The organism is Colwellia sp. KS18-150, from assembly GCF_057551365.1.
Map to the genome: position 1 here is coordinate 1 of NZ_BAAJMC010000029.1, position 44,397 is coordinate 44,397.

The following is a 44,397-nucleotide window of genomic DNA, read 5'->3' on the forward strand; positions in this document are numbered from 1 at the left end:
TCATTTGCCATGTTTGGCAAAAATATACAATTATGGGACATAATAGAAAATAACTATAAACACCGCAAAATGCCCACAACCATGCTTTCCAACTTGGGATTACTTCGCCATTTTGTATTTCACGTTGAAACTCTGTTTGAATAACAAAGTCAGTCTGTGCGAACACAACCCCTAATAGGCTGAATAGTACAAAAATTGAAAACAACTGCCTTTTGGAAATAAAAGACATCATTTTATGCTTTTTTTCTGTAGTCAAATTAAACTCATTTTTCTGAAAAAAATAAAAAATTAAAATTCTCACCAAATCAATTACAGGAACAATGGAAATTACAAAATAGGAAATTATTCTATAAGTTGAGTTGAAAGGATTACAAAATAACATCCACTCTTAAAGTGCTTTGTGACGACTAAAGTTCTACATATCTATAGTTGTTTAATATTCAGTATTAAGCAAAACAACTATCGAAAAAATTCCCATTCAACACTAATATAACTCTTTCCCGACCTATTCAATATATATAAATTTGCCAAATGCCTAATATAGTTCCTGAAATAAAATTTGTATAACGGAATATCTTGTTAAAATCATACCAGGAGCATTATGAAAATTTATGGTTTTCTATCAGCCTTTAGAATGAAGATTAGAAAACTTATAGGGCTTACTAATCCAGTCAAGAGAAAAAACATACATCTTTATCAGGAACCATCAGAAGTAAAGGCATTCTCTGAAATAAAAGAGCTCTTAATAAAAGCAAGCGAAGAAACCAAAGTTAGAAAAAAAGAACAGCTAATTTTACAAGCCAACACATTATGTATGAAACTTATTATATCTTTTGAAGAAAAAGGAAGTTATATAAAAGCCAGAGATTTTCAAGAGCAATTCTCTAACTATAAAAAGTCTGTTTTAATCAAGAGCCACTCACAAAAAATCAAATCACTCCTTCCCAAAAATTAATTTAACAATATTCAATTCTCAAACTATCGAATTGAAGCAGGGGTATTGTTAAATTGAATCTTAATAGGAATTCATAATGAATTCTTATGAAGTCTGACTCCCCATCAAATGTAGCTTTACTACGCTCGCGTTACTGCTGTATAGAAACCTTGTACTCTTTCAAAATTCAAACCAAATCACATTTGTCAAATGGTACAATTAAGTCAACAGTTGTCATGCCTAATTTGGGTTCATTCAATGATAATTTTCCCTTATCGCCATAGAGAATATGCAGTCTTTTTTTCGTATTTTCTAAGCCAATACCGTGTGAGACTGCAGCCGAAGCGTTTCTATGATAAGTGTTTGATATTGTTATGAATAGGCTTTCTTTTACTAGACTAGCTTTTAAAGTAATTATTGACGTCTGATCTGAAGGCTCAATTCCATATTTGACTGCGTTTTCTAACAAAGGCTGTAATACCATTGCGGGTATCTTTGCACACTTTACTTCAGGAGAAATATTGACATCGACAACCATTTTATCCTCAAACCTAAGTTTAGCAATTTCTAAGAATGACATCATAACTACCATTTCTTCTTCAAGCTTCACCCAGGGTTGCTGAGATGTGATCAGTGAGTAACGAAGTACATCGCCTAATCGAGTAATTATAGAATCGGCTCTATCAACACTCACATACATTGTGCTCGATATTAAGTTAAGAGTATTAGACAAAAAATGAGGATTTAGCTGGTTTCTTAATACATCCATTTGAGCTACAGCGAGCGCTTCATTTAACTTTGCAGCCTTTATTGCAGCTTGCTGAACATCAAAATAATAACGTTTAGCATAAGAGGCGAAAACGATGGCTAGATAAAAAGGCATCGTTTTAGGAAGTTCGTAAATATACCTATCCCACCACTCCCACAAGTCGTGAAAAGATCCATCAACAATAAAATGCCCTGCTTGTCTAGTCGTTATCATCAATACAATAAACAATGTTGTGTAAGGCACATACAATAGAACTAACTTTACTGTAGTTCCCAAAATATGTTTTCTATCTAGAGGCCAACGTTGGCAGCAAACAATAATTATAGGGCAAAGAAATGCATAACTATATGTACTAGTAAAAGTCCAAAACCAGGGGATCCAGGTGTCTAAGGCTTCACCACGAAACTTTGCATCAGCAATTTCTGTTTGAGCAAGTACTCCCCCAATAAATGTTACAATGATGAAAGCAGTAAAAAAGTTAGTTAACGAAAGTTTACGATAATAATCACAAAAATATTTCATTTTTATTCGGCAATAGAATAGCAATAATCAAATAATACTACCTTATACAAAGTGCATATGAAACGTATCTATTTAATCTCCTTCTCGCCATGAATATCATCATTTTTTAATATGTCGAAACTTACCTCAAAGAACAGAACTTACCAAAATACTGGCAAATACTCATCAACAAATATTACTTGTACAGTAAAAAACAAATCAGTTCGCAGCTAAGCTTTTTCTTGATATAGGTTGACCATTGATGATGACAAATTCAATGTCATTATAAGCCTCTATGGTTTTTAATGGATTTTTATTAAGTAAAAGTAGATTTGCCTTTTTACCAATTTCAATACTACCAATAGAGTCATCTAAGTTAAATGCTTTAGCGTTATTGATGGTTGCTGCTTGTAATATCTTACTCAATGAAACTCCTGCCTTACTCCAAGCTTTCATATCAATATACCCACTTAAACCAGGTGCATTAGCGTAAGATTGACCAATGATAGTATCGGTGGCAAATAACAAGTTAGCATCATAATCGGCTAACACCTTTAAAATATCAACGTTGTGTTTATAGTATTTCGTAAAGTGTTCATACATAGCTTTATCATTAAGATTACGTAAATGACGAGGAAAATATTGACGGATACGTTTTTTAAACCATTGCCCTTCTTCTGACTTATACCAAGCTAGAAGCTCTTCCGGGTAGGCTTTTTCTAGTAGAGGGTTTTCAAGGTAGTTAGGATCAAATAATCCACGCTGAGAGTCAAGCACATGTAAGGTTGGTTGATAACCCATTTTTCGTTCAGCAATTTCTTTTAATGTTGCTCGAATAGGAGCAGGTACTTCTTTTTCATGACGATACTCATCCCAATGAAACATACCATGACCAATAATGTCAACATCCGCAAGTAAGGCAACTCGTTGAGCCCCCCAAGAATTTGCATGTAATATAGTTGGTATATTAAGTTTACGACCTTCTCTTGCTACATCACGAATAATCTGAGGGGTAGGAATATCAAAATCCACCATTTCACTTCCACCATAACCATTCTCATAATAAGTTTTGATGCAAATACCACCATCATCTTTTATATGCTTTACAGTTTTCTCAACGGTATGCTGGTTTAAATCAAAATCATCATTAAGGTACTGCTGTTGATAATGGTCATATAGAAAGTTTGGATTATCTTGAAGGCGGGTTTTAGGATCTTCTTCCATCATGCCGTGGCCGTTAGCGATATCTAAATGTTTGCTACAAGTAAAAACATCCGGATGTAAAGCCTGTTGAGTAAACTCTTCAATAGTTTGAGGTGAAAAGGTATTCAAATCAATCAGGCTAGTAAAACCAAAGTACAAATAACTACGTGGTTGCTGTTTAAGATAAATCGATTTCAACTCAGGATATTGCTTTTTATGACGGCCAGTCATGCTTGGTACTTTTGCCAAGTGAACATGGGAATCAATCAAACCAGGAATAAGGTAACGCCCACTTCCATCTAAACGTTTAACTTGTGTGTTTGATACTAATTTACTTGTAGATATCTCTGTAATCAACCCACTCACCACACGAACATTAGCATGTTCAAGTGGTTTTTTTCGTTCAGGAGAAATGAGTGTTATATCCTCTATTATTAATTCATTCGCATTTACACACCAACTAATAAAGGTGAATAAAAAGAGAATAAATATAAGTTGTAGGTTATGAATTTTACACATGATAATTACCTTATGGTTGAAAAATATAATGAATGAATAATTACTTATCCAAAACTTCTTGATTTAAAGTTATTGCTAGTTCCATGCTTTTACTTGACTAAAATGATTAAATATTTCTAGTGATGCAAACGAATCTAAATACTCTTTATACTCAGGAGCTTTTTGAATAATTTTAACTTGTTTCGCTGCTTCTTCAGCGAATTTAAGAGATTCCCAACGCACGAAATCCATAAAAACATTTCTATTTCGGCTACTTTGATAAAACTCATAACTGATAAAACCTTCAAATCCCATAACAAGCTTACGAAATTCCTCAATAGCTGTATTTACATAAACTCGACTCATTTCCGGCTTTATTGTGTACACAACCAACTCTACAACTTCACTCGATTTTTCTAGGTTCATAATACATCCTTAGATAATGTAGCTCCCCCTTGTTAAGGGGCTTTTAATGATTTGCCAAAATGTGGTACGAGGTGGAACCTGGAAAACAGTCCCACTTCAAAATTGATACTAAGATATTTGAGCTTAGCCTACTCTTTTTGTTTTAAACCAAACAAAAACCTTAAAACCCTAACTCTTTTAATTAACAATTCATAAAGAAGTCCACAAATGACAAATGTGCCAATTACAATCACGCAAAACTCCATTACACCTGACATTCCCCAATCGATAACGTAATAACCAAAAGCAATGATCACTGTTTGATGTAAGATAAAGAAGGGGTAAATAAGCTCATTGCAATATCTCAGTTTTTCATTGGTAAAGTTTAGATACTTTTTAGAATACCCTATGAGTAGTGCTATCCAAGACCACTTAACAATAACACTTAGAATCCCCCAAGGTAATTTCGTATCAGTAAGTTCAAAACTTTCAGGGACCAAAAAAAATAAAGCCAATAGACAACAATAACTTGCTACCGCAATACCTAGTGAAATATGTCTGTTATTTTCGAAGGCACGCCAAACTTCTGGCATTCGAGCAAATAGCAACCCCATAATGACCGCCAAGAGAAAAATATTATGAGCATACCAGTCATTAAAAAAAGCATGATTTACATCGTGATCACTGTTTGAGAAAAAGATCGATAAATAGATAATCAAAGGTACCCATATGATTCTAGACTTTTGACTAAGCCAAGCTTCAAACTTAGTAAGGCATTTTCCCCCAAGTTTACCATTAACAAAATAATAAACAGGTATCAGTACTATCGTGTAGTGAAATAAATAGAGCACATACCACATGTGATTATATGTAGGAAATGGTGCAATCATTCTTTCATCCCAAGAAAAGGAGAAATAATGACTAGTCCAGAATTGCCAATAACTCCCATAGAAAACCTCTTTTTGAATGGCTTCAAAATATGATTGCGGTGCGACAATAACTGCAATAGCAAATAAGAGAGGAATGTATAGCTTTATTATTCGTTGCCAAGTAAACGACTTAATAGACATCTTTGTAATCATAAAACTAATCGCAACGCCTGATACAATGAATAGAATGTCGAGGCGCCATTTAGACGTAAGGATCATAATCGATTTCAAAAAAACACTATTATGACCACTTTCAATATGAAACCCCCAACTAACAAACATCATGGCTGTATGATAAAAAATCAAAAATGCAAAAGCTAACACTCTTACCCAATCAAGAAAATATTGCCTTTCTTGGGTTAATGTAAACTCCTCCGATAATTGTAAAGACATAGTTTGTCCCTTATTTGAGTAGAAACTAAACTTTAATTAGACATGCTAAGAATAGAAATCCCTATGAGGTGAAAAGGGTAAAGATCGTGTTCATATGGAATCTAATAGAAATACTGAATTTTTTATATAACAATTGTTCAAATATCAGTCCTTTTCGTCTTTACATTTGCCTCTTTCAACCCTAATGATTTTGCTTGCTAAATCTTCTTAAGCAATATGATTTTTTGTTTTCCTCAAAAGTAAACATAGTTTGATGACAGATAAAAAGGTCAATACAAACAAATACAAAAAGCTTGTAATGGTTTGGTGTGAGAGAAGTTAGCATAGGTTTAATCATATTAGAGCGTTAGCTGGCAAGAAGCTACATACACAGCTGTTATTTGAAAGCATAACCTAAAGAGAAAGGAACTATCTATGAGTACAATTAATGTTACTGGTAATGCTCAAACTCATGCTCATTCGAATGGAAAAGAATTAGCTGTTAGTAGTGAAAGAGATATCTTGACCGCAGCAGTCGATAATACACCTAAAGATAAAATAGCCGACTGGCCAGAAGATAAATTGTCGATATCTGAAGAAGGAAAAGAGCAGCTTGAGTTAGAAAGGGAAGAAAAATTAGATGTCACTGATGACTCTAAAATAAAGACAATTGAAGAGCAAGCGCTGGAAACTAAGCAAAAAATGATCGAAGACGTCAAAGAGCAAATTAAAAAGCTCACTGAAGAATTACAAACATTAGAAGCTCAAAATGACAAAAACTCGGAAGAAAAAATCAAGTTGCTCCAAAGCCAGATAAACAGCTTGAACGGACATCTTTTGACCATGATGACAAGCTAGTTAGTCATTTTCTATACAAAATAAAAGACAATCTATTTTCTTCACATAGTTACTAAGTGCTTAATGAATAAAGTGGCGCTAATACTCACACAATTAATTTTAGGTAATACTCTATGCTATATAGTTCCATCAAAAAACTCTTTCTTGTCACTGTATTGGCGACAAACTTCTCTTCCTTAGCCTATGATTCAAGTCCTGCCAACAGCCAAAAAACTTATGATATATTAGAAAAAATGTCAAATGTCTATGGTGGTAAGCAAGCTATAAAAGAAGTTGATAAGATATTAATTGATTCCGACTACAGTATTAATTATCGTACCCAAGGTTATGGATATGAAGGAACTGATTATCATAGCAACCGTCCTGGTAATTCTTATACATTAATTTCATATGCGGACAAACTTGTATGGACTAAAACACGAAAAACTTATATGGGTAGCTTAACAGGCTACACTTCACTATTTACTAATGGAAAAACCACAAACTATAACGACATCACGCGAGAATATTCGGTAAGTGCGAAAAACAATTTTAATAAAAAAATTGAAAGTTATATTCTCAGAAACCCATTACTCATTATAAAAGACATTTTATCGAGAACAAATGAGCTTAGTTATTCTGGTAGCGAACGAAATTATGAAAAGTTAGCTATTAATATGCCTTCTGGTGGGCTACTTACATTATTTGCAAATAAAAGTAACTACCAAATTGACAAAGCAGAACTTCTTCTTGGGGGCCGTAAAATAGAATATATCTATAGCGACTTCGGAACTACGGGCCAATTTAAACTGCCATTTTCTATTAAAATAAACCAAGCAGATAATTATTACTCTGCCTATACGTTACGCCATGTTTCAAGTTATAACTTTGAACCAAACATTAAGCAAACAGCAGTAACGCCAAAGGGCTATTCGCCAGAAGAAAAACATGACACTTATGATGGTAAGCTTAGAGCTCAATCGATAGGCAAAGGTATTCATTGGTTCAATCAACGCGGAGCCAATAGCCTTTTCATTGAGTTTTCAGACTATGTAATGGCAATAGATGCTAATAATGGTTCAAAAGGTAGCTTCGAACAAAGACTCAGTAAATTTAGAGAAATTGTTCCAAGTAAACCTATTAAATTTGTATCTATCAGCCATCAACACCACGATCACTTCGATAGAGTACCATTTTACGTAAAAAATGGCGCCAAAGTAATTACAGCTGAAGAGTTTATTCCGCTACTAACAAAACGAATTGAGCAAGTAAATACAGCTAACGCCCCTACTCCAGAATTTGAAATTGTAACACAAAAGCGTACTTTTCAAGACGACACCCAGCATGTGGAAGTATATGAACTCAAAAATTTGCTGCATGCGGAAACCATGTTGATGACATACTTCCCTAACGAACAATTAATTTATTTACCAGATCACTACGAAGAAATGTATTTGATAGAAAACCGTCAAGCCATTAAAACCTTAATGACAGAAATAAAGCGCTTAGGCCTTCGAGTTAAAGGCTTTATTCAAGGCCACGGCAACGATGTGTATAGCGCGGAACAAATTGAAGCAGCCCTACAATTTCCTATTGAAGTAAAAGAGCTCCGACGAACACCTCACCATTCGGTAACCCGTGCAGAAAAATAACAATCTCCCACTTTAAGTTTTGCTAAAGCCTTTACCTTTTGTAAAGGTTTTAGTTTAAAAGCCAAATAATGTTTGCTGTAGATACTGCTCATCAATGATAGGACTTAGATTCAATATGAAACTCTTTAACATTTCAACCACCGTACTTGCACTGTTGTACACCATTATCTCTTGGTCTATTAATGCAAAAGAAATTACTGTAAATAGTGAGAACTTTACCTTAGAAGGAAAAGTTGCAAAATTTACAACCTATAAAGGTAAAGATGCCATCCATTTAAGAAACAGTACAGCAAGCGTAAATAGCCTCCCCTTTACGAATGGCATCATTGAATATGACGTTGCTTTTCAAAAAAATAGAAATTTTGTTGGATTGAGATTCCGACAACAAAGTAAAGGTAACTCAGAAGAGTTCTATCTTAGGCCTCATCAATCAGGTAACCCTGACTCTTACCAATATACCCCAGTCTATAATGGTTTAAGCGCATGGCAGCTATATCATAGCGGTTTTTCGGGTAATGTGAGCTATAAATTCAATGAGTGGAATCATATTAAGATAATTGTTTCAGGAAAGTATGGCGAAGTGTATATCAATGATATGCAAACACCTACACTTAGTATTACTGAGTTTTTGCGCACGGCAGAAAGCGGTGATATAAGTTTTTACTCTGGTAAAGCCGATACTTATATTGCAAATATAAAAATTACTTCTAGCAAGAATAAAAACGTATTTAGTACCAATAAAGATGATCCAAGCAAAAGCAATAAGCCAGATAATTATGTATCTGAGTGGCAAATATCTCAACACTTTCCAGAATCGCACCTAGACAACAAAACTAAACTAAATCGAAAGCATTTAGCTAGTATAAAATGGTCTACTTTAACTGCAGATAGTTATGGAGTGGTTAACATGGCAAAAGTACAAGGTATAGACAAGAAAAATAATACCGCTTTCGCAAAATTCGATACTTATTCGAACACTTCAAAAACTAAAGCTCTACATATAGGGTATAGTGATAAAGTAAGTGTTTATGTAAATAATGTGCTTGTTTATTCAGGAAGTAATAAATTCCGTTCCCGAGATTATAGGTACCTAGGTACTATAGGATTATTTGATACAATCTATATCCCTTTGAATAAAGGTAAGAATGAAATTACTTTCGCAGTGTCTGAATCTTTTGGAGGATGGGGTGTAAAAGCAAAACTCTCAGATTGCATCCTTGCTGAGTCATGTAATGGTATGTAATTACCTAGCCATTTTACACCTGAAAAATTAGGTTTCATAAAAGTGTAACAGTCAATTTTCGAGAAATTGAACGGACCAAATACGTCTGTAATGCATTTCTTTTTATTTACTTGGGGTTAACCTTGAAATCAATTAGTCGTCGTACATTTATAAAGGCCTCTTCATTATTAGGCGGTGGCCTCTTATTAGAACTGACAGTACCAAACTCAAATGCTTGTACAGTAAAAACATTGAACCAACATTCATTATTACCTTTGATTAAGGTAACTCCTCAGGGAGAGGTTATTATTCCATTAATCATGAGTGAAATGGGTCAAGGTGTATACACTAGCTTACCGCAAATTATAGCTGAAGAATTGGATGCTAGCTGGTCTTCTATTAAAGTGGTAAATGCAGATGCTGATGAAAAAAAATATGGCTATCAAGGTACATTAGCAAGTTTATCTATTTTATTGGCATGGCAAAGCCATCGAGAAGCTGGAGCAAAAGCAAGACACATGCTAATAGCAGCTGCGGCGAATATTTGGCAAGTAGATGAATCTCTTTGTAAGACGTCTCAGGGGGTTGTGTACTTACAAGGTTCAAGTAAAAAACTACCTTATGGGCAATTAGCTTCTTTAGCAGCAAAAATGCAGATACCTGAAAAAGTGTCCTATAAATCCCCAGAGCAATACAAAATCATCGGAAAGTCGCCTCAATCTTTGGATGTTGTAGATAAAATCACCGGCAAAACTCAATTTGGAATTGATGTAAAAGTACCTGGGTTGCTTACAGCTGTAATATTAAAGAAACCAGTTTTTGAAGCCAAGCTAGAAAGCTATAGTCGCTCCGCCGCTATGGCGATTAAAGGCGTCACGGCAATAGTTGAAATCAGCAGTGGTTTAGCGGTCGTCGCAAGCAACTATTGGACAGCGACAAAAGCGCTACGCTTGTTAGACCCGAAGTGGAGTTTAGGCAAATACAAGTCTTTTTCAAGCCAGCACCTCTCCGAGCAATTACGGAACAATTTGAACTCGGCTGATATTTCACTTAAAACAACTGGCAATGCAACAAAGCAGCTTTCTAGCAGGCAAGATTTGACCACTATTTTTGAATTTCCCTTACTTGTTCATGCCCCTATGGAGCCGGTTAATTTCACTGCACATGTACAACCTGGGAAATGCGAACTTTGGGGGCCTGCACAGCATAGAGGAAAGGTAAAAGAAACTGCTGCAAAGTTGTTAGCAATAAGTCCTGACAACGTAAAAGTTAATACAACTTTTATTGGTGGTGGTTTTGGGCGTAAGGTGTATCAAGACTTTGTCATCGATGCTATTGAAGTATCAAAGCAATTGAAACAGCCAATTAAAGTCGTATGGTCTAGAGAAAACGATACTCAGCATGGTGTTTTCAGGCCTATGTCTGTGCATAAGTTGACGGCAAATTTTGGTAAAAATGAACAGATTAAAGCATGGCAACATACCGTTGCTGCACATGGTTTTAAAGAGCAAGCTTGGCTAACAACTGCAGGAGCAGATCATTTACCGTATAGTATTGAGCATTTCCAAGCCAATGCTCATATCATTGAAACACCGATCCCTGTTGGTACACTCAGAGGTATTGCACATAGTAGTACTAACTTTGCTAACGAGGTCTTTTTGAGTCAATTGGCGATGAAAGCTAAATTAGATCCTTTGGCATTACGTTTGTCTATGTTGGCGGGAAAACCTCGAGCGGTGGAGGCACTTAAGCGTGTTGCTTCTATTGCTCAATGGGGAGTACCAAAAACCAACGTTTATCAGGGTATAGCACTGTTTGATAAGACAAAAGAAGGCAGTACCTTTTACATTGCTCAGGTGGTAGAACTATTTAAACGTGACGATGGAAAAATTAAGATAACGCATGTTTACTGTGCCGCCGATTTCGGTCAACCAATTAACCCCGACGGTATCAAAGCTCAGGTGGAAGGAGGTATCGCTTTTGCTTTGTCTATGGCTTTGCATGGCCAAATAGACATTGAAAACGGCCAAGTTAAACAAAGTAACTTTCACGATTACCCAGTATTAAGAATGCCCTCTATGCCACCAATAATAACTGAAATAATTAAAAACAATGAATCTCCTATTGGATGTGGTGAAAATATAAACCCGGCAACTTTACCTGCTCTAGCTAATGCTGTTGCAAAAGCAACAGGAAAAAACGTCAACAAACTACCATTAGATGCCAACATGTTCGTTAGTTAAACTCACCGTTATACAGTAGCCGTAGCCAATATGGCAGTGCTGATTACTTAGCGTTTATGAAAGAGCACAACCTTGTACCATCAATGAGTCGAGCTGGAAACTGTCATGATAATGCGGTTGCTGAAAGTTTTTTTGCTACAACTAAAAAGCGAATCATAAAACGTAAGATATACTCGACACATAATGATGCGAAAGCAGAGATATTTAATTTTATAGAGATGTTTTACAATCCTAAAAAACGTCACTCACATACAGGCGGTATTTCACCTGCTAAGTTTGAGGAAGCATATTTTCTGAATTACAAATTGTCTAGTGAAATCAGGGAAGTTCAAACTTCTGTTTTTTCGTTTTGTCATTTAACACCTCAACAATTGGTTTATATTCCATTATTTAAGTGTCCTGTTTTATTATTGCAGATCAATGACCTCTTCGACTCATACTAGGAACTAGATTACTTGCCGTTAAAAACTCACGGTAATCACAGCTCGCATTTTAAAAAGTCATATTTAGAATTACAAAAATAATCATCCCTAAACCAACGACAGTTAAAGTGCTATTCATTTTTAAACTCAACATAATAGTTACAACACCTGCAATTAAAAAAGGGCTAGAAATTAATCCATTACTGGTGCCCTGATGCCCTAGAAAAACAATTGGCACCCACATAGCTGTTAATACTGACGGAGCTGTATAGCTTAGTAACCTCTTTGCTTTAGTACCAAGTTCGAAAGGTATTGTTTTTGAGAAAAACAAATATCTACATGAAAAAGTAATACATGTCATTCCAATTAAAGCTAACCAAAAATCATCCATTAAACTCTTCCTTATCTTTAGTTAAAAACCCACAAAACATACCAATAAAAGTTGATGTGATTAAAGCATAATCTTGAGCAAGAACGGTAAGTATAATAGCACTCAGTCCACTACTTACTACAGCTATGAATGTAGATCTGTTTTTTATTGATGGCACAACTATCGCAATAAATGTTGCGGCAATTGCAAACTCAAGCCCTAGGTGCTCAACGTTAGGAATATATTGACCTGCAACAATCCCTGCAAAGGTTGATATGTTCCAAATCAAATAAAACACGATGCCAGATGTTAGAGCATAAAGTGGGTTAAATATTTTATGCTTTTCAATATAAGCACAAGTAACAGCAAACATTTCATCAGTGAGAAGAAATGCAATACTGCAACGAAGAATTAAAGGACCTTTTCTAACATGGTCTCTAAACACTGCTGAATAAAGCATATGTCGAGAGCTTATAACAAACGTAGATAAAAATATTGAGGATAATACTCCTGATGCACCTATAAGAGTCAAAGCAGTTAGTTGAGCTGCACCTGCAAAAACTAATAAAGAGATTAGTTGAGCCTGTAATGGCGTTAGTCCTACATTTATTGCAAGAGAGCCACATAGAACTCCCCATGGGATAGTGGCTAGTGAAAGAGGTAATATATCAACTATAGCCTGGTTAATAACTCTAAAATCACTAGTTGCCACACCTTTAACAATTAAGCTCTTACTCCGCATAACTAAACTCCTCGATTGTTTGAAAGAGTTTAGATAGCATTCATTATTTATTCTTGTACAAAATTGCTTGTTTTTGAAATTTGCTTGGAGTGGTGCCTAATGCTCTTTTGAAGTGTCTATTGAAATGACTTTGGTCATGAAAACCACAATCGGCAGCTACTACGGCCGCTTTAATTCCTAACTTAAGTAAAGACTTAGCTTTTTTTAACCTAGCTTGTATTTGATAGCTATGGGGAGCTAATTCGAACATAATTTTGAATTGTCGAATAAAGTGATACTGGCTTGTACCTGCAATTAAAGCTAGTTGATTTAGTGATATATCTTCTTCAGGGTAAGCATCCAGAAACTCTTTCACTAAGACAAGTTTACTTTTACTTCCTGAAATATCTTTAGGTAGGTTACGTTGAGTTGAGTGCTTTAGGGTTAACCTAAGCACGAGGCTATACATAATTGTTTCAGTTAATAATTTTGAAGCATTACTATCCACTTGCCGAAATAATAACCTTAACTGTTGTACTAACATTGGATCCTTTATAACTGAGGAACTAAAGTAAGGAGCGAAACTCTTCCCATCATAAAGGTCATTGCTAATATTTTCGAAATGCTCTGGCTTGGGATACATAGCACGATATTTCCAACCATTGGATGAAGCAGATTCACCAGTATGTACGTCATCAGCATTAACTAAAATAATAGAGTCTGTTTCTGCGATATGAACATCACCACTGCGATAAAAGCGTTGAGCACCTTGTTCAATAACGCCAATAGTGTACGCTTCATGAACATGCTTAGAGAAAGCTTGAGTCTTGTATGCAGCATTAACTATTTCGATGCCGTCAAACGCATTAGCAATATTGAAGTCAGCTTTTTCTTCTATGTTAGTATGCATATATAGTTATTAAATTACCGTTGTAAAAATAGTATAATTTTGCTCACAGAGTTTTTATAAGCTTACTTAATGCTAATATAACTCTAAACTGACATTAAGCTTTACACATAATTACGTCAACTCTAAGTCGAATCGACTGCCGTTGATTTAAAGTCCTTATGACTGCTTTGGTGGCTTAGTTCTCTGTCATGATCAAGGTAGATTGAACACTCTAAACAGCTTAAATATCTATTGATGCTAACGTCCGCTTCCGCTCTACGCCCTGAGACCTTTAACAAGCTTTTTCTTTAAAAAGTAACGGGAAATTCCTGTCGCTCAATGCTTTTAAATTGTCCCGAATAAAGTCTAAAAGTCGGTTACAAATACATGAAAAATTTAACTCATAGACCGCTTGCAGTTATAAGTAGGTAACATAATTATTACCTACTTATATTTTAGTACTACATTTGTAAGGCTGAATTAAAGCCCTTTAACGCTGGAGAAGCTAAGCCTTCGTTGATTTCCCAAATATTGGTGAAATCCCAACCTAGGCCTAAGTAAAAATCACGGCTTCTATTGTCTTTGCTATCAGTATCGCACACGCTATTAATAATCGTTGCACTGTCGACACCTACTAAGCATGCATTAGTATCGCTTATTGTCCCTTGTGCTCTAGCATAACTGTTTTCAATATTCATCGCATAATTAGTATCGAAGTAGTTTGCTACGCCAATTAATGCACCAATAGGATAATTTTTTTGCGCGTAGCTTATAGCAACTTCACTATAGCTGTTAGTTATATTTGTGTCGTTATTTTTTACTCTTGAGAAGCCGATTAAGCCACCAACGCCATAGTTTGAATTCTCCGCTATGATAGTACCCGTTGCGGCAACTTGGGCGAGGTTAACATCAGAATAGGTTTTACCGAGTAAGCCACCGGTATTACTTACGGAAACTTCTGGCAATTGTGCATCAATTATAGCAATACTGTCAGTAATACTAACACCCTGGTCATTGCCATAGCTACCAAATAGCCCTCCTAGTGCGTATATGCCTTTTCCTTCATAGGCAACAGGGCAGGCATCAACTACCTTAACCTTGGCTGAAGAGTAACTTACATCGGCAGTACTTCTGCCTCCTAGTCCACCCGCATATTGCCACCAACACACATCGTAATACCATCTTTTTCCTAATGATATGGTCACATCGGCATGGACATTATTAATAGCTCCGCCAATTGTAATACCAGCAAGCCCACCAAAGGCAGCCTCGGCAGTTACATTACCAGTAACCTTAATATCATTGAAGATAGTGTTGGTTGCGCTGCCTACGACTATACCACTGCCATATGTTGAATTTCTTGATTGATTGACAATATTTGCATCTTCAATAATCAAGCGCTCTATTGTTGCATCATAGGTATGACCAAAAAGCCCAAATCCCGCGATCGTGCGGTCAGCCTCTAAGCTGTCATCGGTATAGTTTACCGTCAATTTTTTTATTTTGTGGTAATTACCATCAAGAGTACCATGAAATCGAGAAGCAATATCGCCGTATTCTCCTGCGATGGGTGTAAAGCCTTTGCCTTCATTCCAGTTAACGGTATCACTACAGTCAATATCATTTGTTAAAACATAATGAGCATTGACATCATTTTGAATATCTTGCAATTCATTACAGGTTGCAATTTCAAATGGACTTTCAGCAGAGCCGTCTCCTCCTGAAAAAGCCATAGCGGGCAGGTGTGCTGTTAGCACTGTTAAAGCAATAATATTCTTTACATTTTTCATACTTCATCCTTTATTATATTTTAGGTTATAAAAATTGCTATAAACGGGTAGCTCTTTACTTTTCAATATGATGTGTAAGGCCTAATCGGAACCAATACACTCAATGCCAGCATTTTAGTTATCTTATAGATTGTTTATTCGATATGAGTAACCGACTGATGTGGTTTGCGCCTCATCTCTTTCATTTCAATTGGGTAAGTTGCCAATGCTTTTATCCTTGCTAAGCTATATACTTCTTTGCCATGGCCGGAAATAAACCCTTTCACTTTTAAACCAAGACGTGCAACTTCTGACAATAAAATTTTTATCGAATGCTGATTTTCAACTAGATATCCAACTTCATAATGGTCGGGTAGGTAAATTAATTGCTCATCAGGAAAATAGGTCATCAACATAGTTTCTGCGTGTAGCATGTTCTTCAGTTCATATATTTCTAAACGTTGTGTTTTATCGGCATAAATACGCTTTTCGTTGACAATGTCAAAAGCAGGTTTAACAGTGTTATCAGGGTAAACTTCATTTACTCTTTTTGTAAGCAATGGAATGAAAGGCTTAGCGGTAATAATTTTACTGCCTTGGTTAGCATAGAAAGGTACTTGATCAAAATGGTCATGATGATGATGACTGATAGAAACATATTTGATCGGCTTATGAGGTACTAATTCTCGGAATTTGGCTATGCGACTTGCTAAGTTATAGCCAATCGCATCAACAGCCATAACATGGTCTGCAAATTCAATAAAAAGCGTATTGCTTCCGCTTCTAGTTACCCAATATAGACCTTTGCCAATAGTTTGCATACGAAGCTTTCTATCATAGGGGGTATCTTTTCCCTCTAATGTATAGCCTTCAGGAACAACAACTATTTTTTCAATGTCAGGTGAAAAGTCATAGTTGACAATGTGATAATAGAAATACGATGAATAGTAATTTTCAGGCATGTTTCTTTTTATAAAAAATGGCAATTTAAACTGCCCCACGCTTTGGTATTTACTGTAAGTGTATTCATTTAATTTACCTTTTGATAAGTACTCAATTTTAGCGATTTGAAAATTGCTCTGATCGATATAAGCCGTAATAACTCGACCAGTAGCTAATGTCATCGCAATTATGGCGTAGTGTTTTCCATTTACTTTTTCTTCGCCTAAATATCTAAGACTGTCTTTTTGATTTAGAGAACTTTTTATTATCAAAAGAGGGTTTTTAAATATTTGTTTTTCAATGTGCTTATCAAAATCACCTTGCGATTTGGATTTAAATTCATGGGTAATGTTATTGTAACTAGATTCAGTCCCATCTTTATAAAGGTATGTCTGCGAATAAAAACTCTTCATATAAGTTCTTTCGAGTTGGGTCCAATTCATTTTATTTTTGAATGAAATGATGGATAGTGTATTCCCAGGGCGATTGCTATGATAATCAGTGCCCTGATAACCATAGCCTTGGGTACGGTAGTTGGTGCTATAGTCTGTATCTGTTGATATTTTATCAAGTTCGCTAATAGCTTTTAAACCGCCGTAATAACTTACTACTTTGTCGAAAATTTTATTTGCCTTATCGACATTTTGATGAGTAAAGTTATTAGCTACGGCGGTTGAAATATTTAAAAAGAAAACAAATATCAATAATGCATGGAGCAGTGCTTTTTGCATGTTTTTTTTACCCGAAGTTGATTTTGATTATTTTATCAATAAGAAATTAAAGAGCTCTAACAGGTACATAAACTTCTATGAAGTGTTTCCCCTGAGGATGCATTTTGGGGTCATTCAGATATTTTTCAAAACAATACCTGTCGTCAGGTTGAAACCCACTATTAGGAAGCCACTCACTGTAAACTAAATCCCAAGCCAATTGATATTCTGAAGCATCAATTTCAAACTGTGCTATAGCATATTTACCGCCAGGAATTGTAGAAATGCCAACCTCTCCATTACCTTTCGTCCCCGCTGGAACTGACATAGATAAATCTGATTTAAAGTTTGCAAAGTCCGTTATTTCATGGCTGTCTCTAAATACAGTAAAGTAGTCAGTTCCAGGGCATTTGATTAAGTTCCTTGATCCTCCCCACTGTATTAACTTATTAAATATTCTTGCCCAAGTTTCTTGTTGCCCATTAGAGGGGCCAATATTCCGTATATATGCTATAGGCACTGGCTCTAATTCTTTAATTTGTATAATAACATCACTTTTTTTAATCATTGAGATTTTCCAATTACAGTTTGTTGTTGAGGAGTTAATATACATTGGAGAAATTTTGACATCTTTCCACTTTTTGCTTTCTACGTTGCAATTCTTGCTAAATTTTGAATGCCCCCCCTTTCGCCAATCAGTAGCACTCATATTGAAGTAACTCTTAAACGCCCGAGAAAATGAAGACTGTTGAGAAAACCCGCAATTTAACGATACTTCAGCAATGGATTCATCTTTGAAATACATTAAACGCCAGGCTGCCTTTTCTAACCTACTTCGATTAACATATTTATTAAGCGACTCACCCGTAATTCCTTTAAAAATACGATGAAAATGAAATGGTGAGAAATGAGAAATTTCTGCTAATTTTTCTAATGTTAGGGATTCAGAATAATGCTGCTCGATAAAATCAATTACATTATTGATTCTTTTTATATACTCTATATTGAAACCTTTTTGATTTAATTCCATAGGCCAATTTCCTATACTTTAAAAAGGTTAAGGTGGGTTATATTTGTGTAAAATACATACATAAATAATACAGGATGATTTAATCAAAGGGTGGATTAACTGTTTGAGAAACGCAAATGCGAAGTCATATTTAAGAATATATACTTCGCTTTTAGTTTTAATTCTAATATTAACAATTAGATCTATGAGTTAAAAATTGTCGCTATCTCCCAAAGCTAACGAAAACTTTATGTCAGAACTAGTTTTAAACTCTAATCCATAAGATGACTTATATTTAAAGCCATGGCTTGTATTATTGTTAAAAGGAGTATCGTAACTATTTCTAACAGCCCCTACCGATAACTCAACAAAAGGTGAAACTTTAGCTTCTAGGCCTACAAACTTTAAACGAGATGATACCCACAAGCCAGTAGAATCAAAATTTCCTGAAAACCTACTTTGCGCCAAAGCATCTGAATTCTGATTATAAGGCAATGTTGCGTTACTAAAATGGGCATTAGAATACCTTAAAGCTATTTCATTATTCATTTCCCAACTTTCGCTAATTTCAATTTCTTTACCAAGCCCAATAAAAAACTCTGGAACTATATCAACATCTTCATCGTTAACTTTTAAGCTTTTCAGTTCTTGGAATTGTGTTAACCCAAAACCTACAAATGTATAAGTATTTTCATCTTCTTTAGCCGAGGCCGTTCCACCAATTAATGAACTAATTGTAAATAATGTTGCTAATAGTGTTTTCATGACTACCCTTTTGTAATTCAACAGAACTATTTTTCGAATACTGCTTTAAATTTAATTTTGTACCAACGAACGTTATCTTTACTATAAGTTATTCATATCATTCACTCTGTATGAATATGTATCGGATTATATTTAACCTTTAACTAACCAAAACAGATAGATTACGCAATTATTACCAATACAGTATGCTTTCTTTACATGTCAATCAGAGTTAATGTGACGAAGTGGACTTTTCTACTGGCTAAAAGGAAAAACATACTTATAGTTTATTCAATCGTTTTGAGTTGACGTAATGAAACATCGCACGGCTGAAATGTTCGGCCGAGCCTTCCGCATAAATTTCAAAAGCTTCCCTTCTTTCAGGAACATCGACTAACTCTTGAGCTAATTTTGTAAATTCATCCCTTCAAGTCCTCTAAGTAACATTAATGCGTTAATGTTATTTATTTTCAACCATTACAAAACGTCAAGGTCAACAAAAATCTAGGGGCTGTTGATCTTTGTTTGAATTTTGTGCGTAAGTGACAATCTCGTATAATTCGCCAAAACCAAACTAAACGAGATTGTCATGCCCCGATTAATGCTCACTGATGAGCTGTGGTCGAAACTAAAAGCTATATTGCTTGAAGATAGAGTTTATAACAAGCTTGAACACCGACAAACGCTAGAAGGAATACTTTATCGCTTACGTGTAGGTTGTCCGTGGCGTGATTTACCTGAATGTTTTGGTTTGTGGAATACTATTTATCGTCGTTTTCTTCTTTGGTCAAGAAAAGGCATATTAATGAGGTTGTTTAAAACGTTAGCTAAAAAATAGCGATACAGAATGGGAATTTATTGATGGTAGTTATGTTAAAGCTCATCAACATAGTACAGGCGCGGCTTCAGAGCATGAGCAAGCAATCGCCTTAAGTCGAGGCGGCAACACCAGTAAGATTCATTTAGCCGTTGATAGTTATGGATTACCGATTGAATTTATTATTACAGGTGGTGATGTTCATGACAGTAAAGTGGCAAATGATTTAATTGAATTGTTACCGCAAAGCGATTTTGTCGTAGCAGACAAAGGCTATGATAGTGAAGCGATTAGAAACAAGATTCGTGAACAAAACTCAAGCCCTATAATACCTAGGAAGCAGAACTCGAAAGCAGGAAATGGTGATATTGATTGGTGTTTGTATAAATACAGACACTTAGTTGAAAATGCCTTTGCAAGGCTGAAGCACTTTCGTGCCATAGCGACACGATACGACAAATTAAAATTACAGTTTGAAAGTATGCTGGCTCTAGCATGTTCAATGATTTGGCTGCCAATGTGAAAGATCAACAGCCCCTAATTAATAATAGGAATTTCTATAGGTAAAGATATGCTGAATTTCGCCCCCCCAAGTTCAGAGTCAGTCACATCAATCTGTCCTTGATGCAATTTAACAATTTGGGAAGTTATTGCCAAACCTAACCCAAACCCTTCCTCTCCTCTTACAGGGACAGATTCCGATTGAACAAACGGTTTAAAAATAGCTTTCTGTACGTGTTTAGGGACTCCGTGACCATCATCCTCTACTATAATTAACACTTCATTTTCTATTTTTTCACATTTAACTACTATCTGAGCTTTTGCGTATCGAAAAGCATTATTAACTAAATTATTTATAACTTTAGTTAACGCTTTTTCGTCAAAAAAACAATATGCCTCCGTGTCGATACTACGAATAGAAACTAGTAAATCGGTATTATCGACTTTAAGTCCAGCTCTCCAACGTTTTAAAAACTCTGGAACAGATTGACATTCAAGATGAAGCGGTAGCTTACTAATTTCTGCACGAGCATATTCCAATAATTCTGAAATTAGATTATTTAGCTCGTCAACATCTTCATTTATACTTTTAATTGACGTAGACAACTCAATATCGTTCTTTAAACTTTCAATGTATTCCAGTTCAAATTTTATCCGAGTTAAAGGAGTACGTAGTTCGTGTGAAACTGTATTTACCATGTTTTTTTGAAAAGACAATAGTGATTCAATTTGCCTAGCCATTTTATCGATAGAATGATTTAAGTTCCCTAAAGTGCCGAATTTACTCAAAGCTACTTTGCTGCTAAAATCTCCCTCACCAATGTTTTTGGTTGCATTTGTCAACTCTTTTATTTTAGCTTGCAACCACAATGCCCATAATATCAAAGCTAGAATAAAAGCTATGTATAACGAAAGATCAATTATTTCTCTAATACTTTCATACTCACCTTTTACAGGATCAGGAATAATCCTTACTGCCTTGTCATAACCAACCAGGCCTTTGTACAAATCATTCCCTGTCATATAAACTCCACCATTGCGTAAGCTTTGCTTTTGGCTATTTAACAGTACCAATTCTTCAATTTGGACTAATTTGTAATGGACATTTGAATGTTCATTCAGCTTTGATAGAAATTTGTCCCACTTGTTTTCAGGTTTATTAAGTAATGTTTCATCTAAAAAAACGAAAGCACTCGCTAAATCATTAACGTACTCAGAAACTCTTGCATTAGGCGCGATAATATCAACAACAGCATCACCAATGCTCTCATTAAAAACAGTGAAGATTAAAATACAAAAATACAACGGAAAAAAAACTCTTAACATACTTCATTTGCCTTTAGGAAATTAGTCCCAACTATCGGAACTTAATACGTACCCTTTACCTCTAACAGTAACTATTTTATAAGGGGTGCTAGTGTCATCAAGCAGTTTTTTTCTCAAAGAAGCAATTTTCATGTCAATGGTTCTGTCTAATCCGTCATATTCTATTCCCCTCAAGCTTTGCAATAATTGATCTCTTGAAATGATTTGATTGGCATGAGTGACTAAAATCCACAAAACATCAAATTCTGAACTAGTAACCTTAATTTCTCTGTCTTGAAGTTTCACCCTTCTCTTAATTTTATGAATAGACAATTGGCCAATCTGTAATTCATTTGGGCTAAATTCTATTGTTTTAGTAGTTTCAGCGATTATTTGTTGCTTGCGTAAAAGTAATTGAACTCGTGCTAATAACACACGCGGATGAATTGGTTTTACAACATAGTCATCTACACCTAACTCTATACCAATCACTTGGTTCATATCGTCGTCGCTAGCCGTAAGCATTAATATATCTCCTCTAAAATGAGGCATTACTTTACGACAAACTCCAAAACCATCTAGCCCAGGTAAATTAAGATCTAAGATAACTATCTTAGGCTGTAGATCAATAATGATATTAACTGCCTCAGCGCCATTCTTTTCGACCTCGACATAGTAACCCTGTTGCTTTAAATATCTTTGGACTTGATAGCTGATCTTATGATCGTCTTCAACAACCAGTATATCCAAAATTGAATTATTCAATGGCAACCCCTAACTGATTAATTTATTAATGACCATATTTATTCTCAAAGTATTCAATTAAAGGTTTCATTAATTTCTCACCTTTATCGCTATTAGTTAGTATAACAACTCCAAAACCTTCCTTGTTTAACTTAATTAGAGATCGAAATCCTTCATTATTCCCTGAATGCCCAAAATAACCATTATCAAAGAGCTCTACACCGATACCGTATTTTTCATTAAGTGTTGGCGTTAGCATGCTAGAGGCCTGCTCTGACGATAGTATTTGTGTATCACCTTTTAAAGCCAATTGAAATTCAATCCCTATCTTCGCTAAATCTTTAGCATTAGTCCAAAAACCTGCTGCAGCTAATTCTGGATATAAGTGATACTGCCCTTGAATGGGGGTACTTCCCTGTACATGACCGCTACTAACATCAAAAATGTTTTCTATATTAACTTGCTCAAAAGAAGAGTTTGTCAAACCAAAAGCTGTATTTATGTGCCATTCCATAAAACTTTGAAACCCATCACCAGCAACTTCTTCGACCAGCTGTTGAATGGCCGAATAGCCACCTCCTGAATATCGCCATTTTTTATTTGGTTCAGAAGTTACCTCAACTCTATCGGTATTTGTAATTTGACTGCCATCTAATATTTGTAATAAAGAAGGTGTTGGCACTTCTTTACTATAGCCAGGAAAGCCTGAAACATTAATTCCTGCGGTATGTCTAAGGAGTCCTTCAATGGTCACTTTGTTGTTTTCAGTCAATCCGTTTTCACGTAAATGCCATTCAAACAGCGAAGTACTGATATCTGTATTTAAACTTAATTGTTGCTCTTCTGCCCATTTCAAGATAGCTAAAGCAGTAACAAACTTACTAATTGAGGCTGCTTGAAATACTGTTTCCTCCGTAACTATTTCAAAAGTTCCCTTGTCTTTAGCACCTAAAGCTAGCACTTCTGAAATCTCATAATTATCAATAACTACAACGCTTACACCAGGAATATCTAATTTAGAAATCATGGCTTCTATATCGCTTACTGTATTGTCGCTTGGCGTTGTATTGACATTTGGCCCACTATTTCCGCCACATCCAAATATAACCAACGAAATAAAAATGAAAATAGTTTTGAATAAAAATGATTTCATGAGCTATTAATATGTAATGAATTTAAATGAATTATACTTTTCCAGTTACAACTTTATGAGTATCGACTAGTATCGAATTGTAATACATTGTATTAACACTCTGAATGCAATGCATGTTGATATATAGATGATGACAAGGAAAGAAAGCTATTCTGTTTAGAATAGCTATTAAACAAAAAGCACAACATTGTCAAAAGAAAATGCAGTGCTTAGCTTATATAACGACCTGAAGGTGCGATTTAGGCATTATAGTGAAGTCAAATATGATATTGCCCTTTCAATAGCTGAGTCTTCCATATTTTCTCTATCTTCAAGTGTAAAGAATGGTATTAACATCCCCTCCGAGACTGGATAACCCAGTCCTTCGTACGATTGGCTGTTTTCAGCAACAGAACCGTTACTATCTGCAAATTTAATAACTTCATTGCTTAAGCTAAAGTGCCAACCATTAGGTAATTTTTTCCATAACTCACTAGAGAAGTTACCCCTTGTATTTTCGCCAATTCTAACCGTATTATCTTTTAGAGATAAGTAACCCGTTAGCGTTTCAGCAGCACTGCCCGTCAAACTACTTGTTAAAACGACAATATCACCACGAAATATTTTGCTCTGTTCAGCAGGTGTTAATGTAATGATTTTAGGCTCTGTAAAAGCCAAATGGTCAATATCATCGTCAAATAATCGCACTTGAATTGTTGCGGCTTCTTTCGGTGTATCGATAAAGTGACTTGCAATTATCGCTGCAACATCGTCGTAGCCACCACCATTAACACGTAAGTCTATGATTGTACTCTGTAACCCTAATGAATTAGCCTGTGTAGTAAAACGTTCCATTGAAGCAGTGACCGCATCAATATATGTTGTACCTTCTGCGGCATCGTCTGGTATAACATCAGACATACTTTGCACCAGCAAATATCCAATAGGTAAATTCTTTATTTGACCAAAAACCATGATAGCGCCTTCGTCATTGCCCTCAATTATCTCTAGCGTATTCTCATCAAGATATGACGCAATGATACCTAAATATTCCTCCAACTCCTCTTCTTGGTATTGCTCACATTCCTCTTCGCCTAACCCTAATTGTTCACACTCTTCATTTAACTGATTTGTAATCTTGTCTGGCGAGATTGAAGAATATTCTTCTTCCTCTCCATCAGGGTAGATTCTAAGTATTGAAACATGCCCATCCCCACCAACTTTTTGCTCTTTGACATTTGTTTCAGCAAAAGAAGCTAATAATTCGTTTGACAGCTCAAAAAATTCATCTTCACTTGTTTCATCTGTTATTTGCCCCGATAACTCTATATAAACATCATTCCATTGCTCTTGACTGATACCTCTTAAACCAAAAAAGGCATAAAATTCATTGAAATTATTCCATATAAGATCAAAGTTCTTTCGTGGTTCAAACAAATAATCATCAGCCCCAACAGTCGTCATAAGATTGGTATCAGAACAAAGTTCAGGTATATCTCCTTCTACACGACTAAACATTTGACCATCAATATCCAATATATGTCGAGTTTCAGTAAATATCATTGAATACTCACTTTCAAACTCGTCACGCTCGTAAGAGTTTGCGATTAAACAAGTAGGTGATGTTAAGGAAGAGTTTAAAGATTGTGTAAATTGAAACTCTGTAATATTACTATCGTCAAAATAATACATTGTGCCCACGTTTTCTGATTGCCAAGCGCCAAAATATGAATCGACATTAACGACAACCAGATCAGAGCTCGTATTATTTTTGGCATCTGCTACTAGTAATTCAAACACATACTCACCATTTATATTTGGTGTAGAAAATGTGCTGATTAAAGCGTCTGAATTTGATAGCTCTACTGAACTAGGTCCAGATACTTGAGACCATTTATAACGACTAATGTCATTTTCTTTATCTGTTGCTGTGCCATTTAAGCCAACAACATCCTCAAAAGTAATAAATATATCTTCACCTGCATTTACTGCAGGCGCCGTATTGTATTTTTCACTTGCTGTATTACTAGAATTACAACCAACTAGAGACACTGCAAATAAAGAAATCACAAACTTTTTCTTCATACCATTTCCTTATTATTTCTTCATATTAAATTAACTTTCAGCAATACCTAGTTAAGAAAATAATGTTCTTTGAATTCAAACATGAAGTTGCACAATTTTCAGTAGGTTGCTATAAGAAATCGTAAAATAGACATAACCGCCAAAGTAGTTCTTTTATGTATAGCAATTGTATTTTTTTGTAATCGTGAGCAACTTATAGACTCAGTATCGTAGAGTGTTTAAGTATCCAAATTTGGGAAATCCAGAATGCTTCACTCATTTATTACCCACCAACACAGACTGTTTAATTTTAGCCTTTGAACAAAAAATCTTATTTTTCATCCCCTAAGAGATTGATTTTAAAGAACTGTCTGCTAAGTGTCTTGGCATTGTCCTAGTCGTAAAATCACAAATATGTACAATTCAAATCGGCAAGTCATAAGCTTAGGAGAATAACTATGTCAGCAGCAAAAACTAATAAAAATAGCAGAGTATTGTTTTTAGATAACCTAAGAAGTTTCCTTATTTTTCTTGTGGTTGTATATCATACAGGGCTAATTTATGAGAGTAGTGGTGTAGGGGCAAGTTTCTGGATAGTGGATGATCCAAATGTCAATAACGCATCAGGTTTGGTTAACCTCGTAATTGACATCATTGTCATGCCTTGTATGTTTTTCATTGCCGGATATTTTATGCCGAAATCATACAAAGGGTCATTACGAAATTTTACTAAGAACAAGGTAAATCGCTTACTATTACCTTGGTTTATTGCCATTATTTCGTTAGTACCCATTTACAAGTTTATATTCATAAAAAGCAGAGGGTTAGAGCAAGAATCTTTACTAAGCTATTTTCATCTATACAACGGAGTAATTAGCCAAAGTTGGCTTTGGTTTTTGCCTGTACTGTTTGTTTTTAGTTTTACGTATGCTATTTACAAAAAATCAAACATCAACATACCCCAAATAGGCACGAATAAGCTCATAATGATTATGATAGTGATCGGAATAATCAACAATGTATCGTTTGTTATATTTGGATGGACAGGTTGGACGAAGACATGGTTTTTAGACTTCCAAAACGAAAGGGTTATTGTCTATGCAATGATGTTTACGCTAGGAATTCACTTTTTTAACAAAAGCATTTTTAATGTAAAACCAGAAAAATCTAAGCTCTATACCATAATTAGCAGTATGATTTGGTTGCCTATTACATTATATATTGGCCTTATTATATACAGTCTAGTTAAACCAGGCGACTACTTAGTTAGTGGCTTAGTTGATCAGGTACTCGTTAGAAGCTTTTACCATATCTCTCTATTTTCACTATTATATTTGTTAGTCCAATCATTTAGGCTCTATTTCAATCGTTCTAACGCTATATTGGCAATCCTGAATGCAAACTCTTATTCAGTATACATTATTCATACAGTTGTGATCGGTGCTATTGCACTACCATTGATGTCAGTTTCGCTACCTTCAATAGCAAAATACTTATTAGTCACTTTCACTGCGTATTTTATATCTAATTCCATTATTTGGGGCCATAAGAAAATCTTTATTCGGGTCTAAATTTCTCTTTATATTCCTCAATAAAATGATCTAACATTAATTTAGTAGAAACAATATGTATCTTTATATGAATATTCTTGTGAAGAAAATGAGATTGAAGAAGAATTGGTCTCAAGAACAATTATCCCTTTTTGCCGGTTTAAATGTGAAAACGATACAACGAGTAGAACGTGGCGATAAAGTGAGCCTTGAGACATTAAAGTCTCTCGCTTCAACTTTTGAGGTCGATGTAGAAGTGCTTTCAATCAAGCAAAGCAAACCTGAAGAACAAACAGAAAGTGACCAAAATAAAGACATTGAAGAACGGAAAGCTTTCACATACGTTAAGAACATTAGAGATTTCTATATTCATCTATCAGTGTTCTTCTGTATAAATATTGCATTGATACTAATGAACTATTCTATATCCCCAAATATCATATGGTTTATTTGGCCCCTTATAATCTGGGGTGGCGCAGTATTAGTTCATGGTATGTATACTTTTGAAGTATTTTCAATGTTTTCCGCTGAGTGGGAGTTGAAACAAGTAGAGAAAAGACTTGGAAGAAAAATTTAAGGGTTTACAGAAAAACAGGTAGAAGCATCAGATTTAAGGGAGTCATCTTTAAGTTCAAGCGGAAACGTTGACTGCTCATAAGTGTTCCTCCGTTGCTCAAGAATAGACTAAATTTGTCTATTTAACTGGGGGAATTCCACTTAGTGTAGTTGGGAGACCATGAAACTAGAGCAACACTACATTACAGACATTAGTTTGTATAAAATCATTAATATGCTGGGGTTATTTTAGCCTGAAATCACTATATGCTTGAAGGACTCATATAAGTTCATGCTGTCATAGATATTCGGTTGTGTGAATAGAATTCAAATCTAAAAGATGTTTTTGAAAGATTGCTTTCTATAATTGCATTTAAAACTTCTAACTCTTTCCATTTACGCATGACTTTCCTAGTACATATGACTCCATTTTAAACGATAAACTGCATTTGGCTAAAGTAAGTGAGGAACGAACAAAGAAACTAACTGTAATTTGTAGGACTTGAAAACCCTTATTAGGTTTTCTATTCACCGACATGAATCTTTAGCAAAATCTCACTACCATCTGGATTTTGAACTATCAACGGCAATATTTCACCTACCTCTTTATTCATTAGTTTTTTTGCCTTATCCGCAGGGCAACTAGGGATTTTGCAACCATCAAGCTTAATAAGTAATTGACCAACTTTAACTCCAGCCTTTTCTGCTGGTGAGCCAGAATGAACTTCATCAATTTTAAACTCAATTATTTCAGGACTAAAGAATCCATCAACAGACACTCCTGCAGCAATCCCAATTTTTCCTTCTGCGAAAGCACCAAATGCTAAAAACAAACTTACTAATATAATTCAAAAACTTTACTCCCTTAAAAATTGGTGTTACCCATCAAAAGTAGACACCTTAACTATGCGTATTGTTGCTCAAATTGCATCGGGCTCAAATAGGCTAATGTCGAATGTGCCTTACGCGGTTATAAAATATTTCAATGTACTCAAAGATACTGGGTTTTGCCTCTTCAATCGAGTGGTATTGTTCACCGAAGGCCAACTCTACCTTGAGACGACTAAAGAACGATTCCATTACCGCATTGTCCCAGCAGTTGCTCCTCCTGCTCATGCTCGACACCGCTCCTATCGACTCGAGTAACCCTTGATATTGAACCGCTCTGTACTGCACACCTCTGTCTGAGTGGACGATTAACCCTGGCGCTATGTTTCGCCTATCAATAGCCATCTTCAGAGCATTGGTAATGAGTTTTTCCGTCATCGTGCTATCTAATGACCAACCAACGATGGCACGTGAATACAAGTCCATGATTGTGGTCAAGTATAACCAACGACCGCGTAGCCGAATATAAGTAATATCCGAGACCCACTTCTCGTTAGGGTGAGAGGCTGTGAATTGTCGGTTCAATACGCTGTCAGACACGCCAAGGTTGGCGTAGCTGAATCGAGAACATCGAAAGGCTTTGCCATTTCTTGCCCTTAACTTCAGCGATTTCATGATCTGTGCGACCGTATTGAGACAACACTTGATTCTTTGTGCGTTCAACTCTCGTACTAGCCGTGGTGCACCATAGCGCTGCTTAAACTGACTGAACAACTCAATGGTCTTATTCTGCAATTGCTTGTGACGTAGGGCTTTGTTACTAGGCTTGCGCCCCACAAAACGGTAATATCCCGAGCGTGAGACCAATAAGGCCTTGCACATAATTGTGATACGGTACTGTGAGCGAAACTGCTGAATAAGGGCGTACTTTACTCTTGGTTTTTCGCAAAGTACGCAGCTGCCTTTTTTAAAAAAGCATTATCTTCTTGCACATCCGCTAACTGTCTTTTCAACCGTTTCATTTCGTCGGAATCATCTTTTTTAAACTGAACACCATTAACTGAGCTGAACTGCTTATCCGTTAAACGACTAAACTGTCGACGTCAGTTGCAGATTTGTTGGGCAGAAATACCAAGCTCATCAGCGACTGAGCCATTGGTATTACCTGGCATATCGGCTCGACGAACCGCCTCTTTACGAAACTCTTCGGTATAGGATTGTTTTTTCTTTTTACTAGTCATGTATCACCTCTGTTCTAACTATAAGAGATGTCCACTTTTTTTGGGTAAGTTCTAAATCTAACGCTTCAACAAATTGCGAATTAGTTTGGCAGTTTTCTTACGCTCTTTACAATAACAAATGACAAATTGATTCGTTACTTCAATTGATATCGTCTCGCTCCTTGCACGATGCAGTTGCGACCATTTTTCTTTGCAAGGTACATTGCTTGATCTGCAATCTCTATGACTTCTTTCAGTTTTGAATTTGAAATTTGTGATGTAGTAGCAAAACCAACACTAACAGTACATTGGACTATCGAGTTTTTTTCTGAAATTTTTAAATTTTCAACCTGCTTCCTAATCATTTCTGCATGTTTTTTCGCATCGACACTATTCATGTTAGGTAATATTACTGTGAATTCCTCCCCCCCAGTCCTACCAAAAATATCTTCTTCTCGTTTGTGTTGAAGACATACTTTGCCAAACTCTTCTAATACTATGTCACCTACAGCGTGTCCGTAATTATCATTTATTGATTTAAAATTATCGATATCAAGAACCATAACTGTATACACTGCACCGGTTCTAGATGCTAGTGAAGAATATGACTTTCCATATTCCCAAAAAAAGCGTCTTGTCAAAAAGCCTGTCATATCATCATACATCGCTATTTTACGAATTTTCCGTTCTAAACGATGAATTTTGAAAAATTGTTTGAGAAATAATGTTGAGATCGAAGGTGTGACTATTAAAGAAATGATTGTAGAAATAACATATGAATTCGTTGAAACTTTTGTTTCGGTAACAAGTAAAACAGTTGAAGTTACCAATGCTGAAATTAGGATTGTAAAAAGCGTCAGTAAAACAACACTCCAAAAAATTCCTATACGGATAAATAAATTGGCCATAACTAAGAAACTACCCCGAGAAAAATAAAGCAAACCATATTCTGTTTAGCCATTGGTATACTAAAAAAAAAAACTAATCGACAATTAAAAGATGTAACGACTAGATAAGGTGAAGCGAAGATCTATTGCTAAGTTTTCTAATTTCAAACGTATTGGTTATAATTAATGAACTACTCATTGTTTCGATATCCAAGAATAAATTACATTTATTTTTGGTTCTCTTCTCAAATTCTAATGACTTTCTTATGAGTCCCAAAGTTTCTAGTTAATAGCGCCCATATTTTTTTGTTAATTCAGAATATTGATACTCAGAAACGGCTAACTTAGGGCGCAATGACTGTATTTCAATACTTAGCTGATTTGCCTCGTATGATTTACCGATGATATCTATCGCAATTTGTTTCTTCTCTTCATTTGTTACTTCATTTCCATCTTTCTTAGTCGTCAGCTTCTTAATTTTATTGAAGATCTTCTTAATTTCCTTGTTATTGACTTCAATTTTTGCCTCAAGCGAATTTTTGATACTCAATACAGCATAATATTCACGACCAATGGCATGTCCTTCACGAAACTTTTCAGCTAATTCAGCGGGGCAAATACCGTTATCTTGTTTACCTTTTCTTCCTTGCTTGAAGCCAGAAGATTCAGTACAAAAAGTCTTCAATCCTTGTTGATATCCATTAGCATAGAGGACTATATTGGGTTTAACTCCATGCTGAGAGCATTGTTTTTCATACCTCAAGATATGCGAAGAAAATAACCCTTCTTCAGCATTTTTTTGGCCAAGATACTGCCAGTTTGCACTTTCGCACTCTTCCTTATTCATTGTTGAGCATGCTGTGAGGAGGAAAGTAATGCTCAACAAAGTAGAAAGCCTAGTTATATACATTAAATCCTCTCTTATGATTAATAGTCTCAGTTACTCAACCTTTATAAGGAATGACACACAGCCTCACAAAAAGTAGGTAGTAATAGACGAACGTTTGACCCATTAGTAAAAAAAAGAGAGCTCTCTAAGCGAAAAATGAAAGCTCTCTACAAAAGTTTTATAAATAACAACAAGCCTCAGCTAAGGTGAGATCTTCTAATTTAGCCATTAAAACATTGTCTTACTTAGATCTAATTACTCTTAGCATAGTAAGGTAACTTATTTACATTAGTTAATTGAGTACTTCTTTAGACAGGTCAGCTCTGCATTGAGAGTCCCGTATAGGAAGAAAACTATTATCAATCATGAAATCGAAGTTTCACTATTTACTTTCGAATGTTTCAATTGAATTAAATAGTGTAAATTAGACCATTTAGGCTTGTTCACTTTCCGAGCCACGACTCTTGTCCGTTGATTCTTTAAAAAGAGCACAAAACCAAAACACCCCAAAGCTTATAAGAAGTAAACCTAAGCCACCTAAAAAAGTACCAACACTAACTAGGTAATCCATTGTATATATCCTTAAATTATTCGTTGATAACGATTAATCGAAATAAAGACAAAGAAGCATTCATTTATTTGAGTTAGTAATACTGTCTCATTGCTTCTTTGAAAAATATTCCAAAGTTGATTTGTTAAAACTGATAACCGACGCCTAAGGCTAGTGTATCAGTAGTCAACTGATTCATATCGAGATACTGATACCCTACATTTATCTTTAGATTATTTGACCACTGATATTGCCAACCTAGCTCCGCGTAGATTCCAACATCTTTTTCTTCAAGAATTACTGAATGGTTATTTTTTAAATCATAATCGAACCGCTGACCTCCTAATTTTCCATATAGGAAGTGGTTGTCATCTATCGCGTAATCGTAACGAACAGCTACAACAAAATTCTTATAATCTAAATCGCTATTAAACTTACGAAAAGAAGTCCCATCATCATTTGTACAACTATCACCATTAGAAAACTGTTCATCTTTACAATCCCAATCATCCACGTTTTTCCCTTGATTTAACCCAATTTCCAGTGCCCATCCTTCCGCAAAATAATAGTCTGCATAGATACCTATCTGTGCCACTCCATCATTACTTACTTTATACATATCATGTTCAAAGCTACCTATAGATACTTGAGCACCTACATTATAGGTTCCAGAGCTTGGAACTTCTGCTGCATTTGTTTGTGACCCGAAAGTGCAAAGCATCATTAGAGGCAATATGGCTAATTTTTTCATAAATTAATTCCTATCATGTGTGATTCAACAGAACTAAACTAAGTTCCTTTTCAATAGTAGTAATACTAATACTCATGATTATTGAAAAAAAATAGGAAGGGAGGAATGGGACTTTATTGTGACGAAATGGCAATGATACTTTGTATAGTTATACTTCTATTTATATTGATCAGTTTTAGTGAACTTAGATATTTGAAAAATGGAGTACTATGCAGTTATTTAGCTATAAAGAGACAAAACAAACAAATATAAATTATACTGTTCAAATATAAAAAGAAACTGCAATATTAGCAACAGAACAAATTTACAGCGCTTCGAAAGTCTCAATGTCATTATGCATTACGATTATAGCTAGAAGCCAAATTCTAAGCTGAACAAACACTATCAAATTAAATCAATTTGATACTACTAATGATGATCGCTAGTAGAGTAAAAACAAGATTCCTTTAAAAAACCTTAATTTAGTTAAACAGAACTTTTGTCATGGTGTAGGGGAAAATTGAGCTAGGTTATCACTTTCATACCCCAGCAAAGACTGTTGAGAAGCCCAACGCCTTATTTCCATCTAGCCCTCATTTTTTCAATTTACCTCACACTTTACATAAATAATGTTATCATAAATCATGCAAAGTGGGGCTTAACTGGTTTTTCTATAAGGTTAATAAGCTCTAGTGGTTATCAAATGATGAATTCTTTCTGCTAAATCACTTCCTTTTATAGCCTTTGTTTGCATTATAGAGCCAGCTATAACTAAATCAATTTCAGGTAAATAGTAAGAAAAAGTGTTCCAAAAGCCGGTATGTCCCCAAGCGGTATTTGAACCAAATTTTTTGGAAAATAATCCCATACCATAATTCATTGTCAGTGCTTCTGGCCATATTTTTTGCATTGCGGCTAATGTATGCTCTTTTTCGAATACCTTACCTTGTAGCAAGGATCGTGTAAAAATGGCCATATCTTGTGCTGTAGCAATAAGCCCACCGCCACCGTACAAGTCCAATGAAGGATTCCAACTATATGTATCTATCTTATCTATATATTGATGTGCTCTCAAAATTGAGTAGTTATTATTTGGTTGAATTTTTTCATGATGAGTTCTTTGTAAACCTAACTCTTCGAATTTTAGATAACGATAAAAAGCATCATACATTTTTTGTTGAGAAACATGTTCTATTATAGCGCCTAGCAGAATATAGCCTGTGTCAGAGTACTGAAATAACTTACCTGGCTTCATAACTTCTAAATCATACTTATTGATTAAATTGACCTGCTCTTCAGGAGTCCAAACATACTGAGGGTTGTTATTAATAGACGCAAGGTATCGTTTATCCTTAGTATGATCAGGTAAACCTGCCATATGATTTAGCAAGTGTCTAATCGTTATACTTTCAATATGAGTTATCTTCTTGCTTAAAATAGAAATGTACTCAATTGGTAAGTACTCTTCAATCGAGTTATCAAGTTCGATCAACCTCTCCTCTACTAATCTTAAAATTGTAGCCGCCGTGTAAGTTTTAGTATTACTTGCAATCCTGAAGGCGTGATCATTAGTCAATTTATTATTAGACTTGAAGTCAGACATACCAATGGATTGGTTCCATTTATAGCACAATGATTTAGACTCCACATACAAGCTAATTCCAGGAATAAGATTATTTTCTTTGAGTGTTTTTGTTACTAAGGAGCTAATTTTTTTGTCTAGATTTGATACTTCCTGCCCAGTTAAGCAGTTCGCTAAGGAATATGTACTGTTTGAAACGAAAAATATGCAAAAAGTAATGAGTAATTTAATTTGCGCACGCATTTTAGCCGCTTTCCTATTAGTAAAAGGATATGATTATCACTATTAAATATACTTTCACATAATACGTACTATTAGTGGGTTAATTACGAATTGATTTGTATTAATTTGTATCGTTCTATGGCCTTCTAGTTTATTTAATAGTTATATTAGTATTTTCAATACTTTATTGATAAGTAAGAATATAAAACTTACCTTCCAATGAACTAACTTAGATATTTAGCTAAAGACTTTACAATGAATAACCTAATTATAATCATTTTCAATTTAGTCATTTTCAGTAATGTGCATGCCAAAAGCTCAATAAATTGGTTGGTTTGGGATCTCGCTCCTGAGTTTATTAAGGAGGGGCCATATAGAAATCAAGGGTATGCTGATGCGACCTTAAAGCTAATTCAAACAGCCCTTCCAGAACATAATCATAATACTCTTTGGGTGAACACAAATCGTTGGGGTATTGAACGAAACAAGGCAACGAGTTGTACTCCACACGTTTGGGGACATTTTAAGGATCAAATTTATTCAAAGCCTTATAGTTTAACAGAGCCATATGGAATCGTTATTCACAAAAGGTCGATAGCACAATTTGGTAAACTAGGAACTACTCTTTCCATTAAAAATCTACTTTCCAATAAACAACTATTATTAGGAATACTTCCTCTATACCCAAACGATAGTAAAGGTAGCCGCTACCCTGTTTTAGAACCATATTTAAGGCCGTATTTAGATAAAAAGAATGTATTAGAATTAAATGTAGGGAAAAATGAGTTAGATTTAATGTTACTCGAGTTAGGTAGAATAGATTATGCAGTAACATTTTCTAACAACGTAACTAGTCAAATAAAAGTTAATAAATTTAAGAACAATTTTGTTTATTACAAACTTGAAGAAAACCAGTTTTTTAAAAAAATTTATATCTCTTGTTCTAATGATAAATTAGGAAGAAAAATTATAGAGCAAGTCAACAAGATAATTGACGGAGACTTTATTCAATTTTCAATTGGACAAATTAGAAACTGGAGTGATAATAAAGAATTAATAAACATGCTAGAAAAGTACTACGTAAACAATGAAGATTCACAGTTAATAATCGAAGATTAACTAAAGCAATTGATATGTAATAGATAACTCTCTATCTATTTACGTAACATCCACAACCTTACTCATTAATAAAACTGCATCTATTTTGAAATTTCATTTCTGCTTCTATAAGTGCTGTTAAACTATCTATTCACAGATGGTTCACATCACTAGCACGTATGAGGTACCAATATTGTAAAAACCTAACTTTGCGTTTAAGCAAAATTAGGTTTCTACAATAATCAGAATAGACAATATAGCTATTGAGGTGTTGCTCTACGAATCAACAACCCAAAAACACCTAGAGCAAATAAAGCAAATGTTTGAGGTCCTGGTACGTCAACTGACTTTTCTACCAATGCAAAGCGACCAGCTAAATTACCAAGTTCATTATTTGATATATTGGCTTCTCTTGTAGTACCCTCTGTACTGATATCCATCATAGTTTGATTGTATTCAAAATGTTGTGTAAACACACCGACTGAAAGTTCACTATCTTCATATTGGTTATTAAAAAGTACACTATTATGATCAGCATTATAAGTTCTAACATTTCCCGTGAAGAATAAATTTGTTAGTACATCAAATTTTTCTTTTTTCATTACTTCTAGAGTAACATTTCCCTGAGTCGTCTTGTATATTATTCATAGCCGTTTCAGAACTGCCAAACCCCTTTAGATCAGCATTATTAATTAACCCAAAGAAATCCGCGGTTGAAGCAATTTCATACGATTGATACTTTCCACCAGCAGATGTAGCTTGTACTAATTCATTCCAAGTAAATGTATCAGCATAATCCCAATGTAACCATTCATATCCGGTGATTGAGTCAGTGATAACATTACTACTATCATCACGAGATTGAGATCCCGATTCTATTAATCCAGCATTTGCCATATTTAAAACGGCAGTGGTCACAAAAACACCACCCAAAAGCGAGCTATTTAAAAATTTAAATTTCGTTATTTTTCCATATAATTTAATAAGATGTTACTAACGCAGTCAGCAACCCGGTTGTTTCCAACGCGCATAGAAAACAAAGATATGCCTAACTGTTATTCCAGACAGTTACACGGCAATTTTTACATATTAATGTCTTTAATTGTATTGGTTTGTATCGCGCTAAAATACATTGATTATATACCTCAATGTAATCGACGATTCTAATGCAGCTTTGTTCACTTATAAGCCACTTTTAGCTAACTAAAGAACAAATTTAAATATCAATACAAAAAAGGCAAAGCGCCTGAAACACAAAGTATATTTTCTGTTTCTAAAGCACTTTATTTCAAATTATTATTGATACAAATCTGCGATATTATTTAACCTTTGTTGAATTTCATTTGCGTCATACCATTGACCTCGTGTTAGGACACCTAAATTGATCCGAATAGCCTCAATATTTTCCAAAGGATTTTCAGATAACAATACAAGATCGGCCTGTTTTCCTACTGCTATTGTTCCCCAGTGTGACTCCTGCCCAAGCATTTTGGCCGCATTGACAGTTGTTGTTTTAAGCGCTTGATAAGGGCTTAAACCAGCGTCAACCATATTTGCCAATTCATCATGTAATGAATATCCAACGAGCAATAACGGGTTCCCCACATCTGTCCCAGCAACAATATTTACGCCAGCGTCATTAAACGCTAGCGTGGCAGCGGCAACATTGTCATATTGCTGCTGTTGCTGTTGCTGTAAAGCGGTTAAATTTTTCAAATCTGAAATTAGTTCTTCAGTGGTAGCATTTGTTAGATCTTGCTGACAAAAATATCGTCTTTGTGGTGCTTTTAGAAATTGCGAAATGTCGCTCTCATTCAACGTGAAAGTATGGTATACATCTAAAGTTGGAAGAAAGCTGCTGTTTGGGAAGCCTAACATTTCTTCTGCTAATCCTTCAAATAGTTGAGGATCAATATTACGCCAACGATTGTATCCGAGCTTTTGTGGAATACCGCTAAAATGCTCAATACTTTGCAGCCCAGAAGCCAGTGCAATGTCAAGGCCAACAGCTTTTGGTACATGACCTGCCACGGGAAATGACAACTCATTAGCGGTGTCAATAATTGCATTATAGGTTTCTACGGATAGATTATTGTAGACTTTGGCAAAGTCATACCCTTCTTCAAACTGTTCTTTAACAGTTTGTATGCCTTCTTCAGGTGTATCTGCGATATCGCTATCAGGCCAACGCTCAGGAGTTGCGTCAATTATCGGGCCAGATGTAATAATTCTTGGCCCAAGAATACTCCCCTCATTTGCTTCTTTTCGTAACATTAAGTGCCCTTCTTGACCAAATAAATTACGAACAGTTGTTATGCCATTAGCTATATAAACGGGAAGTTGATCTCGACTTGCCTTATGAATATGCATGTCAGACAATCCAGGAATTAAGTACTTACCTTGACCATCTATTTTCTCAATTTTATCGTCTAATGGGGCATTAACACTTTCGCCAACCCAAACAATATTATCTCGCTCAGTGATTACTGTTTGGTGTTCCAAAACTCGATTTTCTTCCATATCAATTACATTAACGTCAACAAACGCTATTGCTCGGAGCTCATCTAATGGTGCAGGCTGAGCTAATTCGGCATCACAACTATTAAGCTGTGCCGCAAAATCTACGGTCGGAGTTGGTGTCGAAGTCGAGGGTAATGTTGGGGTGGGTTCAGTCTTATCTGCTGAACCTCCACATGCTGTAACACTTAATAATAAAATCGAATTAATTAGAAAGTGGGGATTATTCAATCTAAACATTTGTGCAAACCTTAATGGATAATTAAAATACATATCAACTATATAAAATACTAATGAACGTGTTTTTAATTTGGGAGCTGGAATTGTTCTGCCCTTTTAGTGAATTCGCAACCATCATTAATATCTCATAGTCAAAAATATTTCTATTCAGTACAAGTGAAAAAGTACATGTAAATATAAGCATGTACTTTTTAAAGTTAACTAATGATTAATTGCCCTTCATGATCGAATTTAGCCAGCCACTAAATGTGGATGTTCTGATGTAATATTCTTTCCATCCATATTGCCCTGTATGTTCAGGGACAGATTTCATATCACTAGGGTAGTCTCCACCAGAGCTAACGCCTAGAATTGAATATCCCTTGTCCGTTTCAATCAATGCTGGCCCACCGCTATCACCAGGACCGTTAACGCCTTCAAGCGGCAAAGATTTAGAAGAGCGAGGATCATCAAATTCAAAACTGAATCTATTAGCGTCAACATTAGTTACTTGATTCCAAGCCTTACGAAACTTACGATCGTTAACTGGTGATTTTTCATCAATACCTATATTTCCTGTACCGAAATCTCCCCAACCTAAAAGCAATATTTTCTTGCCCACTTCATATGTATATTTATATATAGCAAGAGGCGTTACATTGTTAACTGGTTGATCCAATTTGAGCAAAGCTATGTCATAATTGAAGTTGAGTTCTGTCGCTGGCTCGACACTAGTTATTTGAAATTGTTCATCTCTAGTCACATTAAAGCGACCAAATTTTTCATGTGAAATATAGTTTATTATTTGATTTTTTTTACCCGCTATAGTTACATAATGAGGGTTAGCTGAAATATTATCCTTATCTATTAGAATGGTACAATGTGCCGCTGTAATCGCCCATTGCGGGGCAATTAACGTTGCTACACAGTTTTTGGTATTTCCATCATCATGCACAGGAAAAATGGCTTTATATTGTTCATGATTAGCGATGTATTTTTCTTTTTCGACATCATGCCTAATTACCATGGCGTTAGAAATAAAACTTATACATGAGGTAATAATTACCCCAGCAGTTAGAGCTGAAATTTTTAACTTATTTTTGCTTCTAAGCATATTTAGACTTCCTAATTAATTTAAATCTATAGAAAACATAACCTCTTATTGACTTAAACTGGGTTAAGCAATATGTTCTTTTTTAGTTTATTTCTATAGTAGATAAGCCATAAAAATCGCAATATTAGAGTATGATTTCTATGGCTACGCCTTAAACTTATTTTGATAAACCAAAGCGGTATGCTGCTGCTGTCAATGAATAAAGGTATGAATCCATTTCTTCTTTACCTAATAGGTCATCTGTAGTATTCAGTTGAATAATAACGCCCGTTTGTGTGTAAGGGTTGTATTGAAAGATAGTATTGACGCCGACATCATTACCATCATGCCCAGTAAATGCCCCTTGTGTTCTCCAAAACACCCCTTGTACATTTGCATCAGAAGGAGCCTCCGTTTGTGATGAAATCATATGTTCTACAGCTTCTTCACTTAATACTCGAACGTCGCCAAGCTCTCCATCGTTAACTAGCATAAGCATAAATTGCGATAAGTCATGCGCAGAAGAATTCAAAGCGCCATCATAAATCGTTGGATAACTATAAGCAGGTACCTCAATCAATTCATCTTCTGCATCTAGTGCGTAGCCTTTACCTAAAGGATTATCAGAACCAAAAGACTCTCTGTTGAAGCTTGTATTAGACATATTAAGTGGTGTGAAAATATTACCTTGCATATATGCAGATAAATCAATACTTAAGTGCGACTCCACTGCAACGGCAGCTAAACCAGCACCTACATTACTATAGTTATAATTTTCCCCTGGAAGTTGTTCTTCCTGTACAAAGTTTTCAGGGTGGAATAGCCCACCATCTTCTGATAAATACTCGGCTAAGAACGTTCTATTATCCGTAGGAATGCCTACTGGGCATAACTCTTGACCAAATAATGTGTTATAAAATGAACTGCTATCACTTAACAAATAGTAGCTACAATCATAAATATCTGAATCATTGATTGTTGACGTATGTGTAACTAAGTGCCTTAAAGTAATCTCTTCACCTTGTAAATACGGGTTATCAACGTTAAAACCTAAGCCCATGCTGCTTAATGGTGTATCAAGCGAAAAGTCGACATGTTCCATTAGATGAGTGATAGCTGTTCCCAAAAACGCTTTAGTTGTTGAACCTAATGTAAATGGGGTATTTGCGGTTACGGGTATTTCATTTTCAACATCTGCGTACCCATAGCCATTTTCAAAAACTAATTCAGCATCTTTAATAACAGCAATAGAAATGCCGGCTATATTTTTCTGCTCTATGGCACCAACAAAGTATTCATTTAATGCAGTTTCGTTCAACGTTAAGCTAGCTGTAGCATCCATTTCGTTGACAATAAAATCAATCGCACTATCACTTCGATATAAAACATCAGTACTAGAATATAAAGGTACCTCTATATCAGGCTCAATTCCTGAAACCTCTAAAAGCTCTCCTTCAACGTTCAAGTATGCTTCGTTTGACATACTCAATTGCCAACCATTAGGCATACTTAACTCTAAAGCGTCTGATAACATGCCGTTAGTTGGTTGACCAACAAACGTAACATTGTCTAATTCGCTCATCATTAAAGTAAACACTTCAGCACCACTATGCGTAGCTTGTCCTGCAAGTAAAAATACAGGATTAGAATATGCACTTTCAACCGAAGGTAATACTATGTCTTTTGCGTCAGTTGTTACTGTATTATTTCGTTTGTACTTGCTACCGACAATACGTTCTTGGTCATTAAAGTATTTTGCGATTTCCTGGGCTAAAAGGTCAAATCCACCATTGTTGTACCTCACATCGACAATAATTGCTGATGTCCCTGCTAAATCAGATAATACTTGAGGCATTACACGGTTAACAAAATCGATATCATCTTGAGTAGACCATGTACCATCTTCAACTTTAGCCTGTTCTAACTGTATAAGTTGATTGATACGTAAATAACCGATGCCGCTGGGTAATAGACCCCACAAGAAGTGCTCATTGGTATCATTATCAAGGTAAAGTGCATCAAGATGAGACTTAGTCATTGTCTGTTGTATCGCAGACAATTGCGCTCGTGCAGCCCAATGGTCATCACTATTAACAAACGGCGAGCGATATATTTCTTCATCAAGCCCAGTATATTTAATGCCATTGAAGACTAAAGCATCATCAGTTTCTAAGCTAGCATGACCATCAGTAAACTGCTTTCCAAGCTCTGCTAAAACGGCATTAAGCTCTTCATTAGTACTCGAATCATTAAGCTGCGCTCGATAAGTGTCATACACCGCTTGCCAATCCAGTCCTCTTTCTTCAAAAAAACCATAGTAATCATTAAAGGCATGCCAAAAATAATCAAAATTATCCAAAGCACTGCTGGTTTCATCAAGTAGATTCGTCTGGCAACTTTCAGGTAATGTACTTTCCTTATCTAAAACAATAGGGTTAATTGCAAAACCATTAACACTTATTTGAGTACCGTCGTCAGATGCAGAAAGTGCTGGCGCTAAATCGTTGAGATCTAATGTATCTGCAACCACACAACCAAAATTATTAAAGTGATATTCTGACACTTCTGTCTCATTGATGTTATAAACAGTACCACTACCAATGTCGTGCCATATACCTTGAAACTCTGCAAATTGAGTTGATGTTGGGGGCGGTGTTGGTGTTGGTGTTGGTGTCGAGTTTCCTGAACTACTACCGCCACAAGCGCTAAGTCCAATGGTCATGGCTGTAACTATTGCTAACTTAATAGCATTTAATTTAAACATTATAAAAAACCTTATCTTAGTTTGTCTGTCTACAATTACTGTAAATTAATAAATTGTATTGGTTTGTATGGATTTGCATAATTCATGTAATGCTTAGTTTCGCCAATGTATTAAATTCAAACCTTTAACTACGAAAGCAATACTTTGCAGGGTAAACTAGTAGGTATAAAGCTCCCCCCATAACTCGGTGTTAACCTCATAAATAAAAGAAAGCTCTTCATTATTTGGGGGCTCAAATAACTGTTCTGTAAAACTAATCATTTCTAAAGAAACAGGAAACTCAAATGTTTTACTTTTATCTTCGTTTCTTTTAATTACTCGTTTTATTCTTTTATCTAAAGGAGCCGTTATAAAATAAAAATTACTGCGCACATTATTATCTTCGCATAATTTTTTATATTTTTTTCTATCACGTACACGTTGTAAGCCAATATCGAAAACGACATTTGTACCTGTATTCATAATTTCTATGGCAATAGACCATATAACATCTTCACACCTTGATAACCGTTCAAAAGTCCAAGATATCTCTGGCATACCGTTCATATCTTTGAAATAAAGCTTTCTAAACCACTCATCGAGTGAAAACCGCACTGCTCGTTGCTCTCTTGCCAATTCAATTGATAAAGTACTTTTACCTGCACCAATAGGGCCCGTTATGAAGTACGCACATCCTTTTTTCATAAATTACTTTCCAAGATTTAGATTTAATTATTGATGGAAGGTATGACATACTCATTCATAAGCCTATCCATGGTTTCAAATATGAAATAACTGTTGTATCTATGACCTGTAAACACTGTTACCATTTCCAGCTCTGGGCAAACGATAATGAACTGCCCCCCGTTACCAATTGCCGAATAAGTCGCAATGTCCTTTTCGTTATGTCGAAATGAATGAGTCCACCATTGAAAACCATAACCATTCATGGTGGGATCATTAATAGGAACAGCATGCTTTTGTGTTGATAGTGCTACCCAATATTTAGGTACGATTTGTTGACCATTCCATACTCCTTCCTGAAGATATAGCTGGCCAAATTTCGCCATATCTCTTGCAGAAAGCCATAAACCATACCCTGTGTTGGCGCGTTTTTTTGGGGTTTTCATCCAAAGCTTTACTTCGATGTCTAGAGGAGTGAATAGATGAATATCGGCGAAATCCTCAACGGACATACTATTTGCTTTTATAAGAATGTCGCCTAGCACAATCGATGCTCCTGACGAGTACTCAAACCTTGTACCAGGTTCTAATTGCATAGGAAGATCAAGAAAAGTTTTGACATAATCCTTTGATTTCATAATTTTCTTCATTGTTTTACCCTCATCGAATGAGAAGCCATGTTGCATCGTCAATAGATTCTCAATTGATACATCTTGCTTATATTGGTCAAGTGCATTTACATCGTATTCTGTAAAATAATTTAGAATTTTTTCATCTGTCGAATGAATTGCTTTTTCTTCCAATGCAATGCCAATAAGTGCTGAGGTAATACTTTTGGTGACTGAAGCCATGTAGTGTTGATTTAATTCTTTATTCCCATAATCCTTATCTACTGAATCAAGCTTTGTACGAAACTGCTCATCCAAAATCAATTTCCCATTTTTTACAATGGAAACAGAATCAATTTTATAATTGCGGTGACTGCGGATGTCATCTAGTAATAACTCAAGCTTCTTTGTATCGATTCCTTCGTCAGAAGCATTCGCTGTCTGCCAACCATCATTCATTGTTACAGGAACTTGGTAAACTGAAGGAGTAACATCAATTATTTTTTTACCCTCTTTTGCACCTCCTCCACAGCCACTAATTAATATCAAAGCCCAAAAAAAGGAAAAATTTGTACAAGAAAACATTTTGTACAAAGACATCAATCTCCCTAAATTAGTTTTAATATTTATCATTTGTCTGTCGCCTTCAAAAAATCATTTAGTTAATTAGTTAATTAGTTAATTAGTTAATTAGTTAATTAGTTAATTAGTTAATTAG

At 35.3% G+C, this 44,397-nt stretch carries 40 protein-coding genes and 1 pseudogene; 10 read left to right on the plus strand and 31 right to left on the minus strand.

Features of this window, described 5'->3' with window-relative positions:
• Positions 1 to 256 (minus strand): hypothetical protein (locus tag AC27IF_RS18970; protein ID WP_487055923.1); only part of this gene is annotated, 256 nt, incomplete at its 3' end.
• Positions 257 to 601: 345 nt separating this feature from the next.
• On the opposite strand from AC27IF_RS18970, the gene AC27IF_RS18975 reads away from it, so the two are divergent.
• The gene (locus tag AC27IF_RS18975; RefSeq protein WP_487055924.1) at positions 602 to 955 is read left to right on the plus strand and encodes a hypothetical protein; all 354 of its coding nucleotides are present in this window, start codon (positions 602 to 604) and stop codon (positions 953 to 955) included.
• Between the two features lie 166 nt (positions 956 to 1,121).
• Here AC27IF_RS18975 and AC27IF_RS18980 read toward each other — a convergent pair whose 3' ends face one another.
• The 4 genes from AC27IF_RS18980 to AC27IF_RS18995 form a co-directional block, all read right to left on the minus strand.
• Complete coding sequence (locus AC27IF_RS18980) at positions 1,122 to 2,225, minus strand: sensor histidine kinase (RefSeq protein WP_487055925.1); 1,104 nt, start codon at positions 2,223 to 2,225, stop codon at positions 1,122 to 1,124.
• Between the two features lie 198 nt (positions 2,226 to 2,423).
• Positions 2,424 to 3,926, minus strand: coding sequence for an amidohydrolase family protein (locus tag AC27IF_RS18985; RefSeq protein ID WP_487055926.1), 1,503 nt, complete (start codon positions 3,924 to 3,926; stop codon positions 2,424 to 2,426).
• A gap of 75 nt (positions 3,927 to 4,001) precedes the next feature.
• Entirely contained in the window at positions 4,002 to 4,331 is a 330-nt protein-coding gene (locus tag AC27IF_RS18990) for an antibiotic biosynthesis monooxygenase family protein (protein ID WP_487055927.1), read from the minus strand.
• 128 nt (positions 4,332 to 4,459) lie between these two features.
• On the minus strand, positions 4,460 to 5,632 hold the full coding sequence (locus AC27IF_RS18995) for an acyltransferase family protein (protein WP_487055928.1): 1,173 nt from the start codon (positions 5,630 to 5,632) through the stop codon (positions 4,460 to 4,462).
• 414 nt (positions 5,633 to 6,046) lie between these two features.
• Here AC27IF_RS18995 and AC27IF_RS19000 point away from each other — a divergent pair, with 414 nt between their 5' ends.
• The 5 genes and pseudogenes from AC27IF_RS19000 to AC27IF_RS19020 form a co-directional block, all read left to right on the plus strand.
• On the plus strand, positions 6,047 to 6,469 hold the full coding sequence (locus tag AC27IF_RS19000; protein ID WP_487055929.1) for a hypothetical protein: 423 nt from the start codon (positions 6,047 to 6,049) through the stop codon (positions 6,467 to 6,469).
• Positions 6,470 to 6,582: 113 nt separating this feature from the next.
• Positions 6,583 to 8,100, plus strand: coding sequence for an MBL fold metallo-hydrolase (locus AC27IF_RS19005; RefSeq protein ID WP_487055930.1), 1,518 nt, complete (start codon positions 6,583 to 6,585; stop codon positions 8,098 to 8,100).
• Between the two features lie 115 nt (positions 8,101 to 8,215).
• Positions 8,216 to 9,343 carry a 3-keto-alpha-glucoside-1,2-lyase-like domain-containing protein gene (locus tag AC27IF_RS19010; RefSeq protein ID WP_487055931.1) on the plus strand — a complete coding sequence of 376 codons (1,128 nt, stop codon included), beginning with the start codon at positions 8,216 to 8,218 and terminating at the stop codon, positions 9,341 to 9,343.
• A 122-nt stretch (positions 9,344 to 9,465) separates the two neighbouring features.
• The gene (locus AC27IF_RS19015) at positions 9,466 to 11,565 is read left to right on the plus strand and encodes a xanthine dehydrogenase family protein molybdopterin-binding subunit (RefSeq protein ID WP_487055932.1); all 2,100 of its coding nucleotides are present in this window, start codon (positions 9,466 to 9,468) and stop codon (positions 11,563 to 11,565) included.
• 23 nt (positions 11,566 to 11,588) lie between these two features.
• A pseudogene (locus tag AC27IF_RS19020) lies at positions 11,589 to 11,852 on the plus strand (integrase core domain-containing protein); the annotation flags it as partial.
• A 205-nt stretch (positions 11,853 to 12,057) separates the two neighbouring features.
• On the opposite strand, the gene AC27IF_RS19025 reads toward AC27IF_RS19020, so the two are convergent.
• The 7 genes from AC27IF_RS19025 to AC27IF_RS19055 form a co-directional block, all read right to left on the minus strand.
• Positions 12,058 to 12,378, minus strand: a complete 321-nt coding sequence (locus AC27IF_RS19025; RefSeq protein ID WP_487055933.1) for an AzlD domain-containing protein — start codon at positions 12,376 to 12,378, stop codon at positions 12,058 to 12,060.
• The gene (locus tag AC27IF_RS19030) at positions 12,371 to 13,099 is read right to left on the minus strand and encodes an AzlC family ABC transporter permease (RefSeq protein WP_487055934.1); all 729 of its coding nucleotides are present in this window, start codon (positions 13,097 to 13,099) and stop codon (positions 12,371 to 12,373) included. Before AC27IF_RS19030 ends, AC27IF_RS19025 begins: the two co-directional genes overlap by 8 nt.
• 43 nt (positions 13,100 to 13,142) lie before the next feature.
• Positions 13,143 to 13,988 carry an AraC family ligand binding domain-containing protein gene (locus AC27IF_RS19035; RefSeq protein ID WP_487055935.1) on the minus strand — a complete coding sequence of 282 codons (846 nt, stop codon included), beginning with the start codon at positions 13,986 to 13,988 and terminating at the stop codon, positions 13,143 to 13,145.
• 440 nt (positions 13,989 to 14,428) lie between these two features.
• Positions 14,429 to 15,757, minus strand: coding sequence for a hypothetical protein (locus AC27IF_RS19040; RefSeq protein WP_487055936.1), 1,329 nt, complete (start codon positions 15,755 to 15,757; stop codon positions 14,429 to 14,431).
• 134 nt (positions 15,758 to 15,891) lie between these two features.
• Positions 15,892 to 17,409 carry a hypothetical protein gene (locus AC27IF_RS19045; protein ID WP_487055937.1) on the minus strand — a complete coding sequence of 506 codons (1,518 nt, stop codon included), beginning with the start codon at positions 17,407 to 17,409 and terminating at the stop codon, positions 15,892 to 15,894.
• A 46-nt stretch (positions 17,410 to 17,455) separates the two neighbouring features.
• Positions 17,456 to 18,418, minus strand: a complete 963-nt coding sequence (locus tag AC27IF_RS19050) for an AraC family transcriptional regulator (protein WP_487055938.1) — start codon at positions 18,416 to 18,418, stop codon at positions 17,456 to 17,458.
• 189 nt (positions 18,419 to 18,607) lie between these two features.
• Complete coding sequence (locus AC27IF_RS19055; protein ID WP_487055939.1) at positions 18,608 to 19,162, minus strand: hypothetical protein; 555 nt, start codon at positions 19,160 to 19,162, stop codon at positions 18,608 to 18,610.
• Positions 19,163 to 19,730: 568 nt separating this feature from the next.
• Between AC27IF_RS19055 and AC27IF_RS19060 the strand changes: the two genes are divergently transcribed.
• Positions 19,731 to 20,481 (plus strand): IS5 family transposase gene (locus AC27IF_RS19060; RefSeq protein ID WP_487055940.1). Its coding sequence is split into 2 segments (ribosomal slippage): positions 19,731 to 19,967 and positions 19,969 to 20,481, totalling 750 coding nucleotides; the frame shifts between segments, so codons are not numbered across the junction.
• A gap of 14 nt (positions 20,482 to 20,495) precedes the next feature.
• Here the strand turns inward: AC27IF_RS19060 and AC27IF_RS19065 are convergent.
• The 4 genes from AC27IF_RS19065 to AC27IF_RS19080 all read right to left on the minus strand — a co-directional run bounded on the left by AC27IF_RS19065 (position 20,496) and on the right by AC27IF_RS19080 (position 25,725).
• Positions 20,496 to 21,785, minus strand: coding sequence for a HAMP domain-containing sensor histidine kinase (locus AC27IF_RS19065; protein WP_487055941.1), 1,290 nt, complete (start codon positions 21,783 to 21,785; stop codon positions 20,496 to 20,498).
• Positions 21,786 to 21,806: 21 nt separating this feature from the next.
• On the minus strand, positions 21,807 to 22,529 hold the full coding sequence (locus AC27IF_RS19070; protein ID WP_487055942.1) for a winged helix-turn-helix domain-containing protein: 723 nt from the start codon (positions 22,527 to 22,529) through the stop codon (positions 21,807 to 21,809).
• A gap of 25 nt (positions 22,530 to 22,554) precedes the next feature.
• On the minus strand, positions 22,555 to 23,661 hold the full coding sequence (locus AC27IF_RS19075) for a serine hydrolase domain-containing protein (RefSeq protein ID WP_487055943.1): 1,107 nt from the start codon (positions 23,659 to 23,661) through the stop codon (positions 22,555 to 22,557).
• A 246-nt stretch (positions 23,662 to 23,907) separates the two neighbouring features.
• Entirely contained in the window at positions 23,908 to 25,725 is a 1,818-nt protein-coding gene (locus tag AC27IF_RS19080; RefSeq protein WP_487055944.1) for a PKD domain-containing protein, read from the minus strand.
• Positions 25,726 to 26,162: 437 nt separating this feature from the next.
• On the opposite strand from AC27IF_RS19080, the gene AC27IF_RS19085 reads away from it, so the two are divergent.
• Together AC27IF_RS19085 and AC27IF_RS19090 are read left to right on the plus strand one after the other, a co-directional pair.
• Positions 26,163 to 27,275, plus strand: coding sequence for an acyltransferase family protein (locus AC27IF_RS19085; protein WP_487055945.1), 1,113 nt, complete (start codon positions 26,163 to 26,165; stop codon positions 27,273 to 27,275).
• A gap of 88 nt (positions 27,276 to 27,363) precedes the next feature.
• Positions 27,364 to 27,831 carry a 2TM domain-containing protein gene (locus AC27IF_RS19090; RefSeq protein WP_487055946.1) on the plus strand — a complete coding sequence of 156 codons (468 nt, stop codon included), beginning with the start codon at positions 27,364 to 27,366 and terminating at the stop codon, positions 27,829 to 27,831.
• Positions 27,832 to 28,333: 502 nt separating this feature from the next.
• Here AC27IF_RS19090 and AC27IF_RS19095 read toward each other — a convergent pair.
• The 8 genes from AC27IF_RS19095 to AC27IF_RS19130 all read right to left on the minus strand — a co-directional run bounded on the left by AC27IF_RS19095 (position 28,334) and on the right by AC27IF_RS19130 (position 34,738).
• Complete coding sequence (locus tag AC27IF_RS19095; protein WP_487055947.1) at positions 28,334 to 28,642, minus strand: PDZ domain-containing protein; 309 nt, start codon at positions 28,640 to 28,642, stop codon at positions 28,334 to 28,336.
• Between the two features lie 112 nt (positions 28,643 to 28,754).
• Positions 28,755 to 29,555 (minus strand): IS3 family transposase, encoded by an 801-nt coding sequence (locus AC27IF_RS19100; RefSeq protein ID WP_487055962.1) that lies wholly within the window; start codon positions 29,553 to 29,555, stop codon positions 28,755 to 28,757.
• A gap of 185 nt (positions 29,556 to 29,740) precedes the next feature.
• The gene (locus AC27IF_RS19105) at positions 29,741 to 29,878 is read right to left on the minus strand and encodes a transposase (protein WP_487055948.1); all 138 of its coding nucleotides are present in this window, start codon (positions 29,876 to 29,878) and stop codon (positions 29,741 to 29,743) included.
• A gap of 134 nt (positions 29,879 to 30,012) precedes the next feature.
• Positions 30,013 to 30,765: a GGDEF domain-containing protein gene (locus AC27IF_RS19110; RefSeq protein ID WP_487055949.1), complete on the minus strand. Its 753-nt coding sequence runs from the start codon at positions 30,763 to 30,765 to the stop codon at positions 30,013 to 30,015.
• Between the two features lie 265 nt (positions 30,766 to 31,030).
• On the minus strand, positions 31,031 to 31,591 hold the full coding sequence (locus AC27IF_RS19115; protein WP_487055950.1) for a DUF2799 domain-containing protein: 561 nt from the start codon (positions 31,589 to 31,591) through the stop codon (positions 31,031 to 31,033).
• Positions 31,592 to 32,066: 475 nt separating this feature from the next.
• Entirely contained in the window at positions 32,067 to 32,204 is a 138-nt protein-coding gene (locus AC27IF_RS19120) for a hypothetical protein (protein ID WP_487055951.1), read from the minus strand.
• 124 nt (positions 32,205 to 32,328) lie between these two features.
• Positions 32,329 to 32,934 (minus strand): porin family protein, encoded by a 606-nt coding sequence (locus AC27IF_RS19125; protein WP_487055952.1) that lies wholly within the window; start codon positions 32,932 to 32,934, stop codon positions 32,329 to 32,331.
• 658 nt (positions 32,935 to 33,592) lie between these two features.
• Complete coding sequence (locus AC27IF_RS19130; protein WP_487055953.1) at positions 33,593 to 34,738, minus strand: serine hydrolase domain-containing protein; 1,146 nt, start codon at positions 34,736 to 34,738, stop codon at positions 33,593 to 33,595.
• A gap of 234 nt (positions 34,739 to 34,972) precedes the next feature.
• Here AC27IF_RS19130 and AC27IF_RS19135 point away from each other — a divergent pair, with 234 nt between their 5' ends.
• Complete coding sequence (locus tag AC27IF_RS19135) at positions 34,973 to 35,836, plus strand: hypothetical protein (RefSeq protein ID WP_487055954.1); 864 nt, start codon at positions 34,973 to 34,975, stop codon at positions 35,834 to 35,836.
• Positions 35,837 to 36,075: 239 nt separating this feature from the next.
• Here the strand turns inward: AC27IF_RS19135 and AC27IF_RS19140 are convergent, their stop codons facing one another.
• The 7 genes from AC27IF_RS19140 to AC27IF_RS19170 all read right to left on the minus strand — a co-directional run bounded on the left by AC27IF_RS19140 (position 36,076) and on the right by AC27IF_RS19170 (position 44,312).
• Positions 36,076 to 36,417, minus strand: coding sequence for a PEP-CTERM sorting domain-containing protein (locus AC27IF_RS19140; protein ID WP_487055955.1), 342 nt, complete (start codon positions 36,415 to 36,417; stop codon positions 36,076 to 36,078).
• Positions 36,398 to 36,733 carry a hypothetical protein gene (locus AC27IF_RS19145; RefSeq protein ID WP_487055956.1) on the minus strand — a complete coding sequence of 112 codons (336 nt, stop codon included), beginning with the start codon at positions 36,731 to 36,733 and terminating at the stop codon, positions 36,398 to 36,400. Before AC27IF_RS19145 ends, AC27IF_RS19140 begins: the two co-directional genes overlap by 20 nt.
• 378 nt (positions 36,734 to 37,111) lie before the next feature.
• Positions 37,112 to 38,572, minus strand: coding sequence for an amidohydrolase family protein (locus AC27IF_RS19150; protein WP_487055957.1), 1,461 nt, complete (start codon positions 38,570 to 38,572; stop codon positions 37,112 to 37,114).
• Between the two features lie 208 nt (positions 38,573 to 38,780).
• Positions 38,781 to 39,665 carry a S1 family peptidase gene (locus AC27IF_RS19155; protein ID WP_487055958.1) on the minus strand — a complete coding sequence of 295 codons (885 nt, stop codon included), beginning with the start codon at positions 39,663 to 39,665 and terminating at the stop codon, positions 38,781 to 38,783.
• 157 nt (positions 39,666 to 39,822) lie between these two features.
• Positions 39,823 to 42,408 carry a serine hydrolase gene (locus AC27IF_RS19160; protein ID WP_487055959.1) on the minus strand — a complete coding sequence of 862 codons (2,586 nt, stop codon included), beginning with the start codon at positions 42,406 to 42,408 and terminating at the stop codon, positions 39,823 to 39,825.
• A gap of 156 nt (positions 42,409 to 42,564) precedes the next feature.
• The gene (locus tag AC27IF_RS19165) at positions 42,565 to 43,092 is read right to left on the minus strand and encodes a P-loop nucleotide/nucleoside kinase family protein (RefSeq protein ID WP_487055960.1); all 528 of its coding nucleotides are present in this window, start codon (positions 43,090 to 43,092) and stop codon (positions 42,565 to 42,567) included.
• 23 nt (positions 43,093 to 43,115) lie between these two features.
• On the minus strand, positions 43,116 to 44,312 hold the full coding sequence (locus AC27IF_RS19170) for a serine hydrolase domain-containing protein (protein WP_487055961.1): 1,197 nt from the start codon (positions 44,310 to 44,312) through the stop codon (positions 43,116 to 43,118).
• Positions 44,313 to 44,397 lie beyond the last annotated feature (85 nt).

Bases quoted from the DNA above. Each gene is read 5' to 3' on its own strand.
- AC27IF_RS18975 (WP_487055924.1), top strand. From the start codon at position 602: ATGAAAATTTATGGTTTTCTATCAGCCTTTAGAATGAAGATTAGAAAA.
- AC27IF_RS18980 (WP_487055925.1), bottom strand. From the start codon at position 2,225: ATGAAATATTTTTGTGATTATTATCGTAAACTTTCGTTAACTAACTTT.
- AC27IF_RS18985 (WP_487055926.1), bottom strand. From the start codon at position 3,926: ATGTGTAAAATTCATAACCTACAACTTATATTTATTCTCTTTTTATTC.
- AC27IF_RS18990 (WP_487055927.1), bottom strand. From the start codon at position 4,331: ATGAACCTAGAAAAATCGAGTGAAGTTGTAGAGTTGGTTGTGTACACA.
- AC27IF_RS18995 (WP_487055928.1), bottom strand. From the start codon at position 5,632: ATGTCTTTACAATTATCGGAGGAGTTTACATTAACCCAAGAAAGGCAA.
- AC27IF_RS19000 (WP_487055929.1), top strand. From the start codon at position 6,047: ATGAGTACAATTAATGTTACTGGTAATGCTCAAACTCATGCTCATTCG.
- AC27IF_RS19005 (WP_487055930.1), top strand. From the start codon at position 6,583: ATGCTATATAGTTCCATCAAAAAACTCTTTCTTGTCACTGTATTGGCG.
- AC27IF_RS19010 (WP_487055931.1), top strand. From the start codon at position 8,216: ATGAAACTCTTTAACATTTCAACCACCGTACTTGCACTGTTGTACACC.
- AC27IF_RS19025 (WP_487055933.1), bottom strand. From the start codon at position 12,378: ATGGATGATTTTTGGTTAGCTTTAATTGGAATGACATGTATTACTTTT.
- AC27IF_RS19030 (WP_487055934.1), bottom strand. From the start codon at position 13,099: ATGCGGAGTAAGAGCTTAATTGTTAAAGGTGTGGCAACTAGTGATTTT.
- AC27IF_RS19035 (WP_487055935.1), bottom strand. From the start codon at position 13,988: ATGCATACTAACATAGAAGAAAAAGCTGACTTCAATATTGCTAATGCG.
- AC27IF_RS19040 (WP_487055936.1), bottom strand. From the start codon at position 15,757: ATGAAAAATGTAAAGAATATTATTGCTTTAACAGTGCTAACAGCACAC.
- AC27IF_RS19045 (WP_487055937.1), bottom strand. From the start codon at position 17,409: ATGCAAAAAGCACTGCTCCATGCATTATTGATATTTGTTTTCTTTTTA.
- AC27IF_RS19050 (WP_487055938.1), bottom strand. From the start codon at position 18,418: ATGGAATTAAATCAAAAAGGTTTCAATATAGAGTATATAAAAAGAATC.
- AC27IF_RS19055 (WP_487055939.1), bottom strand. From the start codon at position 19,162: ATGAAAACACTATTAGCAACATTATTTACAATTAGTTCATTAATTGGT.
- AC27IF_RS19065 (WP_487055941.1), bottom strand. From the start codon at position 21,785: ATGTTAAGAGTTTTTTTTCCGTTGTATTTTTGTATTTTAATCTTCACT.
- AC27IF_RS19075 (WP_487055943.1), bottom strand. From the start codon at position 23,661: ATGAAATCATTTTTATTCAAAACTATTTTCATTTTTATTTCGTTGGTT.
- AC27IF_RS19080 (WP_487055944.1), bottom strand. From the start codon at position 25,725: ATGAAGAAAAAGTTTGTGATTTCTTTATTTGCAGTGTCTCTAGTTGGT.
- AC27IF_RS19085 (WP_487055945.1), top strand. From the start codon at position 26,163: ATGTCAGCAGCAAAAACTAATAAAAATAGCAGAGTATTGTTTTTAGAT.
- AC27IF_RS19090 (WP_487055946.1), top strand. From the start codon at position 27,364: ATGAGATTGAAGAAGAATTGGTCTCAAGAACAATTATCCCTTTTTGCC.
- AC27IF_RS19105 (WP_487055948.1), bottom strand. From the start codon at position 29,878: ATGACTAGTAAAAAGAAAAAACAATCCTATACCGAAGAGTTTCGTAAA.
- AC27IF_RS19110 (WP_487055949.1), bottom strand. From the start codon at position 30,765: ATGGCCAATTTATTTATCCGTATAGGAATTTTTTGGAGTGTTGTTTTA.
- AC27IF_RS19115 (WP_487055950.1), bottom strand. From the start codon at position 31,591: ATGAATAAGGAAGAGTGCGAAAGTGCAAACTGGCAGTATCTTGGCCAA.
- AC27IF_RS19120 (WP_487055951.1), bottom strand. From the start codon at position 32,204: ATGGATTACCTAGTTAGTGTTGGTACTTTTTTAGGTGGCTTAGGTTTA.
- AC27IF_RS19125 (WP_487055952.1), bottom strand. From the start codon at position 32,934: ATGAAAAAATTAGCCATATTGCCTCTAATGATGCTTTGCACTTTCGGG.
- AC27IF_RS19130 (WP_487055953.1), bottom strand. From the start codon at position 34,738: ATGCGTGCGCAAATTAAATTACTCATTACTTTTTGCATATTTTTCGTT.
- AC27IF_RS19135 (WP_487055954.1), top strand. From the start codon at position 34,973: ATGAATAACCTAATTATAATCATTTTCAATTTAGTCATTTTCAGTAAT.
- AC27IF_RS19140 (WP_487055955.1), bottom strand. From the start codon at position 36,417: ATGAAAAAAGAAAAATTTGATGTACTAACAAATTTATTCTTCACGGGA.
- AC27IF_RS19150 (WP_487055957.1), bottom strand. From the start codon at position 38,572: ATGTTTAGATTGAATAATCCCCACTTTCTAATTAATTCGATTTTATTA.
- AC27IF_RS19155 (WP_487055958.1), bottom strand. From the start codon at position 39,665: ATGCTTAGAAGCAAAAATAAGTTAAAAATTTCAGCTCTAACTGCTGGG.
- AC27IF_RS19160 (WP_487055959.1), bottom strand. From the start codon at position 42,408: ATGTTTAAATTAAATGCTATTAAGTTAGCAATAGTTACAGCCATGACC.
- AC27IF_RS19165 (WP_487055960.1), bottom strand. From the start codon at position 43,092: ATGAAAAAAGGATGTGCGTACTTCATAACGGGCCCTATTGGTGCAGGT.
- AC27IF_RS19170 (WP_487055961.1), bottom strand. From the start codon at position 44,312: ATGATAAATATTAAAACTAATTTAGGGAGATTGATGTCTTTGTACAAA.